The sequence below is a fragment of the Kribbella sp. NPDC059898 genome (genome assembly GCF_042730855.1).
Taxonomy (GTDB): domain Bacteria; phylum Actinomycetota; class Actinomycetes; order Propionibacteriales; family Kribbellaceae; genus Kribbella.
On the sequence record NZ_JBHWKR010000002.1, the window covers coordinates 866146 to 922475 of the forward strand.

The window sequence follows — 56330 nt, forward strand, 5'->3', positions numbered from 1 at the left end:
GGCCTTCGGCAAGCGGCTCACTGCTGCACTCAAGCTAGGGCAGCCAGGCCCGGCCGCGATCCTGGCCGGGCAGTTCCTGCTGGCGATCTACGGTGGGTACTTCGGCGGTGCGGTCGGGCTGATGATGCTCGCGTTCTGGACCGCGACGACCACGCTCGACCCGGCGCGCGGGAACCCGCTGCGGGTCATCCAGGTCGCCGCGGTCTACCTGACGGCGGCGGTGATCTTCGTGTTCGCGGCCGACGTACTGGCGCAGCCGTTGCAGCTGGTGGCGATGCTCGCGGGCGCGATGATCGGCGGGTACGCCGGGGCGCACGTGGTGCGGCGGTTGCCGGCCGGCGTACTGCGGGGGCTCGTGCTGAGCACCGCCGTACTGATGACCGGGCTGTTCTTCGTGCGGGCGTTCGGATGAACCGGGCGCGGGTCGCGATGGCGTACCAGGCGTGCGAGGTCGCGGACCTGGCGGCCGGGGTCGCGGCGCTGGACGATCCGGCGGAGGCGGCGGCACAAGCGGCGCGGGTGCTCGCCGCCGCTCAGAAACTCGTTGCCGCGGCCAACCGCCTCGGCGGCCGCGGTACGCCGACGGATCCCCTGCAACTGTTCGCGTACGAGCATCCCGAGGAGGCGGCCGAGGACGTCGCGGACTGGCTCAGCCGCCGTCCGTAGCCCGGCGGCCCCGCGGCGGGGGTTGCTGCGGGAGCTGCTCGCGTTGCTTGCGCAGGTAGAGGCCGGTGGCGGTCGAGACGCTGGTGAGCAGCCACATGAACACGCCGGCGTCGTCGGTGACACCAATGATCGGGAGCAGGTCCGGGATGATGTCGATCGGTGACACCAGGTAGACGATCGCGAGCAGCCAGAGGAACGTCCGGTTCCGCGGCAGGTCGGTGTAGATACCCCGGCGTACGTCGCGGAGCAGCCCTGGCAGTGCCTGCGCGCGTTCGAACACGTTCCCGACCGGGACCGGTTCGCCGCGCTCGATCTTCCGGCGCCGGGCGGCGCGCCGGCGGAGCACGCCCAGCGCGCCGAGGCCGACGCCGATCACCAGCAGCCCGGCCCCGACGCCCACGGCGGGCAGCCCGACGACGTCGCCGTCGCGGAACAGCAACGTCAGCAGCCCGATCAGCCCGAGCACCCCACCGATGTAGACCATTCCCCCACTGTAGAGGGCAGCTCAGCCCACAGGGCTCAGCGCAGCGAGCCGGGCGAGGTGGTCCGGGGTCAGTTCCAGTGCCGCGGCGGCGACGTTCTCCTCCAGATGTTCGAGCGAGCTGGTGCCCGGGATCGGGAGCATCACCGGCGACCGATGGAGCAGCCACGCGAGCGACAACTGCGCTGCGGTGGCGCCGAGTTCGGCGGCGATCATGCCGAGCAACTGGGAGCCGGCGTGCTCTCCGTGCGCGATCGGGACCCACGGAACAAACGCGATCCCCTCGGCGGTGCAGTAGTCGAGGACGGCCTCGTGCTTGCGGTCGGTGAGGTTGTACCGGTTCTGCACGCTCACCACGTCGACGTACTGCCGGGCCTCGACCAGCTGCTCGACCGACACCTCGGAGAGCCCGACGTGCCGTACCTTGCCCTCGGCAACCAGTCCGGCGAGCGTGGCGAGCTGGTCGGCGTACGGTACGGCGGGGTCGACGCGGTGCAGCTGGAGGAGGTCGATGCGCTCGACCCGGAGCCGGCGCAGCGACAGCTCGGTCGCCTGCCGGAGGTACTCCGGTCGCCCGCACGGGACCCATTCGCGCGGCGACGGGCGGGTGTGGCCGACCTTGGTGGCGATCAGTACGCCGTCGTACGGGTGGAGCGCCTCGGCGAGCAGCTCCTCGTTGGCGCCGACGCCGTACGCGTCGGCAGTGTCGATGAAGTCGACCCCGAGTTCGACGGCGCGCCGGGCGACCTTGATCGCGCCTGAGCGGTCAGTGGCGGGGCGGAAGCCGGTCAGTCGCATGGCGCCGAAGCCGAGCCGGTGGACGTCGAGTTCGCCGATCTTCAGACGGTTGTGGTTCATGCGGACAGCCTCCGGCCGGTGGGCGGCGTACCGGAAATGATTTAGTCTGGGCTGAATGCTGACGCTGACCTTCACCGTGGCGGATCTGGCCCGGACGCGGCTCGCGATGTCCCCGTTGTGGGAGGTCGTGGCGAGCGTCCGGCTGCTCCGGACAGGGCGGCCGCATCCGTTCCACCGGGCGTGGGCGACCGCGGTCCGGCAGCGGCTGGACGGGGTCGAGCTGGGGCTGTTGTTCGACCTGGTGGATCCGGACGTGTGGTACCTCGCGGACTTCCTGACCCCGCCGCCGAAGAGTCCGGTGCCGGACCTGGAGACGGATCTCGGGGCGCTCCGGCGGGTGCCGCCCGAGCAGGTACGGGCCGACCTCGACGTGCTCGCGTACGCCCGCCGTACGCCGCTCGGCTCGCTGGCCGAGGCCCGGATGCCACGGCGGCTGCGCACACCACGACCCGGCGAGCTGCCGTCCGCGGCAGTCGCCGAGCTGTACGCCGACCCGGCGGGCGGGATGGTGGAACTGGCGGCGCAGGTCGAGCGGTACTGGGCGCTGGCGATCGCGCCGTACTGGGGCCGGATTCGCGCGCTCCTCGACGGCGACCTGCTGTACCGCGGCCGCCGCCTGGGGCAGGCGGGTCCGGCCGGGCTTTTCGAGGACCTCGCGACCGGCGTCACGTGGCGGGACGGCGTACTGTCCATCCGCCACCGCCGCTTCCACGGCGACCGGCAACTCACCGGCGAAGGCCTGCTGCTCACCCCGTCGGCGTTCGTCTGGCCGACCGTCTACACGAGCACCATCCCACCCTGGCAACCCACGCTCACCTATCCGGCGCGCGGCATGGCCACTCTCTGGACCACCTCGCCCAGCACGCCAACCGGCCTTGCCGGCGTCCTGGGCCGTTCCCGCGCCACGCTCCTCACCCAGCTGGACAGCCCACGGTCGACCACGGAGTTGTCCAGCCGCACAGGCCTGACCCCGGGTGGCACCTCCCAGCACCTGACCACGCTCCGCCAGGCAGGCCTGGTCAGCGCCCACCGCGTAGGCCGGGTCGTGCTGTACGCGCGCACACCGGCCGCGGAGGCGCTGCTCGACGCGAGTCGTTGACTGTTGTCGTGACGACAATTACTGTTGTCACGACAACAGGAGGCCGGGATGTACGAGATCACAGCGGAAACGGTCATCGGCGGTGACAGCGCGGCGGTCTGGCGAGTGGTGACGGACGTCGCGCGCTGGCCGGAGTGGGATCCGCACGAGGATGTCGCGCGGCTCGACGGCGAGTTCGCCGTCGGGACCAGCGGGTGGGTGAAGCAGAAGGGCAATCCGGGAGCCGCGTTCACGCTGACCGAGGTGGTGCCGGAGCGCCGGTGGGCCAGCGAGTGCGCGTTGCCGGGCGGCAAGCTGTGGGGGTCGAACGAGTACGAGCAGTTGCCCGGCGGGAAGATCCGGTGCACCCGGACGGTACAGGTTACCGGGCCACTGGTGCCGCTGTTCCGGTTCTACTTCGGGCGGCGGATGCGGAGGGACTTCTTCCGCACGTGGTCCGCTCTCGAGGCGCGCGCCGCGGCGGTCGTATGAGTGCCGACGTACCGGAAGGGCCACTGGCGTCGCCTGGGTTCTGGCTGCATCACGCTGCGTTGCGCTGGCGGGCCGAGCTGGATCGCCGGCTGCGTGACGTCGGGCTGACGCCGACGCAGTTCCTGCTGCTGGCGTCCACCGGATGGGTCGAACACACGCAGGGCGCGCCGACCCAGCAGCAGGTCGCGGAGACGGCGGGCGCCGACCGGATGATGACTTCGAAGGTCGTGAAGAACCTCGAGGACCGCGGCCTCCTCCGGCGTACGGCGGACCCGGCGGACGCTCGTGCGTACCGGCTGCAGCTCACGCCGGCGGGCCGCCGTACCGCCCGCAAGGCGATCGCCGTCGCGCAGGCGTTGGACGAGGAACTGTTCCGTGAGGCGCCCGCCGCAGTACGCAGCACGCTGCGGCGGATCGCCGAGTCCTAGCGGTTGTACGGCTGGGAGAGGAGCGGGCGGGTGTTGGTGAGGACCTGCTCGTAGTTGGCGCGGATGGTGGTCGCGTCGACGGTGACGGCGGGCTCCGGCTTGCCGAGCGGGATGTTCCAGGTGGGCGGGGTCGCGGCGCCGGAGAGGGCCCAGGCGGCTTGGCGGGCGGCTCCGAGGGCGACGTACTCGGCCGGTTCGGGGAGGACGACCTCGGCGCCGAGGAGGGCCGGGGCAAGGGCCTGTACGGCGCGGGAGCGGGCGCCGCCGCCCAGGAGCAGGACGCGCTGGACCGGGACGTTCTGGTCGCGGAGGGCGTCGACGGCGTCGGCCAGGCCGCAGAGCAGGCCCTCGACGGCGGCGCGGGCCATGGTCGCGGGCTGCATCGTGGCGCGGGTCAGGCCGTAGATCAGGCCGGTGGAGTGCGGGAGGTCCGGCGTACGTTCGCCGTCCAGGAACGGGAGCAGGACCAGGCCGTTGCTGCCGGGCGAGGTGATCGCGGCCTCGTCGAAGGCGGAGAGGTCCAGGCCGAGCATCTCGGCGGTCGCGGACATCACGCGCGCCGCGTTCAGCGTGCAGACGAGCGGGAGGTACTCGCCGGTCGCGTCGGCGAACGCGGCGACCAGGCCGGTCGAGTCCTTCGTCGGGTGCGCCGAGCGGGCAAACGCCGTACCGCTGGTGCCGAGCGAGACCGCGACGTCACCCGGCTGGAGGTCCAGGCCGAGGGCCGCGGCCGCGTTGTCGCCGGTACCGGCCGCAATCGCCGCACCGAACGCCGTCTGCCCGACGATCTCCGCCGGACCCGCGACCCGCGGCAACCGCAACTGCCGCCCGAACGCGAGCTCGACCAGGTCCGTCCGATAGCTGTCCGAAGTCGGCGCCCACCAGCCGGTCCCGGAAACATCTCCCCGATCGGTGGTGATCCCCTCGATCCCGGACCGGTCAGCGGCAAGCTTGTGCGTCATCCAGTCGTGCGGCAACACCACAGCAGCGGCCCGCCGCACAGCCTCCCGCCGTACGTCGTTCGCCGCCGCCTCGTCGCGCATCCAGCGCAGCTTCGTGACGGTGAAGGACGGAACGGGGACCGAGCCGATGGCGTCGGCCCATGCCTCGGGGCCGCCTAGTTCGGCGATCAACTCGGTGGTGGCGTCGGCCGAGCTGGTGTCGTTCCAGAGGACGGCCGGGTGGACGACTTCGCCGGACTCGTCGAGGAGGACCATGCCGTGCTGCTGGCCGCCGACGGCGATCGCCTGGACGCCGTCGAGCAGGCCGTCGGACGCGGTCTCCCACGCCTTCCACCACTCGGCCGGATCCACCTGCGTGGCGTCCGGATGCGGTGCCCGGCCCTCGCGGACGACCGCACCGGTCTCGGCGTCGCACACCAGAACTTTGGTCGCCTGGGTGGAGCAGTCCACCCCGGCGACCAGCCTCAGCTCAGTCATGCCCCCACACTAGAGTGCCTCCAAGGTACGGCGGGCGCCGATCTCGTGCAGCGACCGCAGGGCCGCCTTGTACGGCGTCGTGAACCGCTCGTCCGACGCCAGGTCCCCGAACAGGTCGGGGTCCGAGATGAACACCAGCGGATCCTCCCGGTTGTGCTGCGCGCGCTCGACCAGCTTGTCCCGCAGCCGGTCGACGACCTCGATCGGCTGACCCTGCTCGTCGACGGCCTCGGCGTACCGCGCCCACGACGCGACCACGAGCACCGACCGCTTGATCTCCCGGCCGGCGGCGAGCTGCTCGCGGACCACCGGCAGCAGCCACTTCGGGATCCGGTCCGAGCTCTCCGCACACAACCGCGCCAGCGTGTCCCGTACCTCGGGGTTCGCGAACCGCTCGATCAGCTGGTGCTTGTACCGGTCCAGGTCCACCCCGGGCACCGGCGGCAACGTCGGCGTCCCCTCGTCGTCCATGTAGCCGAGCAGGAAGTCGACGAACAGCTTGTCCTGGCACACCTCGTGCGCGTACCGGTAGCCGGCCAGGAACCCGAGGTACGCCAGCGCCTGGTGCGACGCGTTCAGCAGCCGCAGCTTCATCAGCTCGTAGGGCTCGACGTCGTCGACGATCTGGACGCCGACATCCTCGTACGGCGGCCGCACCCCGCCAAAGTCGTCCTCGAGGACCCACTGTGTGAACGGCTCGCACACCACCGGCCAGCCGTCCTCCACGCCGAACCGCTCGGCCAGCGCGGCCCGGTCCGCGTCGGTGGTGACCGGCGTGATCCGGTCGACCATGCAGTTCGGGAACCGCACCTCGTTCTCCAGGAAGTCCGCCATGACCGGGTCCTTCAAGCGTGCGAAGCCGGCGATCATCTTGCGCGCCACGTGCCCGTTGCCGGGGATGTTGTCGCAGGACATCACGGTGAACGGCGGTACGCCGGCCTCCCGCCGCCGGCGCAGCGCCTCGACGATGAACCCGAACGCACTCCCCGGCGTCGCCTCCGGCACGAGATCCGCGGCCAGCGCCGGATCCGACGCGTCCAGCTCCCCCGTCACCTGATTGACGTGGTACCCACCCTCGGTGATCGTCAACGACACGATCCGCGTCGCCGGATCGACCATCCGATCCAACACCGCCTCGGCCGAGTCGGGCGCAAACAGGTAGTCGACGATCGAACCGATCACCCGAGGCTCCAACCGCCCGTCCGGATGCTTGATCACCAACGTGTACAAACAGTCCTGGGCCGCCATCACCTCCGCCATCCGTTGATCATTCGGCAACACCCCGACGCCGACGATCCCCCAGTCGAGCGCCTTCCCGTCATTCATCAACCGGTCGAGGTACATCGCCTGATGCGCCCGATGGAACCCACCGACTCCGAAGTGCACGATCCCCGGCGTCACCGCCGTACGGTCGTAGCTAGGGGCAACGATCTGGAGAGAATCGAGAGTGGATGCTGACAACTTCACTTGACCGCCCCCAGCGACAGCCCTTGGACGAGTTTGTCCTGCGCGGCGAACCCGGCGATCAGCACCGGCAGCGACACCACGATGGACGCGGCACAGACTTTGGCGAGGAACAATCCTTGACTGGTCACGAACCCAGTCAAGAACACCGGCGCCGTCTGCGCCACCGTACCGGTCAGCACCCGGGCGAACAGCAGCTCGTTCCAGCTGAAGATGAAGCAGATCAGCGCGGCCGACGCGATCCCCGGCGTGACCACCGGAGCGACGACGGACCGGAGCGTCCGGGTCAGCGAGGCGCCGTCCACCGAAGCCGCCTCGAGGATCTCGACCGGCACCTCGGACAGGAAGCTGCGCAGCATCCAGACCGCGATCGGCAGGTTCATCGAGGTGTACAGGATGATCAGCAGCCAGATGTTGTCCAGGAACCCGACCGACTGCGCGAACAGGTAGATCGGCAGCAGCCCGGCCACCACCGGCAGCATCTTGGTGGACAGGAAGAAGAACAGCACGTCGGTCCACTTCTTCACCGGCCGGATCGACAGCGCGTACGCCGCCGGGAACGCGAGCAGGATGACCAGCACCGTGGACAGCACGCTCGCGGTCAGCGAGTTCGCGATCGACGGCCACGGACCGGTACTGAAGAACGACCGGTACCCGTCCAGTGTCAGCGGTGCCGCGACGTCCGGCGGGTTCTTCGCCGCGTTCTCCTCGGAGTGGAACGAGGTCAGCAGCATCCACAGCACCGGCAGTACGAACAGGATCCCGACGATCCACGCGACCCCGCTGAGAACGAACCCGCCACCCCGGTTCTTCTTCCCGGTGACGATCGTGACCTGGCCGCTCATTTCCCGGTCTCCTCTCGGAACAGCGTCGACACCGAGCGCAGTGCGAACGTCGCGATCGCGATCGTGCCGATGACCACGATCACGCCGGCCGCGGACGCCCGTCCGTAGTCGTGCGCGGTGTAGAAGGTCTGGTAGATCGTGTACGGGAGGTTCGCCGTACCGAGGCCGCCGGACGTGATCGTGAAGACCGCGTCGAAGTTCTGGACGACGTAGATCGACCCGAGCAGCGCGGACAGTTCCAGGTACTGGCGCAGGTGCGGCAGCGTCATGTAGCGGAAGATCTCCCACTGGTTCGCGCCGTCGATCCCGGCCGCCTCGATCACGTCGAGCGGACGGCTCTGCAGCCCGGCCAGCAGGATCAGCATCATGAACGGCGTCCACTGCCAGACCAGCGCGAAGATGATCGACCACAGCGGCTGGTTGCTGATCCAGTCCGGCTGTGGCGCGTTGGCGCCGAAGATCCACTTCAGCACACCGTTGAACAGGCCGTACGTCGGGTTGTAGAGCGCGTGCTTCCACAGCAGCGCGGCCGCGACCGGGACCACCAGGAACGGCGTGATCATCATCGTCCGGACGGCACCGCGGCCGCGGAACTTCCGGTCCAGCAGCAGCGCGATCAGCAGCCCGAGGACCAGGCTGATCAGGACGACGCCCGCGGTCAGCAGGATCGTCACGAAGATCGCGTTCCGGGTGTTGGAGTCGGTCAGCACCCGGCGGAAGTTCGCGAACCCGGCGAACCCGCGCTCGTTCGGGTAGTACGCGTTCCAGTCCATGAACGACACCACGATCGTCACCACGAACGGCAACTGGGTGACGACGATCATGAAGATCAGCGCCGGCAGCAGCGGCCCACGCCGGGCCCAGTCACCGGCCCTGCGCATCATCGCGCCCTCCGAACCAGGCCGCGCGGCGTGCCGCTTCGGCCGGGCCTGGGTGTCAGATTTTGCGTCGACGGACATGACCGTTACCCCTTCCCCAGCCGCGAGCGGTACCGCTCGGCGACGTCATCTGCCAGTTTCTGCCCGTGTTTCAGTGCGTCGTCGACGCTCGTCTTCCCCGCGATGGCCGAGCTCACGTCCTGACTGACCTGGGTCCCGAGGTCCGGGAACTCCGGGATGTCGACGAACTGGATCCCCGGCGCCGGCCGCGGCTGGACCCCCGGGTTGTTCGGGTCCGCGTTCTCGATCGCGCTCTTGGTCGGCTCCGCGAATGCGGCCGCCTCCTTCAGGTACTCCGGGTTCTCGTACGTCGAGGCCCGCTTGCCGGCCGGAACGTTGGACCAGCCAACTTTCTGGCCGACCAGGTTCTCGTAGTCCTTGCCGGACGCCCAGGAGATGAACTTCCAGGCGTTGTCCTTCTTCTTCGAGGCTTCCTGGATACCCCAGGCCCAGGCGTACAGCCAGCCGGAGCTGCTGGTCTTGACGACCGGCGCCGGCGCGTAGCCCATCTTGCCCTTCACCGGCGAGTTCGGCGCCTCGAGCGAGCCGGCCGCCGATGTGGCGTCGTACCACATCGCGACGTTGCTCTGGATCGTGTTGTTCAGGCATTCGGTGAAACCGGCCTGCGGTGCGCCCGCCTCACCGTGCGCGCGGACCAGGTCGACGTAGAACTTGGTCGCCTCGGTGAACTCCGGCGCGTTGACCTGCGGCTGCCAGTCCTTGGTGAACCAGGTGCCGCCGAAGGTGTTCACGACCGTGGTGAGCGGAGCGAACAGCTGACCCCAGCCGGGTTGACCGCGCAGACAGATCCCGCGCATCCCCGGTTGCGCGTTGTCGACCTTGGCCGCGATGTCCGCGACCTCCTGCCAGGTCGGTTTGGCGGGCATCGTGATGCCCTTCGACGCGAGGATGTCCTTGCGGTACATCAGGAACGACGATTCGCCGTAGAACGGTTCGCCGTAGATCTTGCCGTCGTCCGCGGTCATCGACAGCGTCATCGGCTTCAGGATGTCGCCCTGGTCGAACGACGGGTCCTTGGCGATGTAGTCCGACAACGGCGCGATCCACTTCGACTTCGCGTAGATCGGGATCTCGAAGTTGCTCACCGACGCGACGTCGTACTGACCGGCCTGGCTGGAGAACTCCTGGCTGATCTTGTCCCGGACGTCGTTCTCCGGCAGCACGGTGAAGTTCACCTTGATGCCGGTCTGCTTGGTGAAATTGTCGGCGGTCAGCTTCTGCAGGTCCACCATCTGCGGGTTGTTCACCATCAGCACGTTGATGCTGTCCGCACCACCGCCGCCGACACCACCACCCCAGCCCGCACACCCCGTGACCGCGGTCATCACCAGCGCGACCCCGGCCACTCCGATGCGTTTGCGCCTAGTCAGCACTTCTGCCTCCGCTCATTTGAGCACGCCTCCGCTCACACCTTGAGTAGACCGGTAAGCCACTTGACCTGTCAAGGGTCTGTGCAACACTTGGGTGCGGTGGTGCTCATATGAGCGGGGAGGCGTTGATGGAGACCCTGGGGCCGGCACAGCTGGTGCTGACAGCGTCGATCGCGCGGCGGTACTACGTCGATGGGCGGTCGAAGGTGGAGATCGCCGACGAGTTCCGGCTCAGCCGGTTCAAAGTCGCGCGGTTGCTCGACCAGGCGCGCAGCAGTGGGCTGGTGCGGATCGAGATCAGCCACCCGGGCGCCATCGACCTGGACCTGTCCGCCCGCCTGCAGGAGGCGCTCGGGCTGCGCCGCGCGATCGTCGTCGACACCCCCGAGGTGGACGAGCCGGCGCTGCGCACCCAGCTCGGCAAGGCCGCCGCGGACCTGCTGTCCGAGATCGTCACCCCGGACGACGTGCTCGGCCTGGCGTGGGCGCGGGCCGTCACCGCGATGACCGAGCAGCTCACGTCGCTCGCCCCGGTGCCCGTCGTACAGCTGACCGGAGCACTCACCCGGCCGGACGTCGAGGCGAACTCGGTCGAGCTGGTCCGGCACACCGCGCGGCTGTCGGGCGGTCCGGCGTACCTGTTCTACGCCCCGCTCGTGGTCCCGGACGCCGCCACGGCACGCGCGTTGCGGCAGCAGCCGGAGGTCGCGGAGGCGATCAGCCACTTCGACTCGGTGACGAAGGCGGTCGTCGGGCTCGGGTCCTGGGACGCCGGTCAGTCGACGCTGTACGACGCGATGGACGAGAAGGCCTGCGAACAGCTCCAGCGGCGCGGCGTGGTGGCCGACATCTCGGGCGTCTTCGTGGACGCCGACGGGGTCGCCGTACAGAGCCGGGTCACCGACCGGGTGATCGCGATCAACGCCGAGCAGATGGGCAAGATCGACGAGGTGATCGCGATCCCGTACGGGCTCGCGAAGGTGGACGCGGTCCGCGCCGCCGTCCGCAGCGGGCTGGTGAACGCGATCGTTACCCACGCACCCCTGGCGAAGGCGCTGCTCGACGAGACAAACTAGCGCCCGATGCCTGACGAGACATTGCTGCTCGGCGGGACTGCGAACCGCGGGTTCGTCGTGCGGGTCGGAGACACCGTCCGACGACCGCTGCGCGCCAGTAGTACGGCGACGCACGCGCTGCTGGAGCACCTCGAACGCGTCGGGTTCGAGGGTGCGCCGCGACTACTGGGCGTCGACGAGCAGGGCCGCGAGGTGCTGTCCTACCTGCCCGGCGAGACGGTGCAGGCGCCGTACCCGGCCTGGTCGATGACGGACGCCGCGCTGGACAGCGTCGCCCTACTGCTACGGGAATACCACCAGGCGGTGGCCGACTTCCGGCCAGTAGGCCTCGAATGGGCCGAGCCGGTGCCTGCCGACTACGTGACCGGGCTGATCAGCCACAACGACCCAAACCTCGACAACGTGGTCTTCCGGAAGGGCACCGCGGTCGCCCTCATCGACTTCGACCTCGCCGGCCCCGGATCGGCGCTCTGGGACGTCGCCACCGCCGTACGACTGTGGGCCCCACTGCGCCCCGACGCGGACATCCACGACGTACGCCGAGGTCGCTCACTGCAGCGCTTCCGCCGCTTCGCCGACGCCTACGGCCTGACCGAAACGGACCGCCGGCGGCTGGTGGACGCGGCCGCCGACAACCACATCTGGTGCATGGACTACGTCCGCCGCGGCGCCGAATCCGGCCACCCGTGGTTCCACCAACGCTGGACCACCGGCGAGGCAGAACTCACCAACCGCACCAACACCTGGTTCAAGACCCAGTCCGAGACCCTCCACCAGGCCCTCCAGAACTAACAGCCTCCGCACGCCCCTCGTAGTACTTCACCTGCAGCCGCTTGATCCATCCTGGGATGAAGATCGCCGAAGCAGTTGGGTACGGCGCACCCCACTCGGACTCGCCCAGGAACGACACCACGATCCCAGCGCCTACGAGGGCAATCACCACGATCCAGCCCTGGCGGCAGATTCGAGGGCCGTCGTCGGACACCAACCCGCGTCGAGTGAGCGCGCCGACGCCGAACATCACCCCGGTCAGCAGCAACACCGCGGAGATCGCCAACTGATACCACCGGTCGGCAGCGGCGTACGTGCCGTAGCCCCGGAACACGGCTCCGGCGGACACCAGCCAACCGACCGCGATCAGTGCGTACACGACCGCTCCTAGCTTCATCTTCGGCATACCTGAGTATCGGCCCGGGTGGATTGGCCGTTACTGCACGAAGTGGAAGAGAATGTGCGGGTGCGTTCACGGGTGGTGTTGCTGGCCGGGCCTTCGGGGGCCGGGAAGTCGCGGCTTGCGGAGCAGGTCGGGCTTCCCGTCGTACGGCTGGACGACTTCTACCGCGACGGTGACGACGAGGCGATGCCGCGCTCCCCGCTCGGGATCGTGGACTGGGACGACCCACGCTCCTGGGACGGCGAGCGGGCGGTCGCGGCGCTCGAGCAGTTGTGTACGACGGGATCCGCCGAGCTCCCGATCTACGACATCGCCGCCGACGGCACCGTCGGTCACCGTCCGGTCAGCATCGGCGACGCTCCGCTGATCGTTGCCGAGGGCATCTTCGCGGACCAGATCACCGGCGCGCTGCGGGATCGCGGCCTGCTGGCGGCGGCGATCTGCGTCTACCACCACCGGGTCGTCACGTTCGGGCGCCGCTTCCAGCGGGATCTCCGCGAGCACCGCAAACCCCCGCTGACGTTGCTCCGTCGTGGTCTGTTGCTGCTCCGCGACGACCCCCAGGTGGTGGCCCGCTGCGTCGCCGCCGGCTGCGAACCGCTGCATCCAAAGGCGGCCCGGGCCCGGATCGAGACCCTTCTCACCACAACTACCTCGTCCTGACACAAGATTGTTCGCCTGAAGTTCACCAACTTCTGTTGGTATCGGTGCCGATCATCGGATGCACTCGGGAGCGAGTGGCCGAACGGAGAGGGACCGTGACACGGAATGCTGCAGGAGTTGCCATTGCAGTAACCGCGCTGCTGCTGGGTGTGACGGCCTGCGGAAGTGACGGCAGTACGTCGGCCAGTGCTGCCGAGACGCCCGCCGCGAAGCACTCGGCGCTCACCGGTACGGCGGACAAGACCGCGAAGAGCACCCTCGCCGACCTGGTCGTACTGCCCGGCGGGTACGTCGCCGACCCCGGCAACCCGACCGGCGCGTTCACGGCGACGTCGTACCTGAACACCTGGTCCGCCGACCCGGCGCTGGACCGCGCGCTGCTGCTGAACGCCGGCTTCGTCGAGGGGTACCGGGCGACCCGGCTGAGCCCCGACAAGAAGAAGCGCTACACCGTGCAGCTGTTCAAGACCGGCTCCGCCGCGAAGGCCCAGGCCCTGCAGAACGGCCTGTGGAAGCAGGACACCCACGACCACCCGTTCGCCGTTCCGGACGCGCTCTCCGACGCGAACGTCGAGTACGACGGCGGCACCGACCAGTCCGTCGCCACCGCCGAGGCCAGCCTCGCGATCGGCGCGACCGTCGTGGAGCTCACCGTCCGCGAGGCCGCCGCCCTGGGTACGACGCTCACCCCGGACACCGGCCTCATCACCACACTCGCCAAGGACCAGCGCACCCGCCTGACCGCACCGTCGAACTGATCAACCGGCGATGCGGTCGATCACCAGCGGACCCAGCTGGTAGGAGTCGGCGACCGCGACCGCGTCGGTCAGTGACTCCAGCGCGCGGTCGATCCGCGTCGGGTCGTCGGTGTGCAGCGTGAGCAGCGGCTGGCCCTCCTGGATCCGGTCGCCCGGCTTGGCGTGCAGCTCCACCCCGGCCACGGCCGACACCGGGTCCTCCTTGCGCGCCCGCCCGGCACCGAGCCGCCACGCGGCCACGCCGACGGCGAGCGCGTCCAGCTTGGAGAGTACGCCGGAGGCCGGAGCCGGTACGACGTGTTGCTCGGGCGCGACCGGGAGTACGGCGGCCGGGTCGCCGCCCTGGGCCGAGATCATCGCCCGCCAGGCGTCCATCGCCGTACCGTCGCGGAGTTTCTCGGCCGGGTCGACGCCGGTGACGCCGGCCGCGGCGAGCATCTCGTTGGCGAGGGCAACGGTCAGTTCGATCACGTCGGCCGGACCGCCGCCGGCCAGGACCTCGACGGATTCGCGGACTTCCAGGGCGTTTCCGGCGGTCAGACCGAGTGGGACGGACATGTCGGTGAGCAGGGCAACGGTCTTCACACCGGCGTCCGTGCCCAGGGCAACCATCGTCTCGGCGAGTTCGCGGGCGTCGGCCAGGTCCTTCATGAACGCGCCGGAGCCGACCTTCACGTCCAGCACCAGCGCGCCGGTGCCCTCGGCGATCTTCTTGCTCATGATCGAACTGGCGATCAGCGGAATCGCCTCGACCGTCCCGGTCACGTCGCGCAGCGCGTACAGCTTCTTGTCCGCGGGTGCCAGGCCGTCTCCGGCGGCGCAGATCACCGCGCCGACGTCCTCGAGCTGCTGCATCATCTCGTCGTTCGAGAGCGCGGCGCGCCAGCCCGGGATCGACTCCAGTTTGTCCAGGGTGCCGCCGGTGTGGCCGAGGCCGCGGCCGGACAGCTGCGGTACGGCGACCCCGCAGGCCGCCACCAACGGTGCCAGCGGCAACGTGATCTTGTCGCCGACGCCGCCGGTCGAGTGCTTGTCGGCGGTCGGGCGGGACAGCTTGCCGAAGTCCATCCGTTCGCCGGACGCGATCATCGCGGCGGTCCAGCGGGCGATCTCGCGGCGGTTCATGCCGTTCAGCAGGATCGCCATCGCGAGCGCGGACATCTGCTCGTCGGCGACGTCGCCCTTGGTGTAGGCGTCGATCACCCAGTCGATCTGGCCGTCGCTCAGCTCGCCCCGGTCGCGCTTGGTACGAATCACGTCCACAGCGTCGAAGCTCATGACTACTCCTCCAGGTTGTACGGCCCGAACGCGTCGGGCAACAGCTCACGCAACGGCCGCAGCCCGGACCGCGTCTCCAGCACCAGGTCGGGCCCGCCGTTCTCGAACAGCAACTGCCGGCACCGCCCGCACGGCGACAACACCTCGCCGCGATGGTCCACGCAGGTGAACGCCACCAGCCGCCCGCCACCGGTCCGATGCAACTCCGACACCAGCCCACACTCGGCACACAACGTCAACCCGTACGACGCGTTCTCCACGTTGCACCCGGCAACGATCCGCCCGTCGTCAACCAGCGCGGCCGCCCCCACCGAGAAGCCCGAGTACGGCGCGTACGCCCGGCGCATCACCTCAACAGCCGCCTGCCGCAAACCGACCCAGTCGACGTCCACCGGTCCAGGATCCCCCATCGTGTCCCCCGCCCGCATCCGCCCGGCAGGCGGACGCGGCCGAGAAGACGAGGCACCCACAGGCAGATCGGGGCCGGAGGCCGACCCCTCACCGCGACGCCGCTCCCCGGACGAAGGCCCGGAGACCGGGGGTGGGTTATTCGGTGATGTAGGGCTCACCGTCGGCCTTTGGGGCTCTGACTCGGCCGACGAGGCCGGCTACCGCGATGATGGTGGCGACGTACGGTGCCATCAGCAGCAGGGAGCCTGGGATCGGGGTCTGGATGATCTGCAGCTGGGACTGCAACTGGGTCGCGAAGCCGAAGAACAGGGCGGCGACGGTCGCGCCGATCGGGTGCCAGCGGCCCATGATCAGCGCCGCCAGCGCGATGAACCCGTTGCCCGCGGTCATCTCCTTGCTGAACGATCCGGCGTACCCGACGGTGAAGAACGCGCCGCCGAGACCGGCCAGCACACCGGCCGCGAGGACCGCGGAGTACCGGGTCCGCTTGACCTTGATGCCGACCGTGTCGGCCGCCTTCGGGTGCTCGCCGACCGCCCGGATCCGGAGGCCCCAGCGAGTCTCGAAGAGCACGAACGTGACCACCGCGACCGCCAGGTACATCAGGTACACGAGGATCGTCTGCCGGAACAGGATCGGCCCGATGAACGGGATGTCGCCCAGCCCGGGGATCTTGATCGCGGACAGTACGACGGGTGTGTTGAGCTGATCCGCCTTCGGCTGCATGAACTGGTCGAACAGGAACCCGGTGATACCGGTCGCGAACACCACCAGTACGACGCCGAGGACGACCTGGTTGACCAGGTACTTGATCGAGAACACCGCCAGCAGCGCCGCCATCAGGACCCCGGTCGCGGCTGCCGCGACGAGCGCCGCCGCCCCGCTGTGCGTCGTACTGGACACGAGCGCCGCGGTGAACGCGCCGACCAGGAACTGGCCCTCGATCGCGATGTTGATGACACCGGCCCGCTCGCACATCACGCCGGCCAGCGCGCCGAGGATCAGCGGGGTCGCGAAGTTCAGCGTGCCTTGGAACTGGTTCGCCAGCGGGAAGGTCTTCCCGGCCGACGCCCAGCACAGGAACGCGCCGATGAAGCAGATCCCGAGGATCGCCGCCAGCCAACCGGCTGCTCGCGGCGGAACACGACGGCGGACGGACGGTACGACGTACGCGACCGCCGCCGCCGTACCGAGGAGACCGAGGATCAGGCCGACCGGTTGCGCGGGCAGCCCGAGCAGGTTGTGCTGCAGGTCGCCGGAGACCAGCTGGAACGTCGCCTTGCCGCTCTTGGTGAAGATCGCCAGGCCGAGGCCGATCAGCGCGAACACCAGCATCACGCCGCCGACACGCTGCCGGCGGGTCCGCTCGGCCGGCCCCTCGATGATCTCCGGCTTCGGCGCCGCCGCGGGGACGGCGTCGGGGGTGGTCTCGGTCATCCGTTCCAGCCTTTCGCGAGCACTGCGCCGGCGCCGCGGTCCTTCGGCAGGAAGCGGAAGACCGAGCGCACCAGCGCCGGAGCCGCGACGAACAGCACGATCACGGCCTGCAGGACAGTGGTCAGGGTCAACGGCGTCTGGGTGATCAGCTGCATCTGCAGACCGCCCGCGTTGAGCGCACCGAACAGCAGGCCAGCCAGCACGGTGCCGATCGGCGTACCGCGACCGAGCAGCGCGACCGTGATCGCGTCGAACCCGACCGAGGCCGCGACCCCGTCGGTCAGCGGCAGGTCGGTGCCGAGCACCTGCTGGACACCGGCCAGGCCGGCCAGCGCGCCGGCCACGACCATCGCGATCACGTACGCCCGGCCGACCGACATGCCGGCGGTCCGGGAGGCGTCCGCGTTGGCGCCGACCGCGCGCAGCTCGAAGCCGATTGTCGAACGGTTCAGCAGCCACCAGACGAACACCGCCGCCACCAGCGCGAGCACGAACCCGAGGTGCAGCCGGGTGTCGCCGAACTTCGGGAACTGCGCGTTGCTGTCGACGATCGGGGAGATCGGGTCGGTCCGCCCCGGCCGCTGGAAGGTCTTCGTGGTCAGCAGCCACTGCAGCAGGTAGAGCGCGACGTAGTTCAGCATGATCGTCACGATCACCTCGTGGGCGCCGGTGCGGGCCTTGAGCAGGCCGACCACGCCGCCCATCAGGGCACCGCCGACCAGGCCGGCGACGATTGCGACGATCAGGTGCAGCACCGGCGGCAGGTGCCAGGCGAACCCGACGTACCCGGCCAGGATCGCGCCGCCGATCAGCTGGCCCTGGGCGCCGATGTTGAACAGTCCGGTGCGGAACGCCAGCGACACCGCCAGGCCGCCGCAGATCAGCGGTGTTGCCTGGGTCAACGATTCGCTGATCGGCGTCACGCCGCCGAGCGCGCCGGACAGCAGCGCCTGGTACGCGTTGCCGACCGCGCTGCCGGCCGCGGAGATGGTGTCCATCGGCGCGGCGCCGAAGTACCCGGCCGCCTTCTGGACCTGCTGGTCGCCGATGATGATCAGGATCGCCCCGACCACCAGCGCCAGCAGGATCGCGCTCAGCGACACCAGTCCCTGGACCGCCCACGACGGCAGCCCGGAACGCGCCGGTTCCCCCTTGGCCGGCGCGGGCGCGGGCGCGGCCGTTGTCTCAGTGCTCATCAGATGGTTCCCAACGTGGTCGGGTTCTCGATCGCCGTGTCGTGTGCCTCGGCCTTGGAGGCGCCGGCCATCATCAGGCCGAGCTCGTCGCGAGGCGTGTCGGCCGGTACGACGCCGACCACCTGGCCGCGGTACATCACCGCGACCCGGTCCGCCAGCGCGGCGATCTCGTCGAGTTCGGTGGAGACGATCAGGACCGCCGTACCGTGATCGCGTTCCTCCACGATCCGGTTGTGCAGGAACTCGATCGAGCCGACGTCCACGCCGCGGGTCGGCTGCGAGGCGACCAGCAGCTTCAGCGGGCGGGACAGCTCGCGGGCCAGCACCACCTTCTGCTGGTTGCCGCCGGACAGCGACGACACCGGCAGGCCGATGCCCTGCGTACGGATGTCGAACTCCTGCACCCGGGCAGTCGCGTTCTTGTCGATCTCGTCGGTCCGCAGCGCCAGCCCGTTCCCGAACGGCGCCTCCCGGAACAGGTCCAGGATCAGGTTCTCGGCGACCGTGAACGAGCCGACGAAGCCGTCGTGCGCGCGGTCCTCCGGGACGTACCCGATGCCGGCGTCGAGCCGGTGCCGGGTGGACTTCGCGGTCAGGTCCGCGCCGTCCAGCGTGATCGTGCCGGCCGCGATCGGCGTCAGCCCGAGCAGCGCCTCGGTCAGCTCGGTCTGGCCGTTGCCCTGGACACCGGCCACCGCGAGGATCTCCCCGGCCCGGACCTCCAGGTCCACGTTGTCGACGGCGGTGAACCCGCGCTCGTCGATCACGGTCAGCCCGGTGACCCGCAGTACCGTCTCCTTCGGCTCCGCCGGGGCCTTGTCCACCACCAGATCGACCGCCCGGCCGACCATCAGCTCGGCGAGTTCCTCCTCGGACGCCGACGGCTCGGCCTGGCCGACCACCTTGCCGCGGCGGATCACGGTGATCTTGTCCGCGATCGCCTTCACCTCTTTGAGCTTGTGGGTGATGAAGACGATCGACGTACCGCTCTCCTTGAGCTGCCGCATGACGTCGATCAGGTCGTCGATCTCGGCCGGGGTGAGGACTGCGGTCGGCTCGTCCAGGATCAGCACCCGGGCGTCGTTGGCGAGCGCCTTGAGGATCTCCACGCGCTGCTGGACGCCGACCGGGATGTCCTCGACCATCGCCTCCGGGTCGACCGCGAGGCCGTACCGGTCGGACAGCTCGGTGACCCGGCTGTGCGCCTTCTTCCGGTCCAGGACGCCGGCGCCGCGGGTGGTCTCGCGGCCGAGCATCACGTTCTCGGCGACGGTGAACACCGGGACCAGCGTGAAGTGCTGATGGACCATGCCGATGCCGTGCCGGATCGCGTCGCTCGGCGAGGTGATCCGGACCTTCTCGCCGTCGATCACGATCTCGCCCGAGTCGGGCTGCAGCAGCCCGTAGAGCATGTTCATCAGGGTGCTCTTGCCGGCCCCGTTCTCACCGAGCAGGCAATGGATCTCGCCCGGCTCGATCACCAGGTCGATGTGGTCGTTGGCGACCAGGGAGCCGAAACTCTTGGTCAGCCCGGAGAGCTCGAGATGCATGCGCAGCCTTCCCTTCAGACGGCGAGCCAGGCAGGCACCGACCTTGTGGGTCTGCCTACCTGGCTCGCACCGTACTACGCAAAAGTGTGCCGGATCAGGAAGCCTTGGGCTGAACCTTCGACTCGATCACGATCTTGCCGCTGATGATGTCAGCCTTGATCGTGTCCAGCTCGGACTTCACGTCCGCCGGAATCTTGCTGTCGAAGTCGTGGAACGGCGCGATCGCCGTACCGCCGTTCTGCAGCGTGCCGGTGAACTGGGTGTTGTCGAACTTGTTGTCGAGGACCGAAACGACCGCGTCCTTCACGGCCACGTCCATGCCCTTCTCGACGCTGCTCAGCAGGGTCGAGCAGTACTCCGCGGCGCTCACGCAACCGTCGGTGTCGACCCAGATCGCGTTGACCTTGCCATTGCTGGCCTTGGCCGCCTGCAGACCGCCGAGACCCGACGGGCCGGCCACCGGGAACAGGATGTCCGCGCCCTGGGTGATCAGGTTCTGCGCGTTGTTCTGGCCCTTCGCCTTGTCCTCGAAGTCGCCGGTGAACAGACCCTTCTGCTTCTGGTCGTCCCAGCCGAGCACCTGGACGTTCTTGCTCTTCTGCGTGTTGTAGTACCGCACGCCCTGGGCGAAGCCGTCCATGAAGATGGTCACGGTCGGGATCTGCAGACCGCCGAACGTGCCGACCTTGCCGGACTTGGTCATCGCCGCGGCCAGGTAGCCGGCCTGGAAGCTCGTCTGCGCGGTGTTGAACAGCAGCGGCTTCAGGTTGGCGATCGGGGCCTTCGGCGCCGAGTCGACGATCGCGAACTTGATGTTCGGGTTCGCCTTGGCGGCCGCCTCGGTGGCGTCCTCGAGCTTGAAGCCGACGGCGACGATGACGTTGCACTTGGCACTGACCATCGCGGTCATGTTGGTCGTGTAGTCGTTGTCGGACTTCGACTCGGCCTTGACCTCGGTGAGGCCCTTCTCCTTGACCGCGTCCTGCAGACCCTTGTAGGAGGTCTGGTTGAACGACTTGTCGTCGAAGCCCCCCGAGTCGGAGACCATGCAGGCCTTGAAGTTCTTGTTGGCGTCGCTGCCGCTCGAGCTGTTGTCGGTCGGCTTGCTGCCACAAGCGGCGACGGCGAGCGTCAGCACGCCCACGATCGCCGTTCCCCGCACGTACTTCTTCACCGGACGTCTCCTTCGTCGACCAGAATCCTTTAACCGGCACGCCTTCCCCCACGTACCATCCGCAGACTATAGGGCGCGGCCCGTCTTTCTTTGAACGTCGAGCAGGCCTCGATACCGGAAAGTGACCGGCGTTTCCGTCACATTTCGACAACTTCTCCGGCGCGGTCACAGACTGCTGCCCACAGGTGACGGGGTGCACGCTCCGTGGTTACGCTCACCGTCCGTGGTCGGCGCGCTGGGTGAACGGGGTGGCACAATCGCGGGATGAGTCATCAGCTACTGGTCGCGGACGTCCTGGCGCGGGTCGAGGCGGTCCGCGAGGACATGGTCGCCGTACGCCGTGACCTGCACGCCCACCCCGAACTCGGGTGGCACGAGGTACGGACGACCGAACTGCTCGAGAAGCAGCTGGTCCGGGCCGGACTCTCGCCGCGGGTACTGCCGACCGGGACCGGGCTGATCTGCGACATCGGCGCCGGCGACACCTGCGTCGCGCTGCGCGCCGACATCGACGCGCTGCCGGTGCCGGACGGTGTCGATGCGCCCTGGCGGTCTCGTGTCGACGGGGTCGCGCACGCGTGCGGGCACGACGTACACACGTCCGCACTGCTCGGAGCCGCCCTGGTCCTCGCCGGAATGGCGCGCGACGGTCAGCTGGACCGGCGCGTCCGGGTGATCTTCCAGCCGGCCGAGGAGGTCATGCCCGGCGGCGCCCTCGGCGTCATCGCCGCGGGCGGGCTGGACGGCGTACGGCGGATCTACGGCCTGCACTGCGACCCGCGCCTGCAGGTCGGCCAGGTCGGGCTCCGGGTCGGCGCGCTCACCGCGGCGGCCGACAAGATCCTGGTACGACTCACCGGGCCGGGCGGCCACACGTCCCGGCCGCACCTCACCGCGGACCTCGTCTACGCGCTCGCGACCCTGGTGTCGGAGCTCCCCGCGGCGCTGTCCCGCCGGGTCGACCCGCGCGCCGGCATGTCCCTCGTCTGGGGCCGCATCACCTCCGGCTCCGCCGCCAACGCCATCCCCTCGCGCGGCGAGGCCGAAGGCACCCTCCGCTGCCTCGACGCCACCGCCTGGCGCCTCGCCGAGGAGCTCATCCCGTCACTGGCAGCCCAGCTGGTCGCGCCGTACGGCGTCGAGGTCGACGTCGAGGTCACCCACGGCGTACCGCCCGTCATGAACGACACCACCGCGATCAGCGTCCTCCAGAACGCCGTACAGCAAACCCTCGGCACCAGCGCCGTAGCCCCCACCGACCAAAGCCTCGGCGGCGAAGACTTCGCCTGGTACCTCGAACACGTCCCCGGCGCCATGGCCCGCCTAGGCGTCCGCCCACCCACCCAAGAAACCGCCGCCGACCTCCACACCCCCGGCTTCACCCCCTCCGAAGAAGCCATCACCCTAGGCACCACCATCCTCACCTCAACCGCCCTCCTGGATTAGCCAGACCCTCACCCCGCGAAAGGACACGGCTCCGCGGCGGCAGTCTTTTGCCGCCTCCGGCGGGTGCGCGTGAGGTGTCGCCCGAAGAGGGCGGGGCGAGGACCTGAGCGAACAGTACGCTTCGTGACGAAGGAACTACCTTCAGCCGAACTCGCCTGCTGTTGTCGCCGACGTCTGAACTGGGAGACCACGTGTCCGAGCTGCGAGGCCGTCGCAGCGGAGACGACCCAAGCGACGAGCACAGCCCTGCCGACCTCGGCGAACCCGACGGCCGAGCTGCCCAACCATCCCGGCCTATAGACGGCGACATGCACAGCCCAGCGGCAAACCGAGACGCCGCCCGCCCACCAGACGAGCGCAAGACCGAGGACCGCAGGTTGACCGCCCAAGAGAAGCTCGAGCGGCACCTCGACACGCTCTACTGGCCCGGCTACTCCAACTGGTCTGCAACCGATCAAGACGACGCGGTCGACCAGCAGGCCACCGCGGACGCGCCCGCCATCAAGCCATCAGAGGCCGCGGCAGGACAACACGACAGCCGAGCGTCCACCGACCCTCGTACCGTCGACGAGCCCGCAAGTCCTGAGCCGGAACCACGCGAAAGATCCGATAAGGACGACCAGTTCGCCGCCTTCTCTCCAGAACAAAGAGAACGTCTCCTCCGAGACGACACCGTGGCCCGCCTCCAATATCTGAATGACCCCGACGACGCCTCCGACTCGCAGGAACGCCCGGCAGCCACACCGGATCCCGATACTTCCCGCGCCCCCGGCGCCAGGCCGCCGGTCGACGCCAACCCCACTCACGATTCTGAAGAACGGACCGTGCAATCGGCGGACAAACCCATGTCCGGCCCTGCCGACCCTTCTGGCACCGACACCTCGGCGGGCGCCGACCACGAGTTCGTCGACGATTCGTCTCCGGCTGAGATGGATCAGTACCGCCGGATCCGCGAAGCCGATGACCTCGACGCTCTCGCCGAAAACAGCGGTCTGCCGTACGAGGTGATCGACGAGGCCAAACAGCACCTGTTCATGCGTGAGCACGACGTAGCACTCGGTCCCGGAGACATCCGCCACGGGTATTTCAGGCCTGACGCGATCTACGGGGACCTCTGGGAGCGCGTCGCCTCAGGCTCCGAATTGACGGCAGAGAACCGAGCGCAGTTCTGGTCACTGATGGCACACGAGTACGTCGAATCGAAACTCATGGAAGCCGGCCTGCCGTACCTGTCTGCCGAACCAGGAGCGTGGGGCGAGGGAAACAGGGCGGAATTCCTCGCCGCATATCCGTCGGCGCACAACACGGCGCCGCTGAGCACGCAATCGCAAGTCAAGGATCTGCTGCGGCATTGGACCACGTTGGGGCTCCCGAGGGACAACCTCCGGGTGGCGCCTGATCTCTCGAATCTGGACGATGTCGTACGAGTAGCCAAGGAAGGACTGGGCCTGTGACGGACACGGCAGCATGCGAGCGACTGCTGGCTCGGCTGGTGGAGGCCGGCTGGGACGACGAGGACGCGGAGGATCGGCATGCCGCGTCTCGGGGGCAGCTGGCGGTCGAGTACCTGCGGCGGATGGCGGTCTGGGCGGATGCGTTAGGGGTGCCCGCGCAGTGGCCGTTCTTCGACCTGGCAGTGGTGTTCGATCCTGCGGTCGAGACCGACCCGGTCTGGGTGCAGCGGCTCGAGTCCGGGAGCGGGCATGAGTTGTGGGAGATGTCGCGGAAGATCGTTCCGGACATGTTCCGCTGGGCGGCCTTGGGTGATCGTCCGCAGCAGCGGTTTCCTGACCTCGACGATCCGTACGAGCCACTGATCCAGCTGTTCGAACGCGGCGGCGAGATCTGGCCCGGGCACGGCTCGATCGAGTTCTACCTGAGCTCGGTGCCGTACCGCGGCATCGCCGACCGGCTGTCGCAGCCGCCGCTGCCGATCGACCCGGCAACGCTCGACGCCCTGGACGAGGCCTATCGGATCAAAGCGGAAGAGTCCGTCGCAGAAGCGGCCGCCCGACGCGCTCAGCGAGCAGCTGAACAGACTCGGCAACCACCGCCGAACTGAGCCCCACTCCAGATTGGCTTTCTGGTGAGTTGGGACGAGCTTCGCGGGCTGCGGTGTCCTCGGCGCGGGCCCTCACCACGGGACCCGGCGCCAGTACCTCCGCCCCGCAACACCAACCCGCGCACCCGCCGGAGGCGGCAAATAGGCAGACGCCGCGGAGCGGTGGCGATTAGAAGGTGTCGGCGGGGACGTAGGAGCCCCAGACTTCGCGGAGGGTGTTGGAGACTTCGCCTACGGTGGCTTGGGCCTTGAGGGCTTGTTTCATGGGGTAGAGGCAGTTTTCGTTGCCTTGGGCAGCTTTTTTGAGGGCGGCGAGGGCTTCGTCGACGGCGGGCTGGTTGCGGGTGGCGCGGAGGGTGGTGAGGCGGGCTACTTGCTGGGCTTCGATGGCGGGGTCTACGCGGAGGGGCTCGTACGGTTCCTCGTCGGCGATCTTGAACTTGTTCATGCCGACGACGACGCGCTCGACGGAGTCGATCTGCTGGGCGATGCGGTACGCCGAGCGTTCGATCTCCTGCTTCTGGAAGCCCTGCTCGATCGCGGCGACGGCGCCGCCGTACTCCTCGACCTGTTCCATCAAGGCGACCGCGGCGGCCTCGACCTCGTCGGTGAGGGACTCGACGACGTACGAGCCGGCGAACGGGTCCACCGTCGCGGTCACGTCGGTCTCGTAGGCGAGGACCTGCTGGGTGCGGAGCGCGAGGCGGGCGGCTTTCTCGGTGGGGAGGGCGATGGCCTCGTCGTAGGAGTTGGTGTGCAGGGACTGGGTGCCGCCGAGGACCGCGGCGAGGCCCTGGATCGCGACCCGGACGAGGTTGACCTCGGGCTGCTGGGCGGTCAGCTGTACGCCGGCCGTCTGGGTGTGGAAGCGCAGCATCAGCGACTTGGGGTTGCGCGCGCCGAACTCGTCGCGCATCACCCGCGCCCAGATCCGCCGTGCGGCACGGAACTTCGCGACCTCCTCGAGGAGCGTCGTACGCGCGACGAAGAAGAACGACAGCCGCGGCGCGAACTCGTCGACGTCCAGCCCGGACGCGACCGCCGCGCGGACGTACTCGATCCCGTTGGCCAGCGTGAACGCGATCTCCTGCGCGGGCGTCGCGCCGGCCTCGGCCATGTGGTACCCGGAGATCGAGATCGTGTTCCACTTCGGCAGCTCGGCGTGGCAGTACGCGAAGATGTCGCTGATCAGCCGCAGCGACTCCTTCGGCGGGTAGATGTAGGTGCCGCGGGCGATGTACTCCTTCAGTACGTCGTTCTGGATCGTGCCGGTGAGCTTGTCACCGGAGACGCCCTGCTCCTCGGCCACCAGCTGGTACAGCAGCAACAGCACGGATCCGGGCGCGTTGATCGTCATCGACGTCGACACCTGGTCGAGCGGGATCTTGTCGAACAGCACCCGCATGTCGTCGATCGAGTCGATCGCCACGCCGACCTTGCCGACCTCGCCGGAAGCGATCGTGGCGTCGGAGTCGTACCCCATCTGGGTCGGCAGGTCGAACGCCACCGACAGCCCCATCGTGCCGTGGTCGATCAGCTGGTGGTACCGCTGGTTCGACTCGGCCGCGGTGCCGAACCCGGCGTACTGGCGCATCGTCCATGGCCGCTGGGTGTACATGGTCGGGTACACGCCCCGGGTGTACGGGTACTGCCCCGGCTCACCGAGCTTGGCCGCCGGGTCGAACCCGTCCAGCGGCTCGTAGACCGGCGCGAACTCGAACCCCGACTCGCTGCGATGACTCATCCCCCCAAGGTATTCCGAACCACCGCCCGACTGGTATGCACCAGCGCACGTCGCCCGTGTGTGCTCCAGCACACGCCTGCGATAGATTCCACCTCCCTGCACGAAAGGCCGCCCGATGTCGCCGCACGCCCCGATCCCCACTTCCCCGCGTCGCGCGGTCTGGCCGTTCGCGCTCGCCGGTGTGCTGGCTGTCCTGCTCGTCGGAGGCGCCGCGACGTTCTTCCTCGGACGGCGGGACGCCCCGACCGCGGCCGTCTCGCCCGACTCGGTGCAGACACTCGCCGACGGGGTCTCGGTAGGCGGCACGACGACCGGCGCGGCGAAGATGCTCGCCGACACGTTGACCGCGCGCGGGCTCGAGTGCAGTGTGCGGTTCACCAGCGCGAACGGCGGCCACGCCGGGTGCTTCGCGGCGGTGAACGGTGCGTCGGTCGCGGTCGTGTACCAGTATCAGCCGGATGGCGCGGTCAACGCGCTGACGATCAACGTGGAGGCCAAGGGTGAGACCGCGCCGACGCTCCAGGCAGTAACCGCGACGGTCGGCCAGGTCGTGTTCCCGAAGGACCTTCCCGGGTTGATGTCCACGCTGCGCAACAGCTGGGGCGGCGCGCTGGAGGCGAGCTGGGGCAAGTACGAGATTGTCGGCCGCGGAGCGAAGACGGTGCTGAACGCCGAGAAGTTCGGCAACAAGCAACTCGCCATCCCGTCGCTGCACCTCGACACGACCGAGACCGAGTTCGCGGATGCGCTGACCGCCGACGGATACACCTGCGCGGCCGATCACCAGACCTGCCAGCGCAAGCCCGGCCTCGCGCTCAAGTTCTCCGGACCGGACGACGGCGGCCTCACCGACCTCGTCACCACGGCGGCAGCCGGCGCCGAGACCGGCAAGGCGTTCGAAGAACTGCGCGGCACCGTCTTCGGGCATCTCCGCGGCGCCGCGGTCGCACCCGTGCAGGAGTGGATCGGCCGGAACGCCGACGGCCGGTCGCACATCGCGTACGTCGCGGGCTGGCGGGTGAGCCTCGAGGTCTCACCCGCGAAGCAGACCCGGCTGACCCTGTTCAACGAGTGGTTCTTCCTGCAGATGACCTGAGCTCATTTCCGGAACGTGAGTGCCTGCGGGGACAGGTGTTCGTAGACGTCGCAGGCCAGGTCGGTGAGGGTGTCGGCGAGGGCCTGGTCGGTGAGGCGGCCGTAGGTCATGACGCAGAGTTGGGCCTGGCGGGCGGACTGGAAGATGAAGTGTGCCTGTTGGGCTCGCTTGTCGTTGGTGAGGAAGGCGGTCATCGACGGTGTCAGCACCGCCTTGGCGAAGTCCGGGCGGGGCGTGCCGGTGGCGAAGAGGGCGTCGTACGCCGGGTCTCCGGTCAGGTATTCGTCGTCGAAGCGCGCGATCATCCCGGGCGGTGCGAGTGCCTTCGGGACCGTCATGCATTCCGGCCAGGTCGTCGGTACGTCGATCTTCACGCAGACGGCCCACCGGTGCTGCCGCCACAGCACGGCGACGTGTTCGTACCGCTCGATGTGGTACCCGCGGTGGTCGAGCTTCTGCAGGAACGCGATCGCCCCGCTCGGCGACTCCCCCAGCAGCTCCGGCGGCATCGTCGAGATCGGGCCGTCGCCCGGGCCGCCGCCCTCCAGCGCGAACGCCGGGATCAGCTCGAGCAGCCGGCCCGCGAAGTCCGCCAGCGCGCCGAGCTCCGGCGGCGTGTTCACCTTCCCGTCCCGCCAGACGACGAGCGTGGCGCCGTCGATCCGGAAGTGCGGCGGTTCCGGGTCGTCCAGCAGCAGCTCCATCACCTGCGGGTTCACGACGTCCGACGCGAACTTCCGGTCCTCGCCCTCGACCCGGAACCGCTCGTTGAACCGGCCGCTCTCAAACTCGATCCCGTGCCCGCGGACCACGTCCTCCGGCGCGGAACGGCGTACCGTCAACGCCGGCAACGCGCTCGGCAACTCGACGACGGCCGCCGCGCAGATCCCGCTCCGCAGGCCGCTCGACCCGGTCGACGACGACTGCGGCAGGTTCGGCGTGTAGTACCAGCTGAACTGCGTCAGCAGCCCCGGCCGCCCCGCGATCGTGTTGCCCGACAACAGGTCCTGTACGTCGTGGCTGGTCCCCTGATCAAACCGCGTACCGCGAAAGCGATCCAGCAGCCCATCCGTCCCGGTCGTGTACCGCCAGCCGTTCCGCGTCCCCCACCAGCTGATCAGGTTCTTGTCGCGGTCCCGTCCGGCCGCCCGGCTCCCCCACCACCACAGCAGCGCGCCGAGCACGACCACCACCGCGACCACGATCCCCAGAGTTCGCATACGCCCAATCAAGCACAGCCCAGGGGACAGTCAGCGGCGCCGGGCGGAATAGCGGTGTTCGGGGCGGCCGGTGGCGCCGTACGCGAGGTCGAGGTCCACCAGGCCGCGCTGGACCAGGATCGCCAGGTATCGCTGCGCCGTCGGCCGGCTGACACCGAGGTTCTCCGCGACATCCGCCGCGCTGACGGCGGTCGTCGCACTGTCCACCGTATCCAGCACCCGAGCCATCGTGGCCGGCAGCCGGCGCCGTTGGCGGGCGTCACCGGCCGGCGATCGGAGCATGCTGTACAGCGTGTCGACAGTGTCCTGGTCGGCCTCCCGGGCCGCGCTGAGCCGCAGTCGCCAGTGCCGGTACGCCTCGAGCTGCTCGCGCAGTGCCTGGAACGCGAACGGCTTGACCAGGTAGTAGATCGCGCCCAGCTGGATCGCCGCCCGGACCGACTCGATGTCGCGCGCCGCGGTGATCAGGATGAAGTCCGGTACGCCGGTCTCCGGCGACTCGGCGGCCAGTTGCCGGACGAGATCGAGGCCGGTCCGGTCCGGCAGGTACATGTCGAGGAGCAGCAGGTCGGGCGTGGCCGTGGTCACCAACTCGTGTGCCTCCGCCGCCGAGTGCGCCTCGCCGACCACGAGGAAGCCCGGCACCTTCGCAACGCTCCGAGCGTGCGCGCTCGCCACATGGAAGTCGTCGTCGACGACCAGGGTCCGGATCACGACACCGTCTCCTTCGCCCTGCTGCGCAACGGCAGCTGTACCTCGAACCGGGCCCCCGACGGTGACGCCACCGTGATCGTGCCGCCGGCCCGCTGCACGAGGCGGTGAACGAGGGCGAGTCCGACCCCACGCCGCATCCCGCCGGCCCGCGGCTCTTTGGTGGAGTAGCCGTCCACGAACACCTCGTCCAGCCGGTCCACCGGGATCCCCGGGCCGGTATCGGACACCACGAGCTGGACGGGACTCGTCCTGCCGTCCAGTTGCACGGTCACCCGCCCGCGTGGATGCACCGAGGAATCCGCGGTTCCGGCGACGGCGTCGATGGCGTTGTCGATCAGGTTGCCGAGCACGGTCAGCAGCGGCGTGTAGTCGAGGTCCGCCATCGGGAGCTCGCTGCCCGGCGTGAGCCGCACCTCGACGTCGCGCTCGGCCGCCACCGTCGTCTTCGCGATCAGCAGTGCCGCGACCACCGGCGGCGCGATCCGGGAACGGACGACGTCGGCGGCCAGTGAGGACTGCCCGATCACCTCTTCGGCGTACGCCGTCGCCTCCTCGACCTCGCCGATGCCGAGCAGCACCGACAGGACGTGCAGCCGGTTCGAGTACTCGTGCTCCTGCGCCCGCAACGCCGTGGTCAGCGCCTCCACCGAGTCGAGCTGGCGGACCAGCGCCTCGAAGTCGGTACGGTCGCGGATCGTCAGGACCCAGCCCGCACTGCGGCCGGCGACGATGACCGGCATCCGGTTCAGCACCAGCAGATGGTTGTCGGTGACAACAACCACGTCGGTTCCCTGCACGGCGCCGGACAACAGGTCCCGCAGCCGCCCCGGCGGCACCAGTTCCTCGAGCGGCTGGCCCAGCTGCGCGGCCCGCAGGTCCAGCAGGCGGCGCGCCTCGTCGTTCAGCACGTTCACCCGCCCGCCTTGGTCGAAGGCGATCACACCTTCACGGATGCCGTGCAGCATCGCCTCGCGTTCCTGCACCAGCGCGACGATCTCGGCGGGCTCCAGACCGAACGTGACGCGCTTGATCGCGCGCGCCAGGATCAGCGACGCCGCAACCCCGATCGCCAGTACCAGGGCTGTGTAGAAGACCACCAGCCAGACGACGTGACTGACCCGGGCCGAGACGTCGCTCTCCCGGATACCGACCGACACCTCACCGATCGCCCTGCCGGCGGCGTTGCGGACCGGGACCCGAGCGTTCGCGGACCGGCCCAGGCTGCCGATGTCGACGCCGGTGTGCACCCGGCCGTCGAGTGCCACCACGGGTTCCTCGACCCGCTGCCCGACCAGGGCCCCGATCGGGTGTGTGTACCGCACCCCGTCCGCACCGATGACGACCACGTACGACGCACCCGTGTCGGCCACCACCCGCGCCGCCATACCGCGCAGTTCGGCCCGGACCGCGGGATCGCCGATGGCCTGCGCGACCAGCGGCAGATCCGCCACCGAGCTGGCGATGCTCGCGGCACGTTCCTCGGCGTTGGTGTCGACCGTGTCCCGCGTCACCGACACGTACAGCGCCAGCCCCGCGGCCATCGTCAGCCCGAGGATCGCGAGTACGGCGAGCAGGATCCGGGAAGCCAGGGTGGCGCGCTGGAACCGCACGCTGCACCTCCTTCCGGTCGCGCGATCACCCCAGAGTGGCTGAACAGAACGCACAAAACCACAGCTATCGCGACTAACTTGCGCAACGCGGACAAGGGTTCCTGCCGCTGTCTGCTGCTTCCTAGTGTGACGCCACTCACGACTGAAGGAGCAGACCATGACGGCCATCGAGCTTCGCGGGGTGACCAAACGGTTCCGCACCGCCGACCGTGGAACCTATACCGCGCTGAAGGACCTGGATCTGACCGTTGCCGACGGCGAGTTCTGCGCCGTCGTCGGTCCGACCGGCTGCGGCAAGTCCACCACCCTGACGCTCGTCTCCGGGCTGGAACAGCCGTCAGCGGGCGAGGTACTGGTGGAGGGGCAGCCGGTGACCGGTATCGCCCCCACGACGGGCTTCGTCTTCCAGCAGGACGCGGTGTTCCCGTGGAAGAACGTGCTGGACAACGTGGCCGCGGGACCGCTGTTCCGCGGGACGCCGAAGGCCGAGGCCCGGACCCAGGCCCGGGACTGGCTCCGCCGGGTCGGGCTGGCCGGATTCGAGGACCGGTACCCGCACCAACTGTCCGGCGGTATGCGCAAGCGGGTGGCGCTGGCGCAGTCGCTGATCAACCAGCCCCGGATCCTGCTGATGGACGAGCCGTTCAGCGCCCTCGACGTACAGACCCGTTCGATCATGTCGACCGAGCTGCTGTCGTTGTGGGACCAGACCAAGCCGGCCGTCGTGTTCGTCACCCACGACCTGGAGGAGGCGATCGCGCTCGCCGACAAGGTCGTCGTACTCACCGCCGGTCCGGGCACGGTGAAGGCGGAGTTCGCCATCGACCTGCCGCGGCCGCGGGTCGTCCAGGAGATCCGCTTCGATCCGCGGTTCGTCGCGCTGTACGGGCACATCTGGGAGGCGCTGCGGGCCGAGGTCGCCGAGGCGTACGCGCGCAGCACGGCGATCGGGGTGGCGGCATGAACCGCCGCCGGCCGTGGACGCCGCGGCGCCGGCTGGTCCTGGCGTTGCGGATCGGCGTACTGGTGCTCTGGCTCGGCGGCTGGGAGGTTGCCGCGCGCACCAAGCTGATCGACCCGTTCTTCTTCGGTCAGCCGAGCGCCGTGTGGTCACAGATCGTCACCTGGGTCACCCAGGGCACCGCGCAGGGCAGCCTCGGCGAGCAGATCTTCGTGACCATGGAGGAGGCCGTGATCGGCTTCGTCATCGGCGTACTGGCCGGTGTCGTGGCGGGGATCGCGCTCGGCCGGAGCAGGCTGCTCGCGGACGTGCTGGCGCCGTACATCAAGGTGATGAACTCGATCCCGCGGATCGTGCTGGGCTCGCTGTTCCTGGTGGCGTTCGGGCTCGGTCTCACCTCGAAGGTCCTGCTGGTGATCGTGCTGGTCTTCTTCGGCGTGTTCTTCAACGCCTTCCAGGGAACCCGCGAGGTCGACCGGAACCTGCTGGCCAACGCCCGGCAGCTCGGCGCGTCCCGCTGGCAGGTCACCCGCCAGGTCGTGCTGCCGTCGGCCTTCACCTGGATCCTGGCCAGCCTGCACGTCAGCTTCGGCTTCGCGATCATCGGCGCCATCGTCGGCGAGTTCCTGGGCGCCGAACGCGGCCTCGGAATGCTGATCAAGACAGCTCAAGGCAACTTCAATCAGAGCGGCGTGCTCGCCTGCATGGTCCTGATGGCCGTGGTGGCGCTGCTGGCCGAGTTCCTGATCACCCGGCTGGAGCGGCGGCTGCTGCGCTGGCGGCCGGCGCAGCACGGCGACGCCGACCTCGCTGCGGTCTGAACCACCCACCACAGAAGGAGAAACTCATGAAATCACGTACCGCGGTGGTCACGTCGATCGCGTGCGTCGTCGCACTCGGCGTGGCCGGCTGTGCCAACAACGCCCAGGGCGGGTCCGGGCAGGCGGTCGCCGGGTCGACGACCAGCGTCAGCGGCGAGAAGGTCACGATCATGGTCGGTGGCCTGGACAAGCAGATCTACCTGCCGTTCATGCTGGCCAAACAACTCGGGTACTACGACAAGGCCGGCGTCAACGTCGCCCTGATCGGTGAGGGCGCCGGCGTCGACGCCACCACCGAGATGATGGCCGGCAAGGTCCAGGGAACCGGCGGGTTCTACGACCACACGATCGCGCTGCGCGCCCAGGACCAGAGTGCCGAGTCGGTCGTGTCGATGCTGCAGGTTCCCGGCGAGGTCGAGCTGTGCCGATCGGATCTGAAGGGCACGGTGAACAGCCCCAAGGACTGGAAGGGCAGGCATCTCGGCATCACCGACGTCGGCTCGTCGACCGACTTCCTCACCCAGTACCTCGGTACCCAGAACGGCATCGACCCGTCCCAGACGACCCGGATCGGCGTCCAGGCGGGCAACACGTTCATCGCGGCCATGCAGCACAAGCAGATCGACTGCGGCATGACCACCGAGCCCACGGTCTCGAAGCTGCTCGCCGACGGGACGGCGTACATCATCGAGGACATGCGGACCGCGGCCGGCGCGAAGCAGTCGCTCGGAGGCACCTATCCCGCCACCTCGCTGTACATGCAGACGAGCTACGTGCAGTCCCACAAGGACGTCGTACAGAAGCTGGTCAACGCGTACGTCGCCACGCTCAAGTGGATCCAGACGCACACCGCCGCCCAGATCGCGGACATGATGCCGCCGGACTACTACGCCGGCGTCGGCAAGGCGTCGTACACGGCGGCGCTGAACAGCGAGAAGGGCATCTTCAACCCGACCGGCATCATGCCTGCCGACGGCCCGAAGACCTGCCTGGCCGTACTGGGCGCCTTCAACCCGAAGGTGAAGGGCAAGGCGATCGACCTTACCCAGACCTACACCAACGAGTTCGTCCAGGCGGCGCAGCCTCTCAGCTGACCTGGATCGGCCGCCGGGTGGTCACCAAGTGGCCACCCGGCGGCCCTTGATCTGTCGACAGGGCATCGACGCCGTGTCACGAATGTGTCGCCCAGGGTTCATGAGCGGTGAGGAACCTTCGAAGTGTGCGAATCGTGATGGTGGCCGAGACCTTCCTGCCGCAGATCAATGGCGTGGCGAACACGGCTCGCCACGTCGCCGACCGGCTCCGCGCCCGCGGGCACGACCTGCTGATCATCGCCCCCGGACCGGGCCCGGACACGTACGGCGACGTACCCGTGCTGCGTGCCCGGAGCTTCCGGACGCCCGGGTACAAGGAGTACCCGGTCGGCCTGCCGGATCCGTCGATCGAGCGCGCGATGGCCGACTTCAAGCCGGACCTCGTGCACCTCGCGTCGCCGTTCATCATCGGTGCGTACGGGCTGCGCGCGGCGCGGAAACTCGGCGTACCGACGGTCGCGATCTTCCAGACCGACATCGCCGGCTTCGCCCGCCAGTACCCCTGGTACGCCGCCGCGGACCGGGGCATCTGGCGCTGGGTGACCCGCACGCACTCCCGCGCCGACCGCACACTCGCGCCGTCGACCTCGGCCGTCGACGCGCTGGTGCAGCGTGGCGTCCCGCGCGTCCACCGGTGGGGCCGCGGCGTGAACCTCGACCTGTTCGACCCCAGGCATCGCGACCAGAGCTGGCGCCGGGAGATCTCCCCGGACGGCAAGCCGATCGTCGGGTACGTCGGCCGGCTGGCCGCGGAGAAGAAGGTCCGGCGGCTCGCGGAACTGACCGACCTGGACTGCCGGATCGTGATCGTCGGCGACGGGCCGGACCGCGCGTCACTGGAGAACGCGTTGCCGACGGCAACCTTCCTCGGGATGCGGCGGGGTGCCGACCTGGCGTCGATCTTCGCCGGGCTGGACGTCTTCGTACACACCGGTGAACACGAGACGTTCTGCCAGACGATCCAGGAGGCGCAGGCCTCCGGCGTCGCCACCGTCGGCCCGGCCGCGGGCGGCCCGCTCGACCTGATCCACCCCGGCGAGAACGGCCTGCTGTTCGAACCCGGCAAGCCCGGATCGCTGCGGGACGCCGTGAAGACGCTGCTCGACCACCCGACGGCCCGCGGCCGGATGGCGGCGAGCGGCCTGCAGCGGGTCCAGTCGCGGACCTGGCCGGCCGTCGTCGACGACCTCGTCGACCGGCACTACGCCGAGGTACTCCGGGACGCCGCCGCCGTACGGCGCGTCGCATGACAGGCCTTCGGATCGCCCAGCTGGCGAACTTCGTCGGGCCGACGTCCGGCGGGATGCGGACCGCGATCGAGCACGTCGGCCAGGGGTACGTCGAGGCCGGCGCCGAGCGGATCGTGATCACGCCGGGCGAGAAGGACGTGGTGGTCGAGACCGAGCTCGGCACCGTGGTCCGGGTGAAGGCGCCGAAGGTGAGCGGCGGGTACCGGCTGATCACCAACCCGTGGACCGTGATCGACATCCTGAAGAAGTTCCAGCCGACCACGGTCGAGATCTCCGACAAGTCGACGCTGCTCCCGGTCGCCCGCTGGGCCCGGCGCAACGACATCGGCACGGTGCTGTTCAGCCACGAACGCCTGGACGCGATGCTCGCCCTTGGCGCCGCGCGGCCCGGTCAGCTCGGCGGGAACGACGTACTGCGGCCCGGCCGGATGCTCGGCGGCGCCAACCTGCGCCAGGCCTGGTGGGGCGCCGACGGTGTCAAGTACAGCCAGTTGCACATGGTCGCCACGGTCGCCGCGCTGTACAAGATCCTCGGCCGGACGTACGACGCGGTCGTGGTGACCTCGCGGTACGCCGCTGCCGAGTTCGACGAGGTGACGACGCCGCTGGTACGGATCCCGCTCGGGGTCGACCTGGACACGTTCCACCCGTCGCTGGGCGAGCCGGCGGACGACGGCGTACTGAAGCTCGTGCACGCCGGCCGACTGTCCCGGGAGAAGAGCCCGCACCTCGCGGTCGCCACCGCGGCCGAACTGCACCGCCGCGGCGTGAACCTGCGGATGGACGTGTACGGCACCGGCCCGCACCTCGACGAGCTGCTCGAGATCGCGGGCGACGCCCCCGTCCACTTCCACGGGTACGTCGACGGCCGCCGTACCCTCGCCAAACACCTCGCCGAGGCCGACATCGCGCTCTCCGTCTGCCCAGGCGAAACCTTCGGCCTGGCCGTCCTGGAGGCGCTGGCCGCCGGCACCCCGGTCGTCACCGCGAACACCGGCGGCGCCCGCGAACTCGTCGACGAAACCTGCGGCCGCTGGGCCCCCGCCAACCCCTCGGACCTCGCCGACGCCGTCCTCTCCCTCGCCACCCACCCCGGCCGCCGCCCCGCCGCCCGCCGCCGCGCCGAGCTCTACACCTGGCAAACCTGCACCAACCGGATGCTCACCCTCCACAACCGGCTGGCTCAAGGGCGGCTCGCGGCCTGAGCGGTACCGAACGACAGGAGGTGTCGGCTGCTCGTCGCACTTCCGGCGCCTGACTGAGCCTGCGCCCCACCCCCGAAAGCGAACACCTCCTGTCGTTCGGTACCCGTCTCATGTCAGGTGGTCGTAGTCGCCCCTGACCCAAGCCGCGTGGCGGTCGGCGGAGCGGCGGACTACTGCCTTGGCGTTGGTGGGGATGGAGGCGCCGAAGTTGTTGTAGAGGCGGTCGTAGTCGAAGGGGTCCAGGGAGCGGGACACCCGGTCGACGACGGCGCCGGAGAGCGGGATGCGGTTCGGGTAGCTGCGCATGAAGCTGACCGAGGTGCGGTCCGGGTTCGCGAAGATCGTGTCGCCGGACAGGATCACTCCCTTGCCGTCGGCACCGTTCGCCCAGTGCACGACCGCGCTGCCGGGGAAGTGGCCGCCGGGTTGCAAGACGGTCACGCCGGGTAGCGGGGTGAGTTGGCCGGACCAGGTCCGGATCACCGCGTCCTGGCGGGCGACCCATTCCTTGTCGGCCTCCGCGACGTACACGGGGACGTTCCCGAGGCGGTGGCTCCACTCGACCTGGACGCCGTACATGTGCGGGTGGCTGGCGATGATCGCGACCACCTCGCCGAGCTCGCGGACCCGGCGTACGGCGTCGTCGTCGACGTAGCCGATCGGGTCCCAGAGCAGGTTTCCGGCGGTCGTTGTCAACAGCATCGACTGCTGCCCGATCCCGACCGGCGGCTTCGAACGGATGCCGTACAGGCCGGGCTCGACCTCGTCGATCGTCACCTCGGTACCGGCCAGTTCGTCGAGCGTGGTCCAGTGCTGCCCGTCCGCGGGCACCCACTGCCGCTCGTCGGCGCAGATCGCGCACACCTCGACCTGCTCGGAATGCTCGACCGCACAGGTCGCACAGATCCAGAAACTCACCGTGTCGTTCCCCTCTTGAGTCATGGCAGAAAGTCAACGAACTCAAGTGAAGTTGAAGTCAAGCCCGGAGTCGAGGGCCACTCGCGGGCCATCCGGATGGGCCATCGACGCGACGGATCTCACACCTGTAAAGACCTTTCGGCCCTTACGGCGGGATTAGCATCGAACCGACCTGGATTTCGCCAGGTTCTCGGGTCCGATCGGAGGACGGGTTTGCCCAGCAAACCAGCCGGCACGCTCTACCGCGGCCGGGAGGGCATGTGGTCATGGGTCGCGCACCGGATCACCGGTGTCGGGATCTTCTTCTTCCTGCTGGTGCACGTGCTGGACACCGCGCTCGTCCGGGTCTCGCCACACGCCTACAACGAGGTGATCGGCACCTACAAGAACCCGGTCATCGGCCTGCTCGAGGTCGGGCTGGTGGCGGCGATCCTGTTCCACGCGTTCAACGGCATCCGGCTGATCCTGGTGGACTTCTGGGCCAAGGGCCCGCGCTACCAGCGGCAGCTGATGATTGGTGTGCTGGTGCTGTGGGTCGTCCTGTTCGTGCCGTTCGTCATCCGGCACCTGAGCCACGTGTTCGGAGGCTGAGATGACTCAATCCACCTCTGGCATCGCCGCACCGCGGACCGGCAGCCGACGGAGCCGCTCCAACTTCGAGCTGTACAGCTGGCTGTTCATGCGGCTGTCCGGGCTCGCCCTGGTGATCCTGGTGCTCGGGCACCTGTTCGTGAACCTGATGCTCGGCGGCGGGATCACCGCGCTGGACTTCGGCTTCGTGGCCGGCAAGTGGGCCAACCCGCTGTGGCAGGTCTGGGACCTGCTGATGCTGTGGCTGGCCATGCTGCACGGCACGAACGGCCTGCGCACGATCGTCAACGACTACGCCGAGAAGGACCAGACCCGGTTCTGGCTGAAGGCCCTGCTGATCACGGCCGCGATCGTGGTCGTGGTCCTCGGCACCCTGGTGATCTTCACCTTCGACCCCTGCCTCGACCCCAACTCCACGTTGTCGGTCTGCAAATAGTAAGGACGTCATGCAGGTCCATCAGTACGACGTAATCATCGTCGGCGCGGGCGGCGCCGGTATGCGCGCGGCCCTCGAGTCCAGCAAGCGCACCCGGACCGCCGTACTCACCAAGCTCTACCCGACCCGCTCCCACACCGGCGCGGCCCAGGGCGGCATGTGCGCCGCGCTGGCGAACGTCGAGGAGGACAACTGGGAGTGGCACACCTTCGACACCGTCAAGGGTGGTGACTTCCTCGTCGACCAGGACGCCGCCGAGGTGATGTGCAAGGAGGCCGTGGACGCGGTCCTCGACCTGGAGAAGATGGGGCTGCCGTTCAACCGGACGGCCGAGGGCAAGATCGACCAGCGGTTCTTCGGCGGCCACACCCGCAACCACGGCGAGGCCGTCGTACGGCGCTCCTGCTTCGCGGCCGACCGTACCGGTCACATGATCCTGCAGACGCTCTACCAGCAGTGCATCAAGCAGAACGTCGAGTTCTTCAACGAGTACTACGTTCTCGACCTGCTGATGACCGACGGCAAGGCGAGCGGCGTGGTCTCGTACGAGCTGGCCACAGGCGAGCTGCACGTGTTCTCCGCGAAGTCCGTGATCTTCGCGTCCGGCGGGTTCGGAAAGGTCTTCCGTACGACGTCCAACGCGCACACGCTCACCGGCGACGGCATGGGCATCGTGTGGCGCAAGGGCCTGCCGCTGGAGGACATGGAGTTCTTCCAGTTCCACCCGACCGGCCTGGCGGGTCTCGGCGTACTGCTGTCGGAGGCGGCCCGTGGTGAGGGCGGCATCCTGCGGAACAAGGACAACGAGCGCTTCATGGAGCGGTACGCGCCGACCGTGAAGGACCTGGCGCCGCGGGACATGGTCGCCCGCGCGATGGCGAACGAGGTCCGCGAGGGCCGCGGCTGCGGGCCGGACGGCGCGTACGTGATGCTCGACCTGACGCACCTGGAGCCGGCGCACATCGACGCGAAGCTGCCGGACATCACCGAGTTCGCGCGGACCTACCTGGGCGTGGAGCCGTACACCGAGCAGATCCCGGTGTTCCCGACCGCGCACTACGCGATGGGCGGCATCCCGACCAACATCAAGGGCGAGGCGCTGGCCAACAACGACGAGGTGATCCCGGGGCTGTACGCCGCGGGCGAGGTCGCGTGCGTCTCCGTCCACGGTGCGAACCGGCTGGGTACCAACTCGCTGCTGGACATCAACGTGTTCGGGCGGCGCGCCGGGATCGCGGCCGCGGAGTACGCCGAGACCGCGTCCTTCGAGGAACTGCCCGAGGACCCGTCGGCCTATGTCGTCGACCTGGTCGAGGGTCTGCGGAACTCCACCGGCGAGGAGCGGATCGCCGCGATCCGGTCCGACCTGCAGGCCACGATGGACCTGAACGCGCAGGTCTACCGGACCGAGGGCTCACTCAAGCAGGCGCTGACCGACATCGAGGCGCTCAAGCTGCGGTTCGCGAACGTGGCCGTCCAGGACAAGGGCAAGCGGTTCAACACCGACCTGCTCGAGGCGGTCGAGCTGGGCTTCCTGATCGACCTGGCCGAGGTCCTGGTCGTCGGCGCGCTGGCCCGCAAGGAGTCCCGTGGCGGGCACTTCCGCGAGGACTACGACAAGCGCGACGACGTGAACTTCATGCGGCACACGATGGCGTACCGCGAGGTCGGCGCCGACGGCACCGTCAGCATCCGGCTCGACTACAAACCGGTCGTCCAGACCCGCTACAAGCCGATGGAGCGCAAGTACTGATGGACGTCAAGGTCAAGATCCTGCGGTACAACCCCGAGGTAGTCGACGAGGCGGAGTGGAAGACGTACTCGGTCACGCTCGAGCCGACCGACCGGGTGCTGGACGCGCTGCACAAGATCAAGTGGGAGCAGGACGGCACGCTGACGTTCCGCCGGTCCTGCGCGCACGGTGTCTGCGGCTCGGACGCGATGCGGATCAACGGCCGGAACCGGCTCGCCTGCAAGACCCTGATCAAGGACCTGAACCCGGACAAGGAGATCACCGTCGAGCCGATCAAGGGGCTCGCGGTACTCAAGGACCTGGTCGTCGACATGGACCCGTTCTTCGAGGCGTACCGCTCGGTGATGCCGTTCCTGATCACCGACGGTCACGAACCGACCCGGGAGCGGATCCAGTCGCAGGCCGACCGGGACCGCTTCGACGACACCACCAAGTGCATCCTGTGCGCGGCGTGTACGACGTCCTGCCCGGTGTTCTGGTCCGACGGGCAGTACTTCGGCCCGCAGGCGATCGTCGGCGCGCACCGGTTCATCTTCGACAGCCGCGACGAGGGCACCGAGCAGCGGCTGGAGATCCTGAACGACAAGGAAGGCGTCTGGCGCTGCCGGACCACCTTCAACTGCACCGAGGCCTGCCCACGCGGCATCGAGGTCACGAAGGCGATCCAGGAAGTGAAGCGAGCGCTCATTTTCCGCCGGGTCTGAGCTTGCGCTCCGCTCACGGTAAGATTCTCCCGCCGACCTGACCCTGCCTTGCGGGGGAGATCTCTGCCTTGGGGGGTGACAGTGGAGCCGCGCCTGCGTGAGCTGTCCGACCGTTTCTACCGTCGCTCGGTGGAGCTGTTGGAGCGCTGCGGCCTGCCCCGGAGCATGCCGCCGTTCCTGGTCGTCGGGGTGCTCGCCGCGGTGACGTCGATCGTCGTCGCCGTCCTGCACCTGTCCACGCCCGAAGCCGTCGCCGACAAGCCGTCCACGGTCGTGCCCGCGGTCGCCGGGCCGCCCGGCACCGCGGTGGTGACCTCCGTCCGCGCCCAGGTGCTGTCGATGACGATGGCCACCCAGAACCGCTGGGCCGCCGGCTGGTCGGACTGCACCACCGGCCCGGGCTGCAAGTACGCCGCCGTGGTCGACCGCGACGGCGTCCGCGCCACCGCGCCCACGTGGTCGGTGCCGTACGTGACCCTGCAGACCGGGACCGAGGCGCTCGCGGTCGCGCCGCCGGTCGAGGGCACCCTGGACGGCAGCGCCTCGATGATGTTCCGGCTGACGTACGACGGCCCGCAACTCACCAAGCTCCGGTACCAGGTGCCGACCACGACGTTCTCCCCGGGCGAAGTGCTGTCCGACCAGATCGTCCCGGGCCGGATCGTGGTCGTGAACCCACAGGAGTCGACGGTCCGGATCCTCCAGGGCCGCGGTACCCGCTCGCCGATCTGCGACGGCACCGGGCGGTGCTGGATGCTCAGCGGCATCGCCCGTACCGACATCGTCTGGACCGACGACGGCGGCAAGACCTGGGGCGCGCAGTCGCTCGACACCCACAACCAGCTCGGCCGGCTCGCGGTCAGCCCCGACGGGCACACGCTTGTCAGCACCACGGTCGTCGTCACCGACAACGGGCAGCAGGTCGCGAAGATGGCGATCTCCACGGACCGCGGCGAGCACTGGACCACCGTGCAGAACCCGCCGCCGAGCCTGAGCGCCTCCCCGGTCGCGTTCGACGACGGTACGGCGATGATGATCGGCGGTCCGGCCGGCGCACGGCCGCGGGTGTACCGGATCAGCGAGGGCGCGGCGAAGCTGAACGGCGGATACCCGGGGGACCTGGCCGACCTGTCGGGCGACCAGCACCTGCTGTACGGCCCTGAGGTACCGAAGCGCCGGACCACAGGGGTCGTCCTGAGCACGGACAACGGCACCACCTGGACGAAGTTCGCTCCTCGTTAGTCCGCTCTCAGTGATGCTTGGCGGCGCCCTTGAGGATCTTGTCGACGGCGTTCTTGGGCCCGTAGAACGCAATCCCCACCAGGTCGAGCTCCGCGGTGCGGACGGCCTGCACAGCGGCCCGGTTGTCGTGGTCGTTGCCGGTGGCGAACAGGTCCTGCGTGAACACCGAGTGCTTGATCCCCCGCCCGAGTGCCCGCTCATGCGCCGTCGCCATGAACTCCTTCGACCCCTCGAACACCATCACCGGCTGCCGGAACATCGGCAGATACTCCGTCCCGTCCGCATCCTCGTAGGGCTCACCAACGACCTCAGGATGCGTCCCGGCAATCCCACTCACCAGAAACGCAGTCACGTTCAACCGCTGCCAAACAGCCAGATCGTCCCGCAACACCACAGCAATCTTCGTATCAAACTTTTCCACAACCAAAAGATTGCCGGTCCAGCCCAACGTGGGTCTTGTACGTTTTTAGCAGTATGGAGGGTTGGAGGTGACCGCGCTGCAGACGCGGAGGAACAGGTTGAACAGTCGGTAGAGCTGGAGCATGTCGGCTTCGAGGGTCACGGTGCGGTCGTCGTGGCGGGTGACGCCGGGGATGGCGGTGAGGTGGGAGGCGACGGAGGCGGACTGCCAGCGGACGGTGAGGGTGCGCGGGCCTGGGTGCGGGTCGGGTTTGGTGAGCGTGCGGAGGGATTCGGTGGTGGTGGACTCGATGGCGTCGCGGGCTTCGGTGAGGGGGAGGAGTTGGGCGGCGAAGCGGTCTTTGGCGTACTTCACCGGGACGGTGGCAACCGTGGGGTCCCAGGACTTCATTTCGGCGCAGGCGGTGTCGTCGCCGGTGAGGACGGCGAGCGGTACGCCGTGGGCTGCGGCGGCGGCGTGGAGGAGGCCGATCTCGCCGGTGAGGTGGTCGTCGAGCCAGATGTCTTCGATTTCGTGGCCCATGAAGCTGTGGCTGAGTACACCGAGGACGCCGGCGCGGGCGTGGAAGCCGACGCAGATGGCGGCGTCGTGGTCGGAGGTCAGGCCTTCCATCATGCCCATCGGCTTCGGGCGGCCCTTGATCAGTAGGGCGCGTGGGTCGAGGAGGTCGGGGAGCAGGTTGCGCATCGGGCCGTGGGCGTCGTTGACCAGTACTTCGGTGGCGCCGGTGGCGTACGCGCCGCGGACGGCGGCGTTCACGTCCTCGGTCATCAGCACCCGGGAGCGCTCGTAGTCGCGGCCGGGCGGCTGGACGTCCTCCGCGTCGACGACTCCGGTGACGCCTTCCATGTCCGCACTCACGTAGACCTTCACACCCAGAGCGTATGTTCTCAGTTATGAGCGGTGGCGCCGAGGTGCGGGCGTGGCGGCCCGGGGTGCCCGGGGTCGTCGAGGTGCTGCATGCGCATTTCCCGACGCACGCGTACCCGAGTCACACGCACGACGCCTGGACGGTGCTGATCGTCGACGAGGGCGCCGTACGGTACGACCTGGATCGGCACGAGCACGGGCTGGCGCAGGCGCAGGTGTCGCTGTTGCCACCGCACGTGCCGCACGACGGGCGGTCGGTGCGGCCCGAAGGGTTCCGGAAGCGGGTGCTGTACCTTGCGCCGGACCGGCTGGACGCGCGGCTGATCGGGGCGGCGGTCGATCAGCCGGAGTACGTCGATCCGCTGCTGCGGCACCGGATCCACCAGTTGCACCAGGTGCTGCAGGACGGGCGGGAGGACCTGGAGGCGCAGAGCCGGGTGCTCTTCATCGAGGAGCGGCTCCAGCAGCACCTCGCCCGCCAGGTCGGAGCGCCGCTGCAACCCCCGTCCGGAGTTGCGGGTCAGCTACGGGAGCTGCTGGACGAACGAGTTGCCGAGGGGATCAGCCTGGAGGAGGCGGCGCGCATCATCCATGCGCATCCGGTGCACCTCGTGCGGGCGTTCAGCCGGGAGTACGGGATGCCGCCGCACCGGTACCTGACCGGGCGGCGGGTCGACCTCGCCCGGCGGTACCTGCTGGACGGGCGTCCGGCGGGTGAGGTGGCGACGCTGGCCGGGTTTTACGACCAGTCGCACCTCAACCGGCACTTCAAGCGGGTGCTCGGCGTCACACCGACGCGTTTTGCGGCCTCTTAGCTTCCTTGTACGCGCGGACACCCCAGATACCGAGCAGCGCCGCGATCAGAAAGTTCACGATGATCAGGATCGTGTGCGCCACGTAGTACCCGGTCGGGCGGTTCTCGGTGTCCATCAGCGCCTTGATGAAACGCGCATACGTGATCACGTTCCAGGCGGCGATACCGAGCAGGACAACGGCGTGCTTGCGTTCGAGCTTCACCTAGCCATTGTGACCAGGCCGGTCCACCGTCCGGAGCAGCTGGGTCCGGTTCGCCACCCCGAAGCGCCGGTACAGGCGGGTCAGCTGGGACTCCACCGCCTTCACCGACAGGTACAGCGCCGCCGCGATCTCCCGGTTCGTGGAGCCGTCGCGGACCATCGAGACGATCTGCTGCTCGTTGTCGGTCAGCTCCGACGGCTGCCGGCTCCGGCTCGGTACGTCGAGCCGCGCCAGCTCGGTCTCCGCGACCTCCCGCCAGCCGGGTGCGCCGTACGCCTCGAACTGCTCGATCGCGTCCAGGAACGCGGTCCGGGCGACCGAACGGCGGCGGGCCTGGCGGGCGATCCGGCCGCGGGTCAGCTCGCCGCGCGCCAGGTCGAGCCGGTAGACCCGGTCCCCCGCCGTACCGAGGGACTTCTCCAGCAGTTCCAGGGCCGCGGCCGGGTCGCCCTGCTTGGCGACCAGCAGCGCCTCGGCGCGGTCGAGGCCGAGCTTCACCACCACGCGGTCCAGGTTCTCCGCCCGCGACCGGATCTCGGCGATCAGCGCGGCCGCGTCGTCCAGCCGGCCGGCCGCGACCAGCGCCTCGGCGTAGTCGGCGTGCCACGGGATGATCGCCGGGTCGAACGGCATCGCGGTGTCGCCGGACTCGGCGATCGCGTCGAACGCCTCGACGGCCCGCTGCGGGTCGCCGGCCAGTACGCCGGTCAGCCCGATCGCGGCCAGCGCCGGGCCGGTCCACTCGTCGTTCCCGACCAGCCGGACGGCCTCGAGCGCGGCCTCCGCGAGCTGCCGCGCCATCGTCGCGGTACCGCCGGCCCACTCGGCGCGGCTCGCGATCACCAGGCCGACCTCGGACTCGTCGCCGATGTCCTGCATCAGCTGGTGGCACTCGTGCCCGGCGGCGAGCGCGTCGGCGCCGCGGCCGCTGCGCTCGTAGATCGCCGTCGCGGAGATCAGTACGGACGCCAGCCAGCGCATCGCGCCGTGGTCGCGGACCTCGTCGGCGAGCGCGTTGATCGCGGTGATCGCCTCGGCGGTCCGGCCCCGGAACAGCTCCTGCATCGCGGCCATCTGGCGGGCGTTCACGGTGGTCCGGGTCAGCGGCAGGCCCTTCGCGAGCTCGGCGGCCTGCTGCAGCAGCGCGTCCGCGGACTCGCCGGCGTCGCGGACCACCAGCACCGAGCTGGCCGCGCTCAACGCGTCGACGACGGCCTCGGTGTCACCGGCCTCCCGGGCCAGCTGCTCGGCGATCCTCGCGTCCTCCTGCGCCTCGTCGAGGCTGCGGTCGAAGTAGTGGCTGTTCGCGCGCTCGATCCGGACCCGCGCCTCGAGCGCCTTGTTCCCGACGGCGGCCTCGAACGCCTCGGCGAGCAGCTCCACCCGGCGCTCCCGGTCCGGCCAGACCGCGTCGGCGCAGAGCAGCAGCGCCGGAACCTTGGTCTCCGGCGTGGTCGCGACCTGTACGGCGAGCCGCGCCATGTCGGCCGACTCCGCCGGGTGGCCGGCGGCGACCGCGTCGTCGGCGGCCCGGGTCAGCCTGCGGGCGCGCTCGTCCGGTTCGGTGACCGGCGTACGTTCCGCGCTCAGCCGCCACAGGTTCGCGGCGGCGCCGGGCGCGCCCCGGCCGGCGGCGACCGTGGCGGCCTCCTCGATCGCGGCGGCCAGCTGTACGTCGGCCTCCTGGGTGGCGAGCGCGCGGTGGGTGGCGTTCTCGACCGGCTCGTCGACGACGGCGGCGAGCTTGGCGTGCGCGCCACGACGGTCCGCCGACGTCGCCTCGGCGTACACGAACTCGCGCAGCAGCGGGTGTGTGAAGCGGAGCCGTTCCGCGGTGATGTCGATCAGGCCGAGCGTCTCGGCCGCGGCCAGGTCCGCGTCGATCGGGCGGTCCAGCGACCGGGCGAGCTGGGTCGTGGTCGGGCGCGGCGACGACGCGGCGTGCAGGAGCAGCTCGTGCGTGCCGGTGGACATGTCGGCGAGGCGCTCGCTGAGCAGGGTCTTCAGGCGGTTCGACACCGGGAGCGGGTCGTTGGGCGAGACGCTCCTCGGATGCCGCAGTACGGCGCGACCGAGCTCCAGCGCCATGAACGGGTTGCCGGCGCTCGCGGCGAAGATGCGGCGCGCCGTACGGACCGGGAGCGGGCTGGACAGCCGCTGCCGGAGCAGGCCGAGTACGTCGGGCTCGGTCAGCGGCGGGACCTCGAGCTGCAGGACCGGCTCGGGGCACGCGTCCGCCATCACCGGGAGGTCGCCGTCGGCCACCTGCTCGGTCGCCAGCACGTGGACGCCGTCGGACAGCCGGCGAGCACAGAACGTGAGCACTTCGAGGCTGGACGGGTCGACCCACTGGATGTCGTCCACGACGATCAGCACAGGCCCAGTCGTGGCGAGGCGGCGGAGGACGTGCAGTACGGCGAGTCGTACGGCCAGCTCGTCACGCACCGTGTCCGGCGCGCTGGCCTTCAGCAGCGCGACCTCGAGCGGCTGGCGGAGGTGGTCGGGCAGCACCTGCCAGGCGAACTCGAGCTGGCCGGAGAGCAGGTCCAGGAGCGTGACGTACGGCAGACCCGCCTCGGCGTTGGACGGCGCCGCGCTGAGCAGGCGGCAGCCCTTGCGGGCGAGGTCCGCGACCAGCGCGCGGCCGAGCGCAGACTTTCCGATACCGGTCGGGCCGTAGAGCAGCACACTGCCGCTGGTCTCGAGCTGCTTGGTAGCACGCTCGACCAGTGCGGCACGTCCGACCAGCTCGTCGTCTGTCAATCGAACTCCTTGAAGGATTACCTTCGAGGATTATCACAGCCCGCAGGCAGAACGACACGGCACGATCGTGCCGGGGCACGCTTGGGCCCCGGCACGTCGAGGACGTGTTTCAGATGGATTCCAGATCGCGTTCGATCGCGGCCAGTTCGGCCTCGCTGCCCTGAACCTTCGGCCCGGTGAACCAGCGGCGGGCGGACAGGAACCAGTACGCCGCCGCGAACCCGAGCACGACCAGCACCGCGATCGGCGTGTAGTTGAAGGTGCTACCAGTGACCGGGCTGACCTGCGGCAGCATGAACAGGATCGTGATGAACACGACCCAGACGATCGCGACGATCCCGATCGGCCGGCTCCAGCGCCCGAGGTTCCACGGTCCGGGCTGGAAGCGGTCGCCCTGCAGCAGCCGGAGCAGCGTGGGCAGGACGTACGCGATGTAGAGGCCGATCACCGCGATCGACGTCACCGCGGCGTACGCCGTCGCGTTCCACAGGTACGGCAGCCCGAGGACGAACGCGCCGCCGGCCGCCAGCCAGATCGCGTTGGTGGGCGTCCGGGTGCGGTGGTTGATCTTGTGCCAGAGCGACGACCCGGGCAGCGCGCCGTCCCGGGAGAACGCGTAGATCATCCGCGAGTTCGCGGTCACCGACGACATCCCACAGAACAACTGCGCGCCGATCACCACCAGCAGCAGGATCTTCCCAGTGACCACGCCGGCCGCGTCGATGAAGATCTGCGCGGGCGGTACGCCGGTGGAGCTCTTCAGCGCGCCGTCGTAGCTCTGGATCGCGAACGTTAGCCCGATCAGCAGCACCCACCCGGCCGCCAGCGAGACCAGGATCGACATCACGATCCCGCGCGGCCCGGAGATCGCGGCGTTCTGCGTCTCCTCGGTCATGTGCGCGGACGCGTCGTACCCGGTGAAGGTGTACTGCGCCAGCAGCAGGCCGAGCAGCGCGACGTAGAAGGTCGAGCCCCAGCCGGTGTTGTTCACGAAGTGCCCGAACACGAACGACGCGGACTGGTGCTTGTCCGGTACGACGATCAGCACGACGACGATCGCGAGCACGCCGACGATGTGCCACCAGACGCTGATGTCGTTGAGCCTCGCGACCAGCTTCACGCCGAACGAGTTCAGCAGTCCGTGCACCACCAGGATGATCCCGAACAGCAGGATCGTGTGGCCCGGTGACGCGGTGAATCCCCATTGCAGGTCGAGGAACGCGTTCAGGAAGAACGCCGCGCCGAAGTCGATGCCGGCCGTCACCGCGACCTGGCCGAGGAAGTTGAACCACCCGGTGAACCACGACCAGGCGGCACCGTTGCTCGGCGCCAGCTTCGCGGCCCAGTAGTACAGGCCGCCGGCGGTCGGGTAGCTGGAGCAGACCTCGGCCATCGCGAGGCCGACGAACAACGTCATCAGGCCGACGACCGGCCAGCCCCAGACGATCATCGTCGGGCCGCCGGTGTTCATCCCGAACCCGTACAGGGTCAGGCAGCCGGACAGGATCGAGATGATCGTGAAGGACACCGCGAAGTTCGAGAACCCGGACATCGTCCGGGACAGTTCCTGGGCGTAGCCCAACTGGTGCAGGCGTTTCTCGTCGTCGGTCATCGGGGCGGAGCCGGTACGTTCGTCACTCACTGCGGGCCTCCTAGACACAGCGCCTCAATGGTCTCCCCCCAGACCTTTAGCTCATTGCGCCAGCCCGCCGCGCGCATGTCAAGGAGTCAGTCGAGAAAGCCGTGCAGCAGGACAGCCGTACCTTGCAGGTGTTCCTGCATGGCGAGCCGGGCGGCTTCCGGGTCTCCGGCCAGAACTGCGTCGACGATCGCCCTGTGCTGCTGGTTGGAGTGCTCGATGTTCCGCTCGAGCAGGGGAATCGCGTCCAGTAGCTCGTTGAAACGCATTCGTACGTCGGCGGTGGCAGACGTCAGCGACGGCGAGCCGGTGACCTCGGCGATCGCCAGGTGCAGGCGGGAGTCGAGGCGGCGGTAGTCGGTGAGGCTCGCGGCCTCGGTCTCGTCCAGGCAGCGTTGCAGGTGGTCGCGTTCGGCGTCGTTGAGGGTGCGGGACGCGGCGGCTTCGGCGGCGCCGGTTTCCAGCACCAGGCGCAGGGTGAGCGCGTCCTCGAGCCCGTCGCTGAGGTCGCGGGCGAGGCGTTTGGCCGGCGTACGACGGGGTTTCGGCAACTGCTCGTTGACGAACGTGCCGCCGTACCGGCCTCTCCTCGACTCGACGTACCCGGCCTCGGTGAGCGCGTGGATCGCCTCCCGGAGCGTGACCCGGCTGACGTTCAGCCGGGCCGCCAACTCGCGCTCCGGCGGCAGCCGGTCGCCGGGCACGACGACGCCGAGCTTGATTGCCTGCAGCAACCGCTCGACCGTCTCCTCGAACGGGTTCCCGGCCCGTACCGGCCGGAACACCGCGTCATCTGCCTGAACGACCATGTGCCCAGACTAGAGCGGGGTCACGTAGGCGCCCGAGATTCCCCCGTCGACCAGGAACGTGTTGGCGGTGATGAACGACGAGTCGTCGCTGGCCAGGAAGGCGACCGCGGCGGCGATCTCGTCCGGTTCGCCGAAGCGACCCATCGGGACGTGCACCAGGCGGCGCTGGGCCCGTTCGGGGTCCTTCGCGAACAGCTCGGTCAGCAGCGGCGTGTTCACCGGGCCCGGGCAGAGCGCGTTCACCCGGATCCCCTGCCGCGCGAACTCCACGCCGAGCTCCCGGCTCATCGCCAGTACGCCGCCCTTGGACGCGGAGTACGAGATCTGCGACGTCGCCGCGCCCATGATCGCGACGAACGACGCGGTGTTGATGATCGAGCCCTTACCCTGGCGCTGCATGTACGGGATCGCGGCCTTGCAGCACAGGTACACCGAGGTCAGGTTGACCTCCTGGACCTTCCGCCACGCGTCCAGGCCGGTGTCCAGGATCGACGCGTCGTCGGGCGGCGAGATCCCCGCGTTGTTGAACGCGATGTCCACGCTGCCGTAGGTGTCGAAGGCCTGCTTGAAGAGGTTCTCCACCGCCGCGGCGTCGGTGACGTCGGTGGCGATGAACAGCCCGCCGACCTCATCGGCCGCGGTCTTCCCCGCGTCCGGGTCGAGGTCGCCGATCACGACGTGGGCACCCTCCGCGGCGAGCCGCCGTACCGTGGCCAGGCCGATCCCGCTCGCTCCGCCGGTCACCACCGCGACGCGGCCTTCGAGCCGATGCGCCTTGACGTCCATTCAGTCCTCCGTGCTGATGAAGATGTTCTTGGTCTCGGTGAACGCGGCGAGCGCGTCCGGGCCGAGTTCCCGGCCGAGGCCGGACTGCTTGTAGCCGCCGAACGGCGTCGAGTACCGGACCGACGAGTTCGAGTTGATCGAGAGGTTGCCCGCCTCGATCCCGCGGCCGACCCGGATCGCCCGGCCGACGTCGCGGGTCCAGATCGACCCGGAAAGCCCGTACTCGCTGTCGTTGGCGATCCGCAGCGCGTCCGCCTCGTCCTCGAACGGAATCACCGCGACCACCGGCCCGAAGATCTCCTCGCGTGCCGCCCGCTCATCCGGCGGAGCCAACACGATCGGCGGGAACCAGAACCCCGCACCTGTGGGCGCACTGCCTTGAAATGCAGGGTTCTGGGCATACGAAGCAACCCGCTCCAGTTGGGCCTTCGAGATCAACGGCCCCATCTCGGTCGCCGGGTCGTTGGGATCACCAACCTTGAAGTTCTTGACGGCGGGCTCGAGCAGTTCCATGAACCGGTCGTACGCCGATCGCTCCACCAGGATCCGGGACCGCGCGCAGCAGTCCTGGCCGGCGTTGTCGAACACGCCGTACGGCGCCTGCGCCGCCGCCTTCTCCAGGTCCGCGTCGGCGAACACGACGTTCGCGGACTTCCCGCCGAGCTCGAGCGTGACCCGCTTCACCTGATCGGCGCAGCCGGCCATGATCTGCTTGCCGACTGTGGTGGAGCCGGTGAAGACGATCTTGCGGACGGCCGGATGTGTGACGAAACGCTGTCCGACCGTCTTCCCGGGACCGGGGACGACTTCGAGGACGCCCTCGGGTAGTCCGGCGTGGAGGGCCAGTTCGCCCAGGCGGATCGCGGTCAGCGGGGTGAGTTCGGCGGGCTTGAGGACGACGGTGTTGCCGGCCGCCAAGGCGGGGGCGAAACCCCAGCCGGCGATCGGCATCGGGAAGTTCCACGGGACGATCACGCCGACCACGCCGAGCGGTTCCTGGAACGTCACGTCGATCCCGCCGGACACCGGGATCTGCTGCCCGAGAAGGCGTTCCGGGGCGGCCGAGTAGTACGTGAGTACGTCGCGGACGTTGCCGGCCTCCCAGCGCGCGTTGCCGATCGTGTGCCCGGCGTTCGCCACCTCCAGTGCGGCGAGGTTCTCCAGGTCCGCGTCGACCGCGTCGGCGAACCGCCGGAGCAGCCGCCCGCGATCCGCCGGCGCCACGTTCCGCCAGGAATCGAACGCCTTCCGGGCCCGCTCGATCGCCGCGTCCGCGCCCGCCACATCGGCCAGCTCGATCGTCCGCACCACCTTCTCGGTGGCCGGATTGAGTACGTCGTGCATCATGTGGTGCTCCTGATCAAAGCGGTGAAGAGCCGCAGGTCCTCGGGGGTTTCCTCCGGGTGCCACTGCACTCCGAGCGCGAAGGGTTTGCCTGCCACCTCGGCGGCCTCGACCGTGCCGTCGTCCGCCCGGGCGGTGACCTTGAGGGCAGGCGCGACCACGTCGAGGGCCTGATGGTGGTAGCAGCTGCCGGTCGCCCGGTCGCCGAGGATCCGTGCGGTCAACGTGCCGGGCTCGATCTTCACGTCGACCCGCCCGAACATCGCCGGCGCGGGCCGGTGCCCGTCATGCGCGACAACCTCCGGCAGATGCTGCTGCAACGTCCCCCCGAGCGCCACGTTCAACATCTGCAGCCCCCGGCACACCGCCAGCAATGGAACATCACGGTCCAAGGCTTCTCGGATCAGGACTGTTTCGTGGAGGTCTCGCCCCGGCCTGGTATCAACGGTCTCGGGATGCGGCTGCGCGCCGTACTGCGCCGGGTCGACGTCGCATCCACCCGCGATGACGAGACCGTCCAGTAGGCCCAGTACTGATGGATCGGTGCCGACCGGGGGCAGCAGAACGGGTGTGCCGCCGGCTGCGGCGACCGCATCGAGGTAGACGCGCGGGACAAGGGCTGCCTCGCGGTGCCAGATGCCCCAGGTGGCCGGTTCGAGGTACGTCGTGATGCCGATCCGCGGCCGCTCAGAGGCGCTCGAAACCACGGACACGCTCCCAGTCGGTGACGGCCGCGTCGTACGCGTCGAGCTCCACGCGGGCCGCATTGCTGTAGTGGTCGACCATCTCGTCGCCGAACGCCGTACGGGCGAGCTTCGAGCCGGTGAACAACGCCGACGCCTCACGCAGCGTGGACGGGACGTGCTCCTTGTCGGACTCGTAGGCGTTGCCCTGCAGCAGCGGCTCGAGTTCCAGCTCCTGCTCGATACCGTGCAGGCCGGAGGCGATGATCGCGGCGACCGCGAGGTACGGGTTCACGTCGCCACCGGGCAGGCGGTTCTCGACCCGCAGCGAGTCGCCGTGACCGACCACGCGCAGCGAACACGTGCGGTTGTCGAGACCCCAGGCGACCGCCGTCGGCGCGAAGCTGCCCTTCGCGAACCGCTTGTAGGAGTTGATGTTCGGCGCCAACAGGTAGGTGAACTCGGACAAGCAGGCGAGCTGCCCGGCGATGAAGTACTCCATCAGTTGGGAGAACCCATGATCACGGTCCCCGGCCAGCACCGGATCCCCGTCCTCGGCGCGGAAGCTCAGGTGGATGTGGCACGAGTTGCCCTCACGTTCGTCGTACTTCGCCATGAACGTGAGGCTCTTGCCGTGCTTCGCCGCGATCTCCTTCGCGCCGGTCTTGTAGATCGAGTGGTTGTCGCAGGTCGCCAGCGCCTCGTCGTACCGGAACGCGATCTCGTGCTGGCCGAGGTTGCACTCGCCCTTCGCGGACTCGACGTACATGCCGGCGCCCTCCATCCCGTTGCGGATGTCGCGCAGCAACGGCTCGATCCGGGAGGTGCCGACGAGCGAGTAGTCGACGTTGTACTGGTTCGCCGGGACCAGGTCGCGGTACCGCTTGTTCCAGGCGGTCTCGTAGGTGTCGTCGAAGACGATGAACTCGAGCTCGGTCCCGACGTACGCCTTCAAGCCTTTCTCGGCGAGCCGGTCGAGCTGCCTGCGCAGCACCTGCCGCGGCGACGCGACCACCGGCGTACCGTCCAGCCACTGCACGTCGCACAGCACCAGCGCGGTCCCCTCCAGCCACGGCACCAGCCGCAACGTGTCCAGGTCGGGCGCCATCACCATGTCGCCGTACCCACGCTCCCAGGAGGACATCGCGTACCCGTCGACGGTGTTCATGTCCACGTCGACCGCCAGCAGGTAGTTACACCCCTCGGTCCCGTGCTTCAGCACCTCCTCCAGGAAGTACCGAGCCCCACACCGCTTCCCCTGCAACCGCCCCTGCATGTCCGTGATCGCCACCAGCACCGTGTCAACCACCCCGGCCTCAACCAGCCGCCGCAACTCCTCCACACCCAACACGACCACTCCCAGAGCCTATTGGTCTGTTTCCAGTCCATTGACTCAGGCTCGCGGGCAACTGTCAATGCGGCGTGGTGGTGCCGTGGCACTGGGGGGTCAGGGGATGGGTTGGCTGGGGGGCCGGTGGGTGGGGAAAATCTGCGGACTCGGCCGCACCGCCCAGGCGGCCCGAAACTTGGAGGACCGCTATGCGATCTTTCCTTACCCGTCCCCGTGTCCTGGCCGTGGTGATGGCCGGTACGGCGTTGGCGTTCAGTCCGTTCGGAGGTCAGGCGACGGCTCAGTTGCCGGCTGGTCAGCTCGGGAATCCGGCGTGTTTCACGCCGGCGGAAGGGGCCGCTGCGCGTGGTGGCTTCGGGCCCGACACCCGGGAGTTGTCGGTCCAGGAGCAGCAGGCGATCGACGCCCGTACGGCGCAGATCCTGAAGAGCAAGGGGCACGACGCCAAGCGGCTCGCCGCGGCGAGTGTGCCGGTGTACGTGCACGTGATGCTGAGTACGTCGGGGGCCGGTGACGTCACCGACAACCAGATCGCGCAGCAGATCACCGAACTGAACCAGGACTACGCCGGGCAGGAGTCGTCGCAGGCCGCGAACACCGGGTTCAGCTTCTACCTGGCCGGGACCGAGCGGATCAAGAACGACCAGTGGCACAACGACAGGCAGTCCACGCAGTACCGGTCGCAGACGCGGCAGGGCGGGAAGAACGCGCTGAACATCTGGCTCGTCGACTTCTCGTACCTTGGCATCGCGACGTTCCCGTGGGACTACGCGAAGAGCCCGAAGATCGACGGGATCCGGGTGCAGTACAGCTCGCTGCCCGGTGGTTCGGCGACGAACTACAACGAGGGCAAGACCGCGTCGCACGAGGCGGGGCACTGGTTCGGGCTCTACCACACGTTCCAGGGCGGCTGCACGAGTACGAACGACTCGGTGGCCGACACGCCCGCGCAGAGCAGCTCGTCCAGCGGGTGCCCGACCGGGCGGGACTCCTGCTCGCTGCCGGGGCTGGACCCGATCCACAACTACATGGACTACTCGTACGACTCCTGCTACAACCAGTTCACGCCCGGCCAGTCAAGTCGGATGAGCAACATGTGGACTGCCTACCGGGGATGAGACCCTACTGTGACATCTGGACCGTTCGGCAACTAGAGTGCGGCCGATGCGTTTGCTTCTGACGGCCTGCGCTACCACCGCGTTGGTGGTCGCCGGACCTCTGACAGCGACTGCCGCCGACCAGGGCCCGCAAGGCCCGGTCGGCGGTGAGTTGCTGACCGCGAAGCCGACGGTGGTCGCCGACGGGGCGGCGCCGCCGGCGGTGCAGGCGTCGGCGTACGTGGTGGCCGATCTGGACACCGGTCAGGTGCTGGCCGCGAAGGCCCCGCACGCCAAGCTGCGCCCGGCGAGCACGCTCAAGACGCTGACCGCGCTGGTCCTGCTGCCGCGGCTGAAGAAGACCGATCCGGTCATCGGTACGACGGCCGACGCCGGCATCATCGGCAGCAAGGTCGGGGTGTACCCGGGCCTGCACTACACCGTCGACCTGCTCTTCCGCGGCATGTTCCTGGCCTCCGGGAACGACGCCGTACATGCGCTCTGCTCGCACGACGAGGGCGGCATCCCGGCGACGATCCAGCGGATGAACGACAAGGCGAAGGACCTCGGCGCGCTCGACACGACCGTCACGGACCCGACCGGGCTGGACGCCGACGGGCAGTACTCCAGCGCGTACGACCTGGCCCTGTTCGCACAGGCGGGCCTCGCCCGGCAGGACTTCGCGATGTACGCGTCCACGAAGTACACGAACTTCCCGAACGCCGGGAACAAGGGCACCTACCAGGTCGCGAACCAGAACAAGCTGCTGTTCGGCTACGACGGCGCGCTGGGCGTGAAGACCGGGTACACGACGCTCGCCCGGAACACGTTCGTCGGCGCCGCCCGGCGCAACGGGCACACGCTCGTGGTGACGATGATGAACGCGCCACACGGCATCACCCAGGACGCGAGCAACCTGCTGACCTGGACGTTCGACAACTACGGCAAGCTGAAGCCGGTCGGCACGCTGGTCAAGCCGGCCGCCGCGCCGCCGAAGACGCAGACCCAGGGCAAGAACGGCACCGACGACAAGCCGACCGTCCGCACGGCCGGCGAACCGCCGACCCGCGCCGCGCTCGGCCCCGGCCAGGCGGTCACGTCGCTGGCCCTCCGGATCCCGGTCTGGGCGTACGCCGGCCCGCCCGTCCTGCTGCTCGGCCTGTTCCTCCGCCGCCCGCGCGCCCTACGCCGCCGCCGTCACTGAGTCCGCCGTACGACGCAAGCCGTCACGACGCCGAACCGTCACGGCGCCGAACCGTCACGGGCGCCGTACGGCGCGGACCGCCTTCGCGGCCTGGACGGCGAGCGTGCTGAGCGTGACCCCGAGGACGGCGCCGGCGGCGACGGCGACCGTGTCGGCCTTCCGTTCCGGGATCGGGACGACCTTGTAGCGCTTTCCGGGCGGACCGAGCAGCAGCGGCTCGGGTTCGGGCTCGACCTGCTCGACCACGGGCTCCCGGTCGAGCGTCGCCTCCTTGGTCCACGCGGCGATCAGCATGATCACCCGGATCACCAGGTAGATCCACACGAGCAGCGCGAGCGGCAGGGCCAGCGTGCCGTACGCCGCGTTCGCGCCGATCACGTGGTCGACGTACAGGTTGCCCAGCTTCTGCGCCAGGTAGAACACGACGCCGCCGGCCAACGCGCCGATCAGCGCGATCCGCGGCGGCAGCACGATCCGCGGCAGCGCGGTCAGCAGGTATCCGAACAGCAGCGCGCCCGCGCCGATGCCGACCACGACGCTGATCAGGTCGAGACCCCAGCTCGCCACCCAGGTGCCGTCCAGGTTTGTCGCCCGGACGATCCGCACGGACAGCCCGGTGAGGACCGACGAGGCGCAGGTCGCGATCAGCCCGATCAGGCCGAGCCCGATCAGCGCACCGAAG

The 56330-nt window shown here is 69.1% G+C and carries 56 protein-coding genes (2 of these 56 only partly in view); 26 read left to right on the forward strand and 30 right to left on the reverse strand.

The window, feature by feature from the left end; translation table 11 throughout:
- A protein-coding gene (locus ACFV9C_RS09680; protein ID WP_380192151.1) for a sulfite exporter TauE/SafE family protein crosses the window boundary here: on the forward strand, positions 1 to 412 show its 3' portion. The gene continues 332 nt to the left of window position 1, outside the view; 412 of the gene's 744 nt are visible here — the last part of the coding sequence; the start codon falls outside the window, past its left edge; its stop codon occupies positions 410 to 412.
- Positions 409 to 666, forward strand: coding sequence for a hypothetical protein (locus tag ACFV9C_RS09685; RefSeq protein ID WP_380192153.1), 258 nt, complete (start codon positions 409 to 411; stop codon positions 664 to 666). The genes ACFV9C_RS09680 and ACFV9C_RS09685 overlap by 4 nt, the downstream gene beginning before the upstream one ends.
- Here ACFV9C_RS09685 and ACFV9C_RS09690 read toward each other — a convergent pair.
- Positions 650 to 1150 carry a YkvA family protein gene (locus ACFV9C_RS09690; RefSeq protein ID WP_380192154.1) on the reverse strand — a complete coding sequence of 167 codons (501 nt, stop codon included), beginning with the start codon at positions 1148 to 1150 and terminating at the stop codon, positions 650 to 652. The two genes, ACFV9C_RS09685 and ACFV9C_RS09690, sit on opposite strands and share 17 nt — an antisense overlap.
- Positions 1151 to 1171: 21 nt before the next feature.
- The gene (locus ACFV9C_RS09695) at positions 1172 to 2005 is read right to left on the reverse strand and encodes an aldo/keto reductase (RefSeq protein WP_380192155.1); all 834 of its coding nucleotides are present in this window, start codon (positions 2003 to 2005) and stop codon (positions 1172 to 1174) included.
- 55 nt (positions 2006 to 2060) lie between these two features.
- On the opposite strand from ACFV9C_RS09695, the gene ACFV9C_RS09700 reads away from it, so the two are divergent.
- From ACFV9C_RS09700 to ACFV9C_RS09710, 3 genes are read left to right on the forward strand one after another with little or no spacing between them, the layout of a single operon-like run.
- Complete coding sequence (locus tag ACFV9C_RS09700; RefSeq protein WP_380192156.1) at positions 2061 to 3104, forward strand: DUF5937 family protein; 1044 nt, start codon at positions 2061 to 2063, stop codon at positions 3102 to 3104.
- A gap of 48 nt (positions 3105 to 3152) precedes the next feature.
- Positions 3153 to 3575, forward strand: coding sequence for an SRPBCC family protein (locus ACFV9C_RS09705; protein ID WP_380192157.1), 423 nt, complete (start codon positions 3153 to 3155; stop codon positions 3573 to 3575).
- Positions 3572 to 4003, forward strand: coding sequence for a MarR family winged helix-turn-helix transcriptional regulator (locus tag ACFV9C_RS09710; RefSeq protein WP_380192159.1), 432 nt, complete (start codon positions 3572 to 3574; stop codon positions 4001 to 4003). Before ACFV9C_RS09705 ends, ACFV9C_RS09710 begins: the two co-directional genes overlap by 4 nt.
- Here the strand turns inward: ACFV9C_RS09710 and xylB are convergent.
- The 5 genes from xylB to ACFV9C_RS09735 all read right to left on the reverse strand — a co-directional run bounded on the left by xylB (position 4000) and on the right by ACFV9C_RS09735 (position 10083).
- Positions 4000 to 5442 carry a xylulokinase gene (xylB, locus tag ACFV9C_RS09715; protein WP_380192160.1) on the reverse strand — a complete coding sequence of 481 codons (1443 nt, stop codon included), beginning with the start codon at positions 5440 to 5442 and terminating at the stop codon, positions 4000 to 4002. The genes ACFV9C_RS09710 and xylB overlap by 4 nt on opposite strands.
- A gap of 9 nt (positions 5443 to 5451) precedes the next feature.
- The gene (locus ACFV9C_RS09720; protein ID WP_380192162.1) at positions 5452 to 6843 is read right to left on the reverse strand and encodes a mannitol dehydrogenase family protein; all 1392 of its coding nucleotides are present in this window, start codon (positions 6841 to 6843) and stop codon (positions 5452 to 5454) included.
- A 62-nt stretch (positions 6844 to 6905) separates the two neighbouring features.
- Positions 6906 to 7751, reverse strand: coding sequence for a carbohydrate ABC transporter permease (locus ACFV9C_RS09725; RefSeq protein WP_380192164.1), 846 nt, complete (start codon positions 7749 to 7751; stop codon positions 6906 to 6908).
- Positions 7748 to 8710, reverse strand: a complete 963-nt coding sequence (locus ACFV9C_RS09730) for a carbohydrate ABC transporter permease (RefSeq protein WP_380192166.1) — start codon at positions 8708 to 8710, stop codon at positions 7748 to 7750. Before ACFV9C_RS09730 ends, ACFV9C_RS09725 begins: the two co-directional genes overlap by 4 nt.
- A gap of 5 nt (positions 8711 to 8715) precedes the next feature.
- A complete protein-coding gene (locus ACFV9C_RS09735; protein ID WP_380192167.1) occupies positions 8716 to 10083 on the reverse strand; it encodes an ABC transporter substrate-binding protein in 1368 nt (455 codons plus the stop codon).
- Positions 10084 to 10208: 125 nt separating this feature from the next.
- On the opposite strand from ACFV9C_RS09735, the gene ACFV9C_RS09740 reads away from it, so the two are divergent.
- Both ACFV9C_RS09740 and ACFV9C_RS09745 read left to right on the forward strand, forming a co-directional pair.
- Complete coding sequence (locus ACFV9C_RS09740; protein ID WP_380192169.1) at positions 10209 to 11156, forward strand: sugar-binding transcriptional regulator; 948 nt, start codon at positions 10209 to 10211, stop codon at positions 11154 to 11156.
- A 6-nt stretch (positions 11157 to 11162) separates the two neighbouring features.
- Positions 11163 to 11948 (forward strand): phosphotransferase, encoded by a 786-nt coding sequence (locus ACFV9C_RS09745; protein ID WP_380192170.1) that lies wholly within the window; start codon positions 11163 to 11165, stop codon positions 11946 to 11948.
- Here ACFV9C_RS09745 and ACFV9C_RS09750 read toward each other — a convergent pair.
- Entirely contained in the window at positions 11905 to 12324 is a 420-nt protein-coding gene (locus tag ACFV9C_RS09750; protein ID WP_380192171.1) for a hypothetical protein, read from the reverse strand. The genes ACFV9C_RS09745 and ACFV9C_RS09750 overlap by 44 nt on opposite strands.
- A 69-nt stretch (positions 12325 to 12393) precedes the next feature.
- On the opposite strand from ACFV9C_RS09750, the gene ACFV9C_RS09755 reads away from it, so the two are divergent.
- On the forward strand, positions 12394 to 12993 hold the full coding sequence (locus ACFV9C_RS09755) for a uridine kinase (protein ID WP_380192173.1): 600 nt from the start codon (positions 12394 to 12396) through the stop codon (positions 12991 to 12993).
- A gap of 95 nt (positions 12994 to 13088) precedes the next feature.
- Positions 13089 to 13751 (forward strand): hypothetical protein, encoded by a 663-nt coding sequence (locus ACFV9C_RS09760; RefSeq protein WP_380192175.1) that lies wholly within the window; start codon positions 13089 to 13091, stop codon positions 13749 to 13751.
- On the opposite strand, the gene ACFV9C_RS09765 is transcribed toward ACFV9C_RS09760, so the two are convergent.
- From ACFV9C_RS09765 to ACFV9C_RS09790, 6 genes are all read right to left on the reverse strand, one after another.
- Entirely contained in the window at positions 13752 to 15029 is a 1278-nt protein-coding gene (locus ACFV9C_RS09765) for a thymidine phosphorylase (protein WP_380192177.1), read from the reverse strand.
- A 2-nt stretch (positions 15030 to 15031) separates the two neighbouring features.
- Positions 15032 to 15421: a cytidine deaminase gene (locus tag ACFV9C_RS09770; RefSeq protein ID WP_380192179.1), complete on the reverse strand. Its 390-nt coding sequence runs from the start codon at positions 15419 to 15421 to the stop codon at positions 15032 to 15034.
- Between the two features lie 154 nt (positions 15422 to 15575).
- Positions 15576 to 16877, reverse strand: a complete 1302-nt coding sequence (locus ACFV9C_RS09775) for an ABC transporter permease (protein ID WP_380192181.1) — start codon at positions 16875 to 16877, stop codon at positions 15576 to 15578.
- On the reverse strand, positions 16874 to 18073 hold the full coding sequence (locus ACFV9C_RS09780) for an ABC transporter permease (RefSeq protein ID WP_380192183.1): 1200 nt from the start codon (positions 18071 to 18073) through the stop codon (positions 16874 to 16876). Before ACFV9C_RS09780 ends, ACFV9C_RS09775 begins: the two co-directional genes overlap by 4 nt.
- Positions 18073 to 19623, reverse strand: coding sequence for an ABC transporter ATP-binding protein (locus ACFV9C_RS09785; RefSeq protein ID WP_380192185.1), 1551 nt, complete (start codon positions 19621 to 19623; stop codon positions 18073 to 18075). Before ACFV9C_RS09785 ends, ACFV9C_RS09780 begins: the two co-directional genes overlap by 1 nt.
- Before the next feature lie 94 nt (positions 19624 to 19717).
- A complete protein-coding gene (locus tag ACFV9C_RS09790; protein ID WP_380192187.1) occupies positions 19718 to 20797 on the reverse strand; it encodes a BMP family protein in 1080 nt (359 codons plus the stop codon).
- A 264-nt stretch (positions 20798 to 21061) separates the two neighbouring features.
- On the opposite strand from ACFV9C_RS09790, the gene ACFV9C_RS09795 reads away from it, so the two are divergent.
- The 3 genes from ACFV9C_RS09795 (at position 21062) to ACFV9C_RS09805 (ending at position 24305) form a co-directional block, all read left to right on the forward strand.
- The gene (locus ACFV9C_RS09795) at positions 21062 to 22243 is read left to right on the forward strand and encodes an amidohydrolase (protein ID WP_380192189.1); all 1182 of its coding nucleotides are present in this window, start codon (positions 21062 to 21064) and stop codon (positions 22241 to 22243) included.
- 191 nt (positions 22244 to 22434) lie between these two features.
- Positions 22435 to 23697, forward strand: coding sequence for a hypothetical protein (locus ACFV9C_RS09800; protein WP_380192191.1), 1263 nt, complete (start codon positions 22435 to 22437; stop codon positions 23695 to 23697).
- The gene (locus tag ACFV9C_RS09805) at positions 23694 to 24305 is read left to right on the forward strand and encodes a hypothetical protein (RefSeq protein ID WP_380192194.1); all 612 of its coding nucleotides are present in this window, start codon (positions 23694 to 23696) and stop codon (positions 24303 to 24305) included. Before ACFV9C_RS09800 ends, ACFV9C_RS09805 begins: the two co-directional genes overlap by 4 nt.
- 169 nt (positions 24306 to 24474) lie before the next feature.
- Here the strand turns inward: ACFV9C_RS09805 and ACFV9C_RS09810 are convergent, their stop codons facing one another.
- Positions 24475 to 26049, reverse strand: coding sequence for a methylmalonyl-CoA mutase (locus ACFV9C_RS09810; protein WP_380192196.1), 1575 nt, complete (start codon positions 26047 to 26049; stop codon positions 24475 to 24477).
- Between the two features lie 115 nt (positions 26050 to 26164).
- Between ACFV9C_RS09810 and ACFV9C_RS09815 the strand changes: the two genes are divergently transcribed.
- The gene (locus tag ACFV9C_RS09815) at positions 26165 to 27145 is read left to right on the forward strand and encodes a hypothetical protein (RefSeq protein WP_380192198.1); all 981 of its coding nucleotides are present in this window, start codon (positions 26165 to 26167) and stop codon (positions 27143 to 27145) included.
- A gap of 2 nt (positions 27146 to 27147) precedes the next feature.
- On the opposite strand, the gene ACFV9C_RS09820 is transcribed toward ACFV9C_RS09815, so the two are convergent.
- The 3 genes from ACFV9C_RS09820 to ACFV9C_RS09830 are packed head-to-tail and all read right to left on the reverse strand — an operon-like array spanning position 27148 to position 30689.
- Positions 27148 to 28365, reverse strand: coding sequence for a hypothetical protein (locus ACFV9C_RS09820; protein ID WP_380192200.1), 1218 nt, complete (start codon positions 28363 to 28365; stop codon positions 27148 to 27150).
- A 30-nt stretch (positions 28366 to 28395) separates the two neighbouring features.
- Positions 28396 to 29079, reverse strand: a complete 684-nt coding sequence (locus ACFV9C_RS09825; protein WP_380192202.1) for a response regulator — start codon at positions 29077 to 29079, stop codon at positions 28396 to 28398.
- Complete coding sequence (locus ACFV9C_RS09830) at positions 29076 to 30689, reverse strand: ATP-binding protein (RefSeq protein ID WP_380192204.1); 1614 nt, start codon at positions 30687 to 30689, stop codon at positions 29076 to 29078. Before ACFV9C_RS09830 ends, ACFV9C_RS09825 begins: the two co-directional genes overlap by 4 nt.
- 157 nt (positions 30690 to 30846) lie before the next feature.
- Here ACFV9C_RS09830 and ACFV9C_RS09835 point away from each other — a divergent pair, with 157 nt between their 5' ends.
- The 5 genes from ACFV9C_RS09835 (at position 30847) to ACFV9C_RS09855 (ending at position 36020) form a co-directional block, all read left to right on the forward strand.
- Complete coding sequence (locus ACFV9C_RS09835) at positions 30847 to 31653, forward strand: ABC transporter ATP-binding protein (RefSeq protein WP_380192206.1); 807 nt, start codon at positions 30847 to 30849, stop codon at positions 31651 to 31653.
- Positions 31650 to 32471, forward strand: coding sequence for an ABC transporter permease (locus ACFV9C_RS09840; RefSeq protein ID WP_380192208.1), 822 nt, complete (start codon positions 31650 to 31652; stop codon positions 32469 to 32471). The genes ACFV9C_RS09835 and ACFV9C_RS09840 overlap by 4 nt, the downstream gene beginning before the upstream one ends.
- A gap of 26 nt (positions 32472 to 32497) precedes the next feature.
- The gene (locus ACFV9C_RS09845) at positions 32498 to 33565 is read left to right on the forward strand and encodes an ABC transporter substrate-binding protein (protein WP_380192210.1); all 1068 of its coding nucleotides are present in this window, start codon (positions 32498 to 32500) and stop codon (positions 33563 to 33565) included.
- Between the two features lie 125 nt (positions 33566 to 33690).
- The gene (locus ACFV9C_RS09850) at positions 33691 to 34815 is read left to right on the forward strand and encodes a glycosyltransferase family 4 protein (protein WP_380192212.1); all 1125 of its coding nucleotides are present in this window, start codon (positions 33691 to 33693) and stop codon (positions 34813 to 34815) included.
- Entirely contained in the window at positions 34812 to 36020 is a 1209-nt protein-coding gene (locus ACFV9C_RS09855) for a glycosyltransferase (RefSeq protein ID WP_380192214.1), read from the forward strand. The genes ACFV9C_RS09850 and ACFV9C_RS09855 overlap by 4 nt, the downstream gene beginning before the upstream one ends.
- 108 nt (positions 36021 to 36128) lie before the next feature.
- On the opposite strand, the gene ACFV9C_RS09860 is transcribed toward ACFV9C_RS09855, so the two are convergent.
- Positions 36129 to 36962: an MBL fold metallo-hydrolase gene (locus ACFV9C_RS09860; RefSeq protein ID WP_380192216.1), complete on the reverse strand. Its 834-nt coding sequence runs from the start codon at positions 36960 to 36962 to the stop codon at positions 36129 to 36131.
- Between the two features lie 189 nt (positions 36963 to 37151).
- On the opposite strand from ACFV9C_RS09860, the gene sdhC reads away from it, so the two are divergent.
- The 5 genes from sdhC (at position 37152) to ACFV9C_RS09885 (ending at position 41664) form a co-directional block, all read left to right on the forward strand.
- Entirely contained in the window at positions 37152 to 37529 is a 378-nt protein-coding gene (gene sdhC, locus ACFV9C_RS09865; RefSeq protein ID WP_380192218.1) for a succinate dehydrogenase, cytochrome b556 subunit, read from the forward strand.
- Position 37530: 1 nt separating this feature from the next.
- Positions 37531 to 37965 carry a succinate dehydrogenase hydrophobic membrane anchor subunit gene (locus ACFV9C_RS09870; RefSeq protein WP_380192220.1) on the forward strand — a complete coding sequence of 145 codons (435 nt, stop codon included), beginning with the start codon at positions 37531 to 37533 and terminating at the stop codon, positions 37963 to 37965.
- Between the two features lie 10 nt (positions 37966 to 37975).
- Positions 37976 to 39718, forward strand: coding sequence for a succinate dehydrogenase flavoprotein subunit (gene sdhA / locus ACFV9C_RS09875; protein WP_380192222.1), 1743 nt, complete (start codon positions 37976 to 37978; stop codon positions 39716 to 39718).
- Complete coding sequence (locus tag ACFV9C_RS09880) at positions 39718 to 40422, forward strand: succinate dehydrogenase iron-sulfur subunit (protein ID WP_380192224.1); 705 nt, start codon at positions 39718 to 39720, stop codon at positions 40420 to 40422. Before sdhA ends, ACFV9C_RS09880 begins: the two co-directional genes overlap by 1 nt.
- Positions 40423 to 40551: 129 nt before the next feature.
- Positions 40552 to 41664: a WD40/YVTN/BNR-like repeat-containing protein gene (locus ACFV9C_RS09885; protein ID WP_380192226.1), complete on the forward strand. Its 1113-nt coding sequence runs from the start codon at positions 40552 to 40554 to the stop codon at positions 41662 to 41664.
- 7 nt (positions 41665 to 41671) lie between these two features.
- Here the strand turns inward: ACFV9C_RS09885 and ACFV9C_RS09890 are convergent, their stop codons facing one another.
- Positions 41672 to 42112 carry a DUF2000 family protein gene (locus ACFV9C_RS09890; RefSeq protein WP_380192227.1) on the reverse strand — a complete coding sequence of 147 codons (441 nt, stop codon included), beginning with the start codon at positions 42110 to 42112 and terminating at the stop codon, positions 41672 to 41674.
- 18 nt (positions 42113 to 42130) lie between these two features.
- Positions 42131 to 42958, reverse strand: coding sequence for a M55 family metallopeptidase (locus ACFV9C_RS09895; protein ID WP_380192229.1), 828 nt, complete (start codon positions 42956 to 42958; stop codon positions 42131 to 42133).
- Positions 42959 to 42981: 23 nt separating this feature from the next.
- Here ACFV9C_RS09895 and ACFV9C_RS09900 point away from each other — a divergent pair, with 23 nt between their 5' ends.
- Positions 42982 to 43770, forward strand: a complete 789-nt coding sequence (locus ACFV9C_RS09900) for a helix-turn-helix domain-containing protein (protein WP_380192231.1) — start codon at positions 42982 to 42984, stop codon at positions 43768 to 43770.
- On the opposite strand, the gene ACFV9C_RS09905 is transcribed toward ACFV9C_RS09900, so the two are convergent.
- From ACFV9C_RS09905 to ACFV9C_RS09940, 8 genes are all read right to left on the reverse strand, one after another.
- Complete coding sequence (locus ACFV9C_RS09905; RefSeq protein WP_380192233.1) at positions 43742 to 43972, reverse strand: SCO4848 family membrane protein; 231 nt, start codon at positions 43970 to 43972, stop codon at positions 43742 to 43744. The two genes, ACFV9C_RS09900 and ACFV9C_RS09905, sit on opposite strands and share 29 nt — an antisense overlap.
- A complete protein-coding gene (locus ACFV9C_RS09910; protein WP_380192234.1) occupies positions 43973 to 46735 on the reverse strand; it encodes an AAA family ATPase in 2763 nt (920 codons plus the stop codon).
- Between the two features lie 109 nt (positions 46736 to 46844).
- A complete protein-coding gene (locus ACFV9C_RS09915) occupies positions 46845 to 48377 on the reverse strand; it encodes an amino acid permease (RefSeq protein WP_380192236.1) in 1533 nt (510 codons plus the stop codon).
- Between the two features lie 86 nt (positions 48378 to 48463).
- Entirely contained in the window at positions 48464 to 49183 is a 720-nt protein-coding gene (locus tag ACFV9C_RS09920) for a FadR/GntR family transcriptional regulator (protein WP_380192237.1), read from the reverse strand.
- A 9-nt stretch (positions 49184 to 49192) separates the two neighbouring features.
- Complete coding sequence (locus tag ACFV9C_RS09925) at positions 49193 to 49969, reverse strand: 3-oxoacyl-ACP reductase (RefSeq protein WP_380192239.1); 777 nt, start codon at positions 49967 to 49969, stop codon at positions 49193 to 49195.
- A complete protein-coding gene (locus tag ACFV9C_RS09930; protein WP_380192240.1) occupies positions 49970 to 51316 on the reverse strand; it encodes an aldehyde dehydrogenase family protein in 1347 nt (448 codons plus the stop codon).
- On the reverse strand, positions 51313 to 52020 hold the full coding sequence (locus tag ACFV9C_RS09935; protein ID WP_380192241.1) for a gamma-glutamyl-gamma-aminobutyrate hydrolase family protein: 708 nt from the start codon (positions 52018 to 52020) through the stop codon (positions 51313 to 51315). The genes ACFV9C_RS09930 and ACFV9C_RS09935 overlap by 4 nt, the downstream gene beginning before the upstream one ends.
- Positions 52001 to 53353 (reverse strand): glutamine synthetase family protein, encoded by a 1353-nt coding sequence (locus ACFV9C_RS09940; RefSeq protein ID WP_380192242.1) that lies wholly within the window; start codon positions 53351 to 53353, stop codon positions 52001 to 52003. Before ACFV9C_RS09940 ends, ACFV9C_RS09935 begins: the two co-directional genes overlap by 20 nt.
- Before the next feature lie 182 nt (positions 53354 to 53535).
- Here ACFV9C_RS09940 and ACFV9C_RS09945 point away from each other — a divergent pair, with 182 nt between their 5' ends.
- Positions 53536 to 54465: a zinc metalloprotease gene (locus ACFV9C_RS09945; protein ID WP_380192244.1), complete on the forward strand. Its 930-nt coding sequence runs from the start codon at positions 53536 to 53538 to the stop codon at positions 54463 to 54465.
- Positions 54466 to 54511: 46 nt separating this feature from the next.
- Positions 54512 to 55648, forward strand: a complete 1137-nt coding sequence (locus tag ACFV9C_RS09950) for a D-alanyl-D-alanine carboxypeptidase family protein (protein WP_380192246.1) — start codon at positions 54512 to 54514, stop codon at positions 55646 to 55648.
- A 54-nt stretch (positions 55649 to 55702) separates the two neighbouring features.
- Here ACFV9C_RS09950 and ACFV9C_RS09955 read toward each other — a convergent pair whose 3' ends face one another.
- Positions 55703 to 56330: the 3' portion of a YihY/virulence factor BrkB family protein gene (locus tag ACFV9C_RS09955; protein WP_380192247.1), read on the reverse strand. 398 nt of this gene lie beyond the right edge of the window; the window shows 628 of its 1026 coding nt (coding positions 399-1026); the start codon falls outside the window, past its right edge — the gene reads right to left on this strand; the stop codon is at positions 55703 to 55705.

Bases quoted from the DNA above. Each gene is read 5' to 3' on its own strand.
- ACFV9C_RS09690 (WP_380192154.1), bottom strand. From the start codon at position 1,150: ATGGTCTACATCGGTGGGGTGCTCGGGCTGATCGGGCTGCTGACGTTG.
- ACFV9C_RS09920 (WP_380192237.1), bottom strand. From the start codon at position 49,183: ATGGTCGTTCAGGCAGATGACGCGGTGTTCCGGCCGGTACGGGCCGGG.
- ACFV9C_RS09745 (WP_380192170.1), top strand. From the start codon at position 11,163: ATGCCTGACGAGACATTGCTGCTCGGCGGGACTGCGAACCGCGGGTTC.
- ACFV9C_RS09930 (WP_380192240.1), bottom strand. From the start codon at position 51,316: ATGATGCACGACGTACTCAATCCGGCCACCGAGAAGGTGGTGCGGACG.
- ACFV9C_RS09695 (WP_380192155.1), bottom strand. From the start codon at position 2,005: ATGAACCACAACCGTCTGAAGATCGGCGAACTCGACGTCCACCGGCTC.
- ACFV9C_RS09725 (WP_380192164.1), bottom strand. From the start codon at position 7,751: ATGAGCGGCCAGGTCACGATCGTCACCGGGAAGAAGAACCGGGGTGGC.
- ACFV9C_RS09810 (WP_380192196.1), bottom strand. From the start codon at position 26,049: ATGAGTCATCGCAGCGAGTCGGGGTTCGAGTTCGCGCCGGTCTACGAG.
- ACFV9C_RS09685 (WP_380192153.1), top strand. From the start codon at position 409: ATGAACCGGGCGCGGGTCGCGATGGCGTACCAGGCGTGCGAGGTCGCG.
- ACFV9C_RS09840 (WP_380192208.1), top strand. From the start codon at position 31,650: ATGAACCGCCGCCGGCCGTGGACGCCGCGGCGCCGGCTGGTCCTGGCG.
- ACFV9C_RS09880 (WP_380192224.1), top strand. From the start codon at position 39,718: ATGGACGTCAAGGTCAAGATCCTGCGGTACAACCCCGAGGTAGTCGAC.
- ACFV9C_RS09945 (WP_380192244.1), top strand. From the start codon at position 53,536: ATGCGATCTTTCCTTACCCGTCCCCGTGTCCTGGCCGTGGTGATGGCC.
- ACFV9C_RS09700 (WP_380192156.1), top strand. From the start codon at position 2,061: ATGCTGACGCTGACCTTCACCGTGGCGGATCTGGCCCGGACGCGGCTC.
- ACFV9C_RS09835 (WP_380192206.1), top strand. From the start codon at position 30,847: ATGACGGCCATCGAGCTTCGCGGGGTGACCAAACGGTTCCGCACCGCC.
- sdhA (WP_380192222.1), top strand. From the start codon at position 37,976: ATGCAGGTCCATCAGTACGACGTAATCATCGTCGGCGCGGGCGGCGCC.
- ACFV9C_RS09925 (WP_380192239.1), bottom strand. From the start codon at position 49,969: ATGGACGTCAAGGCGCATCGGCTCGAAGGCCGCGTCGCGGTGGTGACC.
- ACFV9C_RS09795 (WP_380192189.1), top strand. From the start codon at position 21,062: ATGAGTCATCAGCTACTGGTCGCGGACGTCCTGGCGCGGGTCGAGGCG.
- ACFV9C_RS09705 (WP_380192157.1), top strand. From the start codon at position 3,153: ATGTACGAGATCACAGCGGAAACGGTCATCGGCGGTGACAGCGCGGCG.
- ACFV9C_RS09750 (WP_380192171.1), bottom strand. From the start codon at position 12,324: ATGAAGCTAGGAGCGGTCGTGTACGCACTGATCGCGGTCGGTTGGCTG.
- xylB (WP_380192160.1), bottom strand. From the start codon at position 5,442: ATGACTGAGCTGAGGCTGGTCGCCGGGGTGGACTGCTCCACCCAGGCG.
- ACFV9C_RS09785 (WP_380192185.1), bottom strand. From the start codon at position 19,623: ATGCATCTCGAGCTCTCCGGGCTGACCAAGAGTTTCGGCTCCCTGGTC.
- ACFV9C_RS09845 (WP_380192210.1), top strand. From the start codon at position 32,498: ATGAAATCACGTACCGCGGTGGTCACGTCGATCGCGTGCGTCGTCGCA.
- ACFV9C_RS09820 (WP_380192200.1), bottom strand. From the start codon at position 28,365: ATGCGAACTCTGGGGATCGTGGTCGCGGTGGTGGTCGTGCTCGGCGCG.
- ACFV9C_RS09900 (WP_380192231.1), top strand. From the start codon at position 42,982: ATGAGCGGTGGCGCCGAGGTGCGGGCGTGGCGGCCCGGGGTGCCCGGG.
- ACFV9C_RS09730 (WP_380192166.1), bottom strand. From the start codon at position 8,710: ATGTCCGTCGACGCAAAATCTGACACCCAGGCCCGGCCGAAGCGGCAC.
- ACFV9C_RS09710 (WP_380192159.1), top strand. From the start codon at position 3,572: ATGAGTGCCGACGTACCGGAAGGGCCACTGGCGTCGCCTGGGTTCTGG.
- ACFV9C_RS09765 (WP_380192177.1), bottom strand. From the start codon at position 15,029: ATGAGCTTCGACGCTGTGGACGTGATTCGTACCAAGCGCGACCGGGGC.
- ACFV9C_RS09870 (WP_380192220.1), top strand. From the start codon at position 37,531: ATGACTCAATCCACCTCTGGCATCGCCGCACCGCGGACCGGCAGCCGA.
- ACFV9C_RS09775 (WP_380192181.1), bottom strand. From the start codon at position 16,877: ATGACCGAGACCACCCCCGACGCCGTCCCCGCGGCGGCGCCGAAGCCG.
- ACFV9C_RS09855 (WP_380192214.1), top strand. From the start codon at position 34,812: ATGACAGGCCTTCGGATCGCCCAGCTGGCGAACTTCGTCGGGCCGACG.
- ACFV9C_RS09780 (WP_380192183.1), bottom strand. From the start codon at position 18,073: ATGAGCACTGAGACAACGGCCGCGCCCGCGCCCGCGCCGGCCAAGGGG.
- ACFV9C_RS09740 (WP_380192169.1), top strand. From the start codon at position 10,209: ATGGAGACCCTGGGGCCGGCACAGCTGGTGCTGACAGCGTCGATCGCG.
- ACFV9C_RS09950 (WP_380192246.1), top strand. From the start codon at position 54,512: ATGCGTTTGCTTCTGACGGCCTGCGCTACCACCGCGTTGGTGGTCGCC.
- ACFV9C_RS09815 (WP_380192198.1), top strand. From the start codon at position 26,165: ATGTCGCCGCACGCCCCGATCCCCACTTCCCCGCGTCGCGCGGTCTGG.
- ACFV9C_RS09860 (WP_380192216.1), bottom strand. From the start codon at position 36,962: ATGACTCAAGAGGGGAACGACACGGTGAGTTTCTGGATCTGTGCGACC.